Here is a 55559-nt window from a genome sequence, read left to right on the forward strand (position 1 = left end):
TACAGCAGCCGTTAAACTTCTCGGCACAGGCCGGGCACTGAATGAACAGCAGATGGCAGCCGTCGTTTTTGCAGTTGGTGTGGGTATCGCACGGCGCGCCGCACTGATGGCACTGGGCAATAACGTCTTCAGAGATACGCTCACCCATCCGCTCGTCAAAGACAAAGTTTTTCCCGATAAAGCGTACCGGCAACCCCTGCTCACGGGCGCGACGAGCGTACTCGATAATGCCGCCTTCAATGTGCCAGACCTTATTGAAGCCGTTGTGCTTCATCCACGCGCTGGCTTTCTCACAGCGGATACCGCCGGTGCAGTACATAACGATCTTTTTATCTTTATGCTCCTGCATCATCTCAACCGCTTTGGGCAATTGCTCGCGGAAGGTATCAGCCGGGATTTCCATAGCGTTCTCGAAATGTCCCACTTCGTACTCATAGTGGTTACGCATATCAATGAATACGGCATCCGGATCGTCCAGCATCGCATTCACTTCCGCCGCCTTCAGGTATTCACCGACGTCCGACGGGTTAAACTCAGGATCGTCGATACCGTCCGCCACGATGCGTTCACGCACCTTCATGCGCAGCACCCAGAAGGATTTCCCGTCATCATCCAGGGCAATGTTCAGGCGTAAGCCGTCGAGTGCAGGGTCAAACTGATAAAGTACGTCACGGAAGGCGCTGACTTTGCTTTCCGGTACGCTAATCTGCGCGTTGATGCCTTCACGAGCAAGGTAGACGCGGCCGAAGACGTTAAGCGCCGTGAACGCCTGATAAAGCGCATCGCGGGTCGCCTGCGGATCGTCGATCGTGAAGTATTTATAGAATGAGATGGTTGTGCGCGGTTCGGTTTCAGCCAACATACGCGCTTTTAACATCTCATTCGAAACGCGGTTATGTAACACTGGCATGGTGTACTGTCCTGGATTCGTTAGAGAGAATGAAAAATCGGTCGGCATCATATAGCAAACAAAACCAATTTACATCCACACAATTTACGCTACATTTCACACACCCTGATTAATCAGGCTTAACAATTGCTGTATTCGTGCACGCTTCGAAAGCAGATATTTTGGCTACGTCTCAAAAAATGAGACACTAGCAAAACAGGACGTTTGAACACAGGAAAGACATGACCCAGTTACCAAAATTTACTGCCGCCCTTTTGCATCCCCGCTATTGGTTGACCTGGCTTGGCATCGGCTTTTTATGGCTTCTGGTACAGCTTCCCTACCCTGTTATTTTTCGGTTGGGTAAATTTCTGGGCCGCTTCGCGCAACTGTTTATGAAACGTCGAGCCAGAATCGCGTACCGCAATCTTGAGCTGTGTTTTCCGCAGATGAGCGAGTCAGAGCGTCACGATATGGTCGCGAAGAATTTCGAATCCGTCGGGATGGGCCTTATGGAAACCGGCATGGCGTGGTTCTGGCCGGACAAACGCATGGCTCGCTGGAGCGAGGTGACGGGCACCGGCATGGATCCGGTGCATACGCTTCAGGCCAACCAGACGGGCGTTCTGCTGATCGGCGTCCATTTCCTGACGCTCGAAATCGGGGCGCGCATGTTCGGCATGCAGGCGCCGGGCATTGGCGTTTATCGCCCTAACGATAACCCGGTCATCGATTTAATCCAGACCAATGGCCGCATGCGCTCCAACAAAAGCATGATCGACCGTAAAGATCTGAAGGGAATGATCCGCGCGCTGAAATCCGGTGAAGTGGTCTGGTACGCCCCCGACCACGACTATGGCCCGCAGGCCAGCGTATTTGTCCCCTTCTTCGCCGTTGAAGAGGCCGCCACAACGACCGGAACCTGGATGCTGGCGCGGATGTCCAAAGCCGCCATCGTGCCTTTTGTTCCCCGCCGTAAGCCGGATGGTTCAGGCTACGAGCTGATGATGCTGGAGCCGGAACTCGCGCCGCCGCTCGACGATGCGGAAACGACCGCGCGCTGGATGAACGGCGTTGTGGAGAAGTGCATTATGCTGGCGCCCGAGCAGTACATGTGGTTGCACCGCCGCTTTAAAACGCGGCCACAAGGCACGCCGTCTCGCTATTAATTCTCATGCGGCCCTCAGGGCCGCATGCTGTTTTAGCTTTAAAAGCTCCCCCTCATTGCGGCATTCATAACCCAGGCGCATAATTAGCAGGCTTATTACTTCATGCTTCAGGTGCTCGGCACCTCATTATGCGGATTGTTATGTCACCCTCAGATGCCCCCATAAACTGGAAGCGTAACCTCACGGTTGCGTGGCTTGGCTGTTTCCTCACCGGCGCGGCGTTTAGCCTGGTTATGCCTTTCCTGCCGCTCTACGTCGAACAGCTGGGCGTGACGGGCCACAGTGCGCTCAATATGTGGTCCGGCCTGGTATTCAGCATCACGTTCCTGTTTTCCGCGATAGCCTCACCCTTCTGGGGCGGCCTTGCCGACCGCAAGGGGCGAAAAATCATGCTGCTGCGTTCGGCGCTGGGGATGGCCATCATCATGGCGCTGATGGGCGTGGCGCAAAACGTCTGGCAGTTCCTGATTTTGCGCGCGCTGCTGGGCCTGCTGGGAGGATTTATTCCCAACGCGAACGCCCTGATTGCCACACAAATTCCCCGCCATAAAAGCGGCTGGGCGCTGGGCACGCTCTCAACCGGCGGCGTGAGCGGTGCCCTGCTGGGGCCACTGGCCGGCGGACTCCTGGCCGATAGCTATGGACTGCGGCCGGTTTTCTTTATCACCGCCAGCGTGTTGTTCCTGTGCTTCATCGTCACCCTGCTCTGTATTCGTGAAAACTTCACGCCTGTCGCCAAAAAAGAGATGCTCCACGCCAGGGAAGTGCTGACCTCGCTCAAAAATCCCAGACTGGTGCTGAGCCTGTTCGTGACGACAATGATTATCCAGGTGGCTACCGGGTCGATTGCCCCTATTCTGACGCTTTACGTTCGCGATCTGGCGTGTAACGTCAGCAATATTGCGTTCATCAGCGGACTCATTGCGTCCGTACCCGGCGTGGCGGCGCTGCTGAGCGCCCCGAGGCTCGGAAAACTGGGGGACCGGGTGGGTCCGGAAAAAATACTGATCTGCGCGCTGGTGATTTCCGTCCTGCTGCTTATCCCGATGTCGATGGTGCAAACGCCATGGCAGCTGGGCGTCCTGCGCTTTTTACTGGGAGCCGCCGACGGCGCGTTACTGCCCGCCGTACAGACCCTGCTGGTTTACAACTCCACGAACCAGATTGCCGGGCGCATTTTCAGCTATAACCAGTCATTCCGGGACATCGGTAACGTCACCGGACCGCTGCTCGGGGCTGGGGTCTCCGCCAGCTTCGGTTTTCGCGCCGTCTTTATCGTGACGGCGGGCGTCGTGTTGTTCAATGCCATTTATTCATGGTTTAGTTTATCCCGCGCGTTACGGCCGGTGACGGAATAAGACGAACGCCTGACAGCTTATTTTCGTATTCATACTTGCAGAATCAGATATTCAGCTATTCTTTCCCTGAAACCTTCTGGAAAACAGGGAGACACCAATGACCATGTACGCCACGCTGGAAGAAGCTATTGATGCCGCTCGTGAAGAGTTCCTCGCCGACAACCCCGGCGTTGAAGAAGAAGATGCTGACGTGCAACAGCTTAATATCCAGAAATACGTTCTGCAGGATGGGGATATTATGTGGCAGGCCGAATTCTTTGCCGATGAAGGTGAAGAAGGGGAATGTTTGCCGATATTAAGTGGTGAAGGTGCGCAGGCCGTCTTTGACGGCGACTATGAAGAAATCGAACTTCGGCAGGAATGGCTGGAAGAGAACACCCTGCACGAGTGGGATGAGGGTGAGTTTCAGCTCGAGCCGCCGCTTGATACGGAAGAAGGTCAAACCGCAGCCGATGAGTGGGACGAACGTTAATTTAGGTTATTCGTAAGGGCCGTGGCTGGCATCAATCGGCAGCAGCAGCGTGTCGAAAATCAGCGAGAACGGCAGATCGAGCACGGTCAGGTAGCGCCATGCGGAATCACGGAGATCCCATTTCACGCCAGGGTAATACTGATTCCCGTGGCCTTGCCCTGGAATGGTGCGACTGTTGATACTGCCGCAGCCGCTGAGCAGGCATGCCATCAGTACGACGATGATTATTTTCATGAGTAACCTCTAAAAAAATACCGGCGATTAAGCCGGTATTTTATTTGGCGGGAGTCGCTTCGCTTACCCGCCCTACTTAACAACTTACTTCGCCTTCAACGCCAGCGGGTTAAGTTTCAGTTCCTTATAGTAGTTTACCCACGAAGAGTATCTCTCCGGAGCGGACCACACGCGGTAGTGAAGACGCGCCATCGTGACCGGGTCGCTCAGCAGGACCAGACGACGGTCGCGGTTGAGTTTTTCCGGAGTCTCGTTAAGCGCCTGCTCAACGTGACGATCGCGGGCAATCTCCAGCACCTGGCTTGCGCGGTGACGCGCCGTCGCCATAGCCGTTGCCAGGGCGTTGAATGACGGGTTAAACACGGCGTGCATGAAGCCGTCATCCAGCGTGCGATTGCGGTTCTGCTCCAGGTAACGATCCGTATCCACCAGCACCTGCGGCGGGGAATACTCTTCCGGGATCAGGAACAGCTTCCAGCGTTTGGTCCGCAGCCCCACCGTCGAACGGCTGGAGATCACGGAGACAAACGGCGACAGGATCAGCGAGAAGACAATCGGCGCCAGCCAGAACAGGAAACGCAGATCCAGCCACGCCATCCCGGCCGCCCACACCAGACCCAGCAGCAGCTGAGAACCATGGCGCATAAAGGCTTCGCTCCACGGCGTGGAGTCGTCATCACGCTGCGGTGAGTTCCAGACCACCTCCCAGCCCAGGAATGCGCTGACCACGAACACGGTGTGGAACAGCATACGCACCGGCGCCAGCAGCACGGAGAACAGGACTTCCAGCAGCAGTGAAAGGGTCACGCGGAAGAAACCGCCGTACTCTTTCGAGCCTTTGCACCAGATCAGGATGATGCTGAGCAGCTTAGGCAAGAACAGCAGCACCATGGTCGAGGCAAACAGCGCGATCGCCAGCTCCGGACGCCACTGCGGCCAAACCGGGAACAGCTGCCGCGGTTGCAGGAAGTATTGCGGCTCCGTCAGGGCATGGACGACCTGCAGCGCGGTGGAGAGCGCAAGGAACATAAACCACAGCGGTGCGGAGAGATACGACATCACGCCGGTCAGGAACACCGCACGGTGAACCGGGTGCATCCCTTTAACAAGGAACAGGCGGAAGTTCATCAGGTTACCATGACACCAGCGGCGGTCACGCTTGAGCTCGTCCAGCAGGTTCGGCGGCAGCTCTTCGTACGATCCCGGCAGGTCGTAGGCAATCCAGACGCCCCAGCCAGCACGACGCATCAGCGCCGCTTCTACGAAGTCGTGCGACAGAATAGAGCCGGCAAACGAACCCTCGCCCGGCAGCGGCGCCAGCGCACAGTGCTCAATGAACGGCTTCACGCGGATAATGGCGTTGTGCCCCCAGTAGTGCGATTCACCCAGTTGCCAGAAGTGCAGACCTGCCGTAAACAGCGGCCCGTAAACACGGGTGGCGAACTGCTGGCAGCGTGCATAAAGGGTGTCCATTCCGGACGCTTTTGGTGAGGACTGGATAATACCCGCGTTCGGGTTGGCTTCCATCAGACGCACCAAACCACTCAGGCAATCTCCGCTCATGACGGAGTCTGCATCCAGCACGACCATGTAGCTGTACTGGTTACCCCAGCGACGGCAGAAGTCATCAATGTTACCGCTTTTACGCTTCACACGACGACGACGGCGGCGGTAGAAGATCTGGCCTTCGCCCTGCACTTCCGCAATCAGCTCCATCCAGGCTTTTTGCTCTGCCACGCAGATATCGGGGTTATAGCTGTCGCTCAGGATGTAAACGTCGAAATGCTCCGCGTTGCCGGTGGCCTTTACGGACTCCCAGGTTGCACGCAGCCCCGCGAATACGCGGTCAACGTCTTCGTTACAGATAGGCATAATCAGCGCGGTACGGTGCTCAGGATTGAGGGGTTCATTCCCGACCGTTGATGCTGAAATGCTGTATTTGTCACGCCCCATCAGCAGCTGCAGGAAGCCCATCAGCGCGGTCCAGAAGCCGGCTGAGACCCAGCAGAAGAGAACCGCGAACAGCAGAAGGATGCCGCTCTGCAGGATGTACGGCAGCAGCTGCATGAAGGAGACCCAGAGATCCTGGCCCATCATGTCCGTCGGGTTTATGAATGCCCAGCCCTGATACGGCAGGATGGTTTTCATATACCAGGTCGCGACGACCGTCTGCGCAAGCGTCAGAAGCAGCAGGATATAGCGACGGATTGTCCCCACGGTACGCCATTTCTGTTCAGACGCCTGCTCTTCTTTCGTCAGGCGTGACAGATAGCGCGGCGTCACATCACGTCCACGCAGGCGATCCCAGAAGCGACCCACCGGGTTGGTGCGCCACGGATCGGGGAACATAGAGGAACGCGTGGCCTTCGGCATCGCCTGAAGCTGATCGCGTCCTTCATCGTCTTTAATCAACTGCCCTTCCGCCAGCGAGTCCGGCCAGGCCTGCTCCAGACGCGCCTTGACTGACCCAAGCGGCGTATCATCATCGCGGGAAAACTGACGATGTTCACCATCCAGCGCGGTGTGAACCGCGCGGATGTCGCTCTTAGGCAGTGCCGCTTTTTCGATATCCGTCAGCGGCATGGCATCAATATATTCAGATGTATTATTCATTGGCAGGTAGCTGATAGCTCCAGGTTTCACTCAGCGGCTGATCGTTACTGACCAGCGCAGCACGCATTTCAGTGGTCTGTTTCGGATCTTTCACTTTCACGCGCAGGGTCAGACGCCAGCCTTTGGTTACCGGGTTGTAACGCACGGTATTCTCAACGATTTCACCGTTATCACCGATGCTGGCCTGAGCGGCAACGGCGGTGTCCGGTGCCAGTTTCTTCATATCCTGGCCCGTGAAGTCCACGACAAACGCCACGGTGCCGTCAGGCTGACGGATAAGATTTGACTGCTTCACATCACCCGTTGAGCGGCGAGTCTGCATCACATACGCGTTATCCGGCGCATGCAGCTTATCTTCGTCGCGGCTGAAGGTAATGGTGTACTTGAAGTTCATCTCTTTACCGGCTTCCGGCAGCTGATCCGGTGTCCAGTAAGCAACGATGTTATCGTTGGTTTCGTCGTTGGTTGGAATTTCTACCAGCTCGACCTTACCTTTACCCCAGTCACCGTTTGGCGTGACCCAGGCGCTTGGACGCTGGTCATAGCGATCGTCCAAATCTTCAAAACGGGAGAACTGACGACCACGCTGCAGCAGGCCAAAACCTTGTGGGTTTTCCATCGCGAAGCTGCTCACCGCCAGATGTTTCGGGTTATTCAGCGGACGCCAGATCCACTCACCGTTACCGGCATGAATCGACAGACCGTTGGAGTCGTGCAGTTCCGGGCGGAAGTTGGTTGCTGGTGACGGCTGGTTCGGCCCAAACAGGAACATGCTGGTCAGCGGCGCAACGCCCAGTTTGCCCACTTTATCACGCAGGTAAACCTTAGACTGTACGTCAACCACCGTGTCGCGGCCCGGCATAATCACAAAGCGATAGGCCCCGGTCGCACGCGGCGAATCCAGCAGCGCGTAGATAGTCAGACGTTTATCCGTTGGTTTTGGACGTTCAATCCAGAACTCACGGAAACGTGGGAACTCTTCACCTGATGGCAGCGCGGTATCAATAGCCAGTCCGCGCGCAGAAAGCCCGTATACCTGCCCCGCGCCAATCACGCGGAAGTAGCTGGCACCAAGCATGCTGACGATTTCGTCGTTTTTATCTTTGCTGTTGATCGGGTAAAGCACCTTAAAGCCTGCGAAGCCCAGGTCTTTCACCGTATCTTTGTCGTGTTGCACATTGCCAAAATTGAAGTAATCCGGGCTGTATTTGATCTTACGTACCGCTGTTGCCGTCACTTCATTGATGGCAACAGGCGTGTCGAAGTACATACCCTGATGATAAAACTCAAGCTTGAACGGGGTTTTAATATTGCTCCAGTACGCTTTGTCGTGATTGAACTGGATCTGCTGATAGTCCGCATACTTCATGTCGCGGAAAACGGAGGGCAAGTTACTTTTCGGCGCTTCGTAGCTCTTGCCTGCCATCGATTTTGCCTGTTTTGCGACATCGTCGATGTTAAAGGCCAGTGCCGATGAGGTATACAGTGATAACACCACTACAGCACCCAACCAACGCATTTTCATCATCTGTGGTTTATGTTTCATAATAAGTAAGCACTTCCCCCTTTGTGTGCTTATATCGATCCGATCCATTTTAATGGAAACTCAGGCAATCCGACAACATTATCACTGCTTTGTTCAGCTGCTGGCTCATGGATTAAGCAAATGAAAGAACCCGCTATTCACTTTGCGTGCTTATCCTGGAGACAGGGTGTCGGTCTTGGTGTAGGGTTGGCTTCGAATGTAACCATTATGAGTCTTAGGGATAAGACGAAAAGTCTGAGAATGCACAACGTTATATGAGCACAACACCAACAGAACGTGAATATTTCCTCGACTCGATCAGGGCCTGGCTGATGCTATTGGGGATCCCCTTTCACATTTCACTGATTTACTCCAGCCATACCTGGCACGTGAATAGCCAGATGCCCTCCTGGTGGCTGACGCTGTTTAACGACTTTATTCACGCCTTTCGTATGCAGGTTTTCTTCGTCATATCCGGCTATTTTTCTTACATGCTGTTTCTGCGATACCCGCTTAAGCGATGGTGGAAAGTACGCGTGGAGCGCGTGGGCATCCCCATGCTGACCGCAATTCCGCTGCTGACGCTGCCTCAGTTCATTATGCTGCAATACGTCAAAGGCAAAGCGGAGAACTGGCCGAATCTGACGCTGTATGAAAAGTACAATACGCTGGTCTGGGAGCTGGTGTCTCACCTGTGGTTCCTGCTGGTCCTTGTAGTGCTCACAACGGTAAGTCTGTTGATTTTTAGCCGCCTGCGCCACCATCTGAGCACGAAAGCCGACACCTTCTTCGCCAACGTTACGATGGGCAAACTGTCAGTGCTCTTCTTGCTGTTGGGGATCGCTTATGCCGCCGTGCGACGGACGCTGCTTATCGTCTATCCGCCTATTTTGAGCGACGGGTTATTTAATTTCGTGGTGATGCAGTCACTGTTCTACATTCCGTTCTTTTTAATCGGCGCGCTGGCTTTTATTCATCCAAAGCTTAAATCGCTGTTTGTCACCCCGTCACCGTGGTGCGCGCTGGGGGCAACCCTTGCGTTCGCTGCATATCTGCTGAATCAGCGCTACGGCAGCGGCGACGCCTGGATGTATGAAACGGAAAGCGTGATCACGATGCTGCTGGGCCTGTGGATGGTGAACGTGGTATTCGCGCTGGGCCATCGCTTGCTGAACTTTAAGTCCAGCCGCGTGACTTACTTCGTTAATGCATCACTGTTTATCTATCTGGTGCATCATCCGTTGACGCTTTTCTTCGGGGCTTACATCACACCGCACATCGCCTCCAACACGCTGGGCTTCTTTACCGGGCTGGTTTTTGTGGTAGGGGTGGCGATCGTACTTTACGAAATCCATCTGCGGATCCCGCTCCTGCGTTTCCTCTTTTCAGGAAAACCGCAGGCAAAAGCCTCATAAACCACGCGGCGCACCTGATGCGCCGCGTTTGCTTCAGCTTTCCAGCTCTTGTCTGCGCTGAGTCAGAAGCCGCTGATAAAGATGCGTGGTGTCGTCGTCAAAACAGACAAAAATCACCTTCTCTGGCAGCGGTTTTAACGACAGATAGCGGTAAACGGTTTCTACAGCGATCGTTGCGGCTGCCGCTTTAGGATAACCATACACGCCGGTGCTGATAGCCGGGAACGCCATCGTTTTATAACCGTTGTCGGCGGCCAGTCGCAGACAGTTCCGGTAAGCCTCTTCCAGAATACTCGCTTCGTGCCGATCGCCACCGTGCCAGACGGGCCCAACGGCATGAATAACCGCTCTGGCGGGCAAATTGCCCGCCAGCGTAATTACCGCATGACCGGGAGGACATTCGCCCTGCTGTTGCCGCACGGTTTTACAGGCTTCGAGCAGCTGCGGTCCGGCAGCACGGTGAATCGCCCCGTCTACACCGCCTCCCCCCATGAGGGAAGGATTGGCCGCATTGACGATGACGTCGACGTGCATTGTCGTAATATCGCCTTGAATAATTTCAATTTGCGGTTTCATAAAGCCCCTCTGCAATCCGCCTTTTTCTTAAGTGTATCGCAGAGGTGACCGGGAGAAAAAACTATCAGAAAAAATCCTCTTCCTCCTCAGGGCGGGGAGAACGCGCATTAGCGATACTGGATTTCAATAACTGCAAGCGTTTTTTCAGGATTAAGGTATTTCATATTGAGCGTTGCCAGGTTTGAGTCGCTCACTTTCCCGTTAAGCGCCTCTTCATAGCTGACCATACGCGTTTGCATACGGTTATTATTTGGACATGACATTGCAAATTGTTGCTTCTGCGGAGTGATTTCACAAGGGTCGGCGACGATAGCACCGCGAAAATGAATGACACCGCCGTCAACAACTGTGGCCGAATAAGCCGGGATACTCAAAGCAGAAACGACCAGACCCAGACCTGCTACGAGTCGAGCAAAATAGTTGTTCATTATAGGTACTCCTCAATGAAAATCGTCCATGAGGGGTAAACGCGCTTCATTTATTACGGCAAACGAAGTTTCACGTTACGGAACATAACGACCTGGTCCCTGATATCAGCATAGCTCAACGGCACAGACCCGCCACATTCACAACGCATTGATTTAATACACTTTTATAGCGAACGTTCCGCTGGCGACCACTGTTGTGATAAATGAAGCGATTTTCCATCTGTAACGGTAACAACGATTTTTACCGTGTCTCCTGCATTAATATTTAAACTCAGGCGCATTAAATCAATCGTCTGATTAGCGGGTATAAAAAGTGTGTTTTGCTGCCGGGAAGAACTTTGCCCCCCCTGCCCTTCTCGTAAAGAAACAATCTGAACCTGACAATCACACGACTGCGCCAGAGTGACCTGAGGAATAATGGTGGTCATATTTTCCTGCTGCGACGTTTTGAAGGTGATCTGACTGGAAAGCGCGGCCAGGAGAATTAAGGTATTCATGATGAACTCCCGAAAAAAAACAGGGCTGATGCCCTGTTTTTTTGTAGCACAGATTTCAGTATCAGTATTGATGAGCTGTCGCGTGGTTACCAAAACCGATCTGGGTAACGTTGACAGTAGAGTTAGAGGCAGTCTGGTCAACGAGTGCGCCGTTAAAGCCGCCGGACTGGCTAACGTTCATAACAGATTTTTTACTGTTCCACTGATCAAGTGTTGCACTGTTGCCGAATCCTTTCTGGGTCAGGTTGATTTTACTGTCATCAGAACCCTGACCAACGTCAGCGCCGTTACCGCCACCTTTCTGGGTAATATTCAGCACGGAATTTCTGGCGTCTGTCTGCAGAGCAACCGCGGAGTTACCGCCACCGTCCTGATAAATATTCAGGGTTGAATTTGGACCACTGTATCCGCCATGACCATGCCCATGACCCCAGCCGCCCTGATTAATAGAACCCGCCATAGCACTACCAGAAACTACGATTGCTGCAAGCGCTGCCACTTTGAGAAATTTCATGGTAAACCCCCATCGGATTGATTAAAGTCGTCGCGAAAGCGCTAATGTTGAATAACGTTAATCGCCATTTGCGACTGTTTCTGCACTACAACTGCGGTTTTCTGCGTACCGTACTGCGTAATATTTGCTCTATTACCCGACCCTTTCTGGATAATTTTCGCGCTATTACCGTATCCATCTTGCGTAATACCTGCATCATTCGCGTTTCCGCTCTGATCGATCCAGGCTATATTGTAACTCCCTGATTGATCAACTCTCGCTCTGTTGCCTGCCCCATCCTGGGAAACAATGGACAATAGTTTCGAACCTTCCTGGCGAACCTGAGCGTCATTGAAAACACCCTGTTGACCAATAATGGCTGCCTGATTGAGTGATGAAAGACTTAATTCGTTAACCGCAAAGTTATATTCAGCATTTGCTAAATCTGAATTCGCTGCGGATACAAATCCAGGCGCACCCAGTAATGTAAACATCATAAATAACGATGTGTATTTCATGTTGTCACCCTGGACCTGGTTATTGAATAACTCCATAACCCTATAACAGTGTCACATGTAAAAACGATTCGTATTGTGTTAACGCGTCGTTACGGTGAAGAGTATGTCCGCTGAAACATTTTAAATATCTCACCCGCGCGGCTTATTTTTATTTTTCAGATCACCACAAAGTCGTAATTTACATCAAAAACCACTTTATTCAGGCCAGCTTATATTTTTTATTAAATGCGTTTTTAGAAAAGGTTGTACAGCAAGACAAAAGCTGTCCACGCCTCCCCCCGGGGTGTTTAAACGTAACGGCATGAGAGCATTTTTTCTCAGCACGTGACACGAAGCTTCTTTTCTTAAGCCAGACTCATGCTCATTCGTGGACTTAGTAACAACCTGTAACTCATACTAAATTATCGCTTTATAAAAATAATAAATACCAATACAAATCAAACAATTGGAAATATTTGTATGATTTTTAAAATCTGTGCATCTCTATTTATGTGTACAACTTTCTCATCAATTCTCGCCATTCAAAACAACCGATTTTCATAAATTAATATTTATTTTTACATTATGTTACATGTTTAACACTTGCTTTAAACTTCGTAAAAGCTAGATTGAAATTAGATGTACGAAATTGGTTTTATATTTACCTCCCCGTGGAGGTTATGGTCTGATTCTACACACAGCAGTGCAACATCTGTCAGTACTTCTGGTGTCCTCTTTTAAACAGGAGGACAGCTGCCAGGTGCCAAATAAAGTGGGGTTTCATCATGTATAATGAAGTCCATAGTTTACATGGTCATACATTACTGTTGATCACAAAACCTTCTCTGCAAGCGACAGCATTATTACAACATTTAAAGCAATCTTTATCACTGAACGGAAAATTGCATAATATTCAACGTTCTTTTGATGATATTGCACCTGGCAGCATCATTCTTTTCGATATGATGGAAGCGGATAAAAAACTTATCCATTACTGGCAAGATATTTTAAGCAGGAAAAACAACAATATCCGCGTGCTATTGTTGAATACGCCTGATGAATATCCTTTCAGAGATATTGAAAGCTGGCCGCATATCAATGGCGTGTTCTACGTCACAGAAGAAGAAGACCGGGTAGTTGAGGGTCTGCAAGGTATATTGCGCGGAGAGTGTTATTTTTCGCAAAAGCTTGCCAGTTATCTCATCACGCACTCGGGAAATTATCGTTATAACAGCTCAGAGTCAGCACTGCTCACGCACCGTGAGAAAGAGATCCTGAATAAGTTACGCATTGGTGCTTCAAATATTGAAATCGCCCGTTCGTTATTTATCAGCGAAAATACGGTAAAGACGCACCTTTATAATCTTTTCAAGAAGATAGCTGTGAAAAACAGAACTCAGGCTGTTTCGTGGGCAAACGATAACCTCAGGCGTTAATCACATGAAGCGCACGTTGAGTTGGATCGCCGCAGCGAGTTTCCTGCTCGCTGCCGGGAATCTGAAGGCCGTCGAGGTCGAAGTTCCCGGATTGTTAACAGACCACACTGTTTCATCGGTCGGGCACAGTTTTTACCGTGCCTTTAGTGATAAATGGGACAGTACTTATACCGGAAATATAACGATCAACGAGCGGCCCAGTGCACGATGGGGAAGTTGGATAACAATAACGGCTAATCAGTACGTTATTTATCAAACGTTTTTATTCCCCACAAAAATGGACTTCGATAAAAACGTAGCCCTGGCACTGGCACAATCAGAAGACGCTATTAATCGCCTGCAAATAGATAAAGCCCTATTAAGCACCAGCGATTTAGCAAAAGACGAGTTCTAGCGAACCGATATGCGGAGGCTGTCATGCGTATTGCATATGCAGTTGTTTCGATAATGCTAATAACACCCATAAGCTGGGCCGGAAACATGACGTTTCAGTTCCGTAACCCTAACTTTGGCGGTAACCCTAACAACGGCGCGTTCCTGCTGAATGAAGCTCAGGCGCAAAACTCCTATAAGGATCCCAGCTTAAAGGATTTTAGCATTGATACCCCGTCCGCACTGGACAACTTCACTCAAGCTATTCAGTCGCAGATTTTAGGTGGGTTACTAACCAACATTAATACCGGTAAACCCGGCCGGATGGTGACCAACGACTTTATCGTTGATATCGCCAACACTGACGGACAGCTTCAGTTGAACGTGACCGATCGTAAAACCGGAAGAATCTCCACCATTCAGGTTTCCGGTCTACAAAGTAATTCAACTGACTTTTAAACAATAGCTAAATAAGGACAACGATCATGCAGCGCTTCCTGATTTTTGTTGCAGTGTGCTTATTGAGCGGTTGTTTAACTGCTCCACCTAAAGAAGCTGCAAAACCTACATTAATGCCTCGGGCCCAGAGTTATCGTGATTTAACGCATTTACCTGCTCCAACGGGGAAAATATTTGTCTCCGTATACAACATTCAGGATGAAACCGGGCAATTCAAACCTTACCCGGCAAGTAACTTCTCCACGGCCGTGCCGCAAAGCGCAACCGCGATGCTGGTTACCGCGCTCAAGGATTCGCACTGGTTTATTCCCCTGGAACGTCAGGGTCTCCAGAACCTGTTGAATGAACGTAAAATCATTCGTGCAGCACAGGAAAATGGTACCGTCGCGGCCAATAACCGTACGCCTCTGGAATCTCTGGCGGCAGCGAACGTGATGATTGAAGGATCGATTATTGGCTACGAAAGTAACGTTAAATCGGGTGGAGCGGGCGCGCGGTATTTCGGTATCGGCGCGGATACCCAATACCAGCTCGACCAAATTGCCGTTAACCTGCGTGTGGTCAACGTCAGTACAGGCGAAGTGCTCTCTTCGGTGAACACCAGCAAAACCATACTGTCCTATGAAGTTCAGGCAGGGGTATTCCGCTTCATCGATTACCAGCGTTTGCTGGAGGGTGAAATTGGCTACACCTCCAACGAGCCGGTCATGATGTGTCTGATGTCAGCCATTGAAACCGGCGTGATCTTCTTAATCAACGACGGTATTGACCGCGGGCTGTGGGATCTGCAAAACAAAGCAGACGTGCAGAACCCGATACTGGTGAAATACCGCGATATGTCAGTCCCTCCGGAATCCTGACAGGAAGCGCATAAAAAAGGCGAGATGATTATCTCGCCTTTTTTTATTCGCTCACTGCCGTGACGTTTTGCGCTTTTTCCCGCCGCGACGCCAGCCAAAGACCGCTGTTTTTCATGGCATAGCCAAACAGCAACCCCAGCGCCAGGGAGGGGACCACCAGCTTCCAGTCACCCTGCCCTGCAAAGGTCGCACACGCCCCAATAAAGGTTCCAGGAACAAATGAAAGCAGCAGATGCTTAGCCTGGATGCACATTAAAAAGGCAACAACGCCCGTCATCACGTATCCCAGCATCTCCAGATGCGGCGCCAGCGCGCTGCCTTTCATGATCACCAGCGCCCAGATAACACCGCTCATCAGGGTGCAGCCAGAGATAAAGAGCCCTTTGACGCCCCCCTGCGGGCAGGCGAAATAGGCCGTACAGCCAAGGAATCCGGCCCAGCTGAGTAATCCGAGAGACACGGCCACCCATCCCCAAAGTCCGGAGAGAATGCCCGTCGTTATTGCGATACAAAGTAATATGTTCATGGCGCGCATCTTAGCAGAAGCGCACCATAGAAATGCGATCAGAAGCACATTATGTGCAATTTGAAATGCAAGGTTGCAGAATTTATGTGACCTAGATCACTCTTCATTCTCTTCTTCGAGCTCATCCCACATCGCCGCGATCGCGTCGCGCGTGAGCGGTGCCAGCGTTCTCCAGAATGGCGAGGTGGCATGCGCTTCAACTTTACCAAGGAATGTTCCGACCCACGGCAGCAGGTACGTTTCGAACAGGGTTTCGATAGCTTCGTTCTCATCATCCCCGGCGTTGTCTTCGATCCAGGAGGCAGCAAGCAGCAGCGTACCGATATGATCCGCCGGCGTATCGCTCAGCGGCATACCGCGGGTGGAGAGGAAAGCGCGGACTTCCGCTTCCGTCGCCCCTTCCTGCCAGGCAGAACGGTATGGCGAAACGCGGCACTCATCGCCGACGAACAGTGCATTGTAGTCCGTCGCAATCTGCTGCATATCGCAGCTTTTTTGCAGACGTTCCAGTAAATCATCCTGTTCCAGCGGCCAGTTCTGCGCCAGTTTACCTTCACGAATCAACGTAAAAAGCGGAACCAACAGCGGGTCTTGCGGCTGGCGATAATAGAGCGTACCCAGCACGCGGCAGAGGATGGAAAACTCGTTCATTTTTTATGATTCCATAACACAATTAAAGATCGGCAAATTCGGCAATCGGCTCCATTCCGCGGGACTCAAGGAAATCGAGCATGCGGCGTGGGGTCACGTTCAGGATTTGCGCTTCCGGGAAGTTAACATCATTCAGCACTTTCAGGGACTCGCTGAAATCACCCAGCGTAAACGCGGTATGAGAATCTGAGCCCAACGCCACCATACCGCCCGCATCGCGGACGGCGGCCGCCACTTCGCGACAGTTGGCTTCACTGCCCTTACGCGAGTGAACAAAAGAGGAGTTATTAATCTCCAGCGCCACGCGGTGCTTCGCTGCCGCCTGCGCGACAGCCTGAATATCAATCGGATATTTGGGGTTACCGGGATGGCTGATAATGTGCGCATTGCCGCTGGCTATGGTGGCAATCATCGCCGCGGTATTGGTCTCTTTATCCTGAGGAGCAAAAACCGGCTCATGGAAGCCGGCGAGGACAAGGTCAAGAGACGTCAGCATCGGTCCGGTGCAGTCGATCTCACCGTCGGTATTTTTGATGTTTGCCTCAATGCCGCGCAGTATCCCAATGCCGTCCACCAGACGTGGCCAGATCCGCATATTCACAAAATGCCAGTAGTGCGGTGCATCCGCCATATCCGGGCCATGATCGGTGATCGCGAACAGCTTGATGCCTTTAAGCTTCGCCTGGGCGATATAATCATGGAGGTTGCTATAAGCGTGGGTACTGGCGACGGTGTGCATATGCAGGTCAACGGGATACATCTCTCTCTCCTCTGCGGTTTTTCCAAAGGATAGCAGTTATCAGCGGCGAATATTAGCAAAAACCCGGCGAACGCCGGGTTTCTCTCAGTAGCCGCGCTGTCTGTCGACCTGGCCGGTGACCGGGTTACCCTTTTCCATTTCGCTGATGGTATGGGATATATACGCCACCGCTTCTGCCGGACGCGTCACGGCGGCCACGTGAGGGGTCATCGCGACGCGCGGGTGCGCCCACAGCGGGCTTTCCGCGGGTAGCGGCTCACGGCTATAGACATCCAGCATGGCACCTTTAAGCTTTCCACTGTCCAGCGCCTTCAGCAGATCGGGCTCGACCAGATGCACCCCGCGCGCCAGGTTCATCAGGTAGCTCCGATCGACGAGCTGATTGAGCAACGCTTCATTGATGATACCGACCGTTTCCGCCGTATTGGGCAGCAGGTTGATGAGCACGCGCGTCCCGTTCAGAAAGGCCGGGAGTTCATCCGTCCCGGCAAAGCTCTCTACGCCCGGATAATCTTTGCGGCTGCGACTCCAGCAGCGCAGCGGAAAGCCCCACGGAGCAAGGGCTTCAGCCACTTTTGAGCCCAGCACGCCCGCGCCGAGGATGCCGATGGTAAAGTCTTCACGACGGTAATCCGGCAGCGGCTCCCAGCGGGCCTGCTGCTTAAATGCCTGATAGTCATCAAAGCGGCGGAACCAGTGCAGAACCTGGCTCACGGCATATTCCTGCATCTGCTGGCCCATTCCGGTATCTTCCAGGCGAAACAGTGGAACGTCTTCCGGCAGCATTTCAGGGTGTGCCTTAAGTTTGCTCAGAATGGAATCCACGCCGGCTCCAAGGGCAAAAACGGCCTTCAGCTTGCGTCCCTGGAGCATTTCTACCGGAGGATGCCAGACCAGCGCATAGTCAGCATGTTCATTATCGCCGCGCTTCCACTCGCGTACGCGTGCGCCGGGCAGCGCCGCCGAAAGTGCGTCAATCCAGTAAGCGTTATCAAATGTAGGGTGATAGAAGAGAATATCCATGGTCATTCCTGCCTTTTATTGCGCTGTTTTGCTTTCATTTTCAAGTGGATTGTCAGCATAACAAATTTATCAGGAAACCGCGTTGCTGATAAAAGAGGCATTTTATGCACATTTAAGAATCATGTTGCCTGAAGTTTGTCTAAACGCGCTAAATTACTGAAAAAGTGAGTTGACGGCAGTTCGGCTTTTCCTTACATTAGCGCCCGTCCCGTCAACAACGGGATGACAATATGGTGAGGTGTCCGAGTGGCTGAAGGAGCACGCCTGGAAAGTGTGTATACGGCAACGTATCGGGGGTTCGAATCCCCCCCTCACCGCCATATTTAAAGAAGAGCTCGCATGAAAATGCGGGCTTTTTTTTCGCATATTGTACGCACGCAGGGGGGATTCGAACCTTGTGGCTCTGTGCGAAACTCATGTCGGGTAGCGCTGCGCTTACCCGACCTGGAAAAAACTAGTCTTCCACCATCTTCGCATACTCTTCGGTCAGAAAATCCACCAGCGCCCTAACGGAGGGCAGCAAACCGCGTCTTGAAGGATAAACGGCATGAATCACTTCCCGTCTGGGTTCCCATGCCTCAAGCACCCGGACCAGCTCACCGGACGCAAGCTGATCCTTCACCATCAAAATCGGCAACTGCACCACGCCAATGCCTGCCATGGCGGCTTCACGCAGCGCGAGCATATCCGTACTGATCAAACGGGGATGGTAATGGATCTCCGCTTTCGCCCCGTCGGGTCCGGAAAGTGCCCACTTATGGTTGTGCTTTCCCTCTCCCATACTTAATCCAGGCCAGGCGCTGAGTTCAGACGGCATTGACGGTTCCCCCAGACGGGCAATCAACGCCGGGCTTGCCACCAGGCAATGCCCCCTGTCAGCCAGCACCCTTAGCACCAGGTCACTGTCATCAAACGGACGCGGGCGTACGCGGATCGCGATATCCACGCCCTCTCCCACCAGATCTACCCGCCGGTTAGTCGCCTCAAGCTGAAGATTGATCCCGGGGTAGCGCGCCATAAATCTTGCCAGCATCGGACCAACGTGGACATGCAGTAAGGTTATCGGGCACGTGATCCTGACGATACCGCGCGGTTCGGCCTGCAGTGCCGCCACGGCTTCCTCGGCAGCCTCGGCCTCCACCATCATCGCTTTGCAGTGCTGATAGAACGTCTGGCCGACCTCGGTCACCGTAAAATGCCGGGTTGTTCTATGGATGAGCCGTACGCCAAGCCGCTCTTCCAGCTGCGCAATCCGGCGGCTTAGCCTGGACTTTGGCAGGTCAAGCGCCCTTCCCGCCGCAGCAAAGCCACCGTAGTCCACCACCTTCACAAACCAGACAAAGTCATTGAGATCCTGCATAAAACCTCATCGTTCTATTTTCAGAACAGTGAATGCCATTTTCACTATCTACCGGGATATTGACCCTGAATATAAGCTAATTACATCAACAGAACATCAGGAGTTAATCATGAAAAACGTAACAGGCGTTTATACCGCTCCCCGCCAGCACTGGGTTGGCGATGGTTTCCCGGTCCGTTCAATGTTTTCTTATCAGACGCACGGCGAGCCGCTCAGCCCGTTCCTGTTGCTGGACTACGCGGGCCCATATACCTTTCCTGCAGATGGCGCGAAACGCGGCGTAGGCCAACACCCTCACCGGGGTTTTGAAACGGTCACTATCGTCTATGCCGGTGAAGTGGAGCATCGCGACTCCACGGGTAAAGGCGGCGTCATTGGCCCTGGCGACGTGCAGTGGATGACCGCAGGGGCAGGCATTTTGCACGAGGAGTTCCACTCCAGCGCGTTCTCATAGAAAGGCGGGGAACTGAAAATGATGCAGCTTTGGGTCAACCTGCCGGCGAAAGACAAGATGGCGGCCCCGGGCTACCAGAGCATCACGAAAGCCGACATCCCGGTGGTGACGCTGCCGGATAACAGCGGTTCGCTGCGAGTTATAGCCGGTCGCTACGACACGGTGACAGGCCCGGCGCACACCTTCTCGCCGCTTAACGTCTGGGACATCGCGCTGAACCAGGGAAGCCATCTGACGCTCAATCAGCCTGAAGGCTGGAGCACGGCGCTGGTCGTGCTTGAAGGCAGCATCACGGTGAACGGTGCAACTCAGGCGGGTGAAGCTCAGCTGGTCGTATTGAGTCAGGAAGGTGACAAACTGCACCTGGAGGCGAACAGCGATGCAAAAGTGCTGCTGATGGCCGGCGAGCCGCTGAATGAACCGATCGTGGGCTATGGCCCGTTTGTGATGAACACTAAGAGTGAAATCAACGAAGCCATTCGTGATTTCAATTCCGGCCGCTTCGGCCAGATCTGAACGTAATAAAGGAGGACCGCCGCTGCGATCTCCAAGATCCAGCGCCCCCTTGAACCGTCAAGTTCTCGATTCACAGCGTTATCCCCTGCTCCACGACGTAAAAACCGTGGAGCTGATTATTGCTTAACCGAACAGGTACTAAAGCTGAAAATCTGCTTGACCGTGTCAGCGCAACTCCCTATAGTAGCGCCCCGTTGCCCCCCAAGCGGTCAGGCAGCAAAACAATATGGTGAGGTGTCCGAGTGGCTGAAGGAGCACGCCTGGAAAGTGTGTATACGGCAACGTATCGGGGGTTCGAATCCCCCCCTCACCGCCATATTTGAGATGAGAGCTCGTACGAAAGTACGGGCTTTTTTCTTTTATATTCTCCGAAAAGGGGGGATGAGAATCCCTGACCGGGGTTCGACAACTGGCGCAGCCAGTTGGACAGACTGTGAGTGCAGCGAACAGGCTGCCCGCAGGGCGAGCAAAGCGAGTCAATCCCCCCCTCACCGCCATATTTGAGATGAGAGCTCGTACGAAAGTACGGGCTTTTTTCTTTTATATTCTCCGAAAAGGGGGATGAGAATCCCCGACCGGGGTTCGACAACTGGCGCAGCCAGTTGGACAGACCGTGAGCGCAGCGAACAGGCTGCCCGCACAAAAAACAAAGCCCGGTTTCCCGGGCCTTGAACGCAACAGCAAACTCAGTAATACGCTTGCAGCGTGCGCTGACAGAGCGCCGATCGCACGCAGTCCTCTTTGGTGAAGCGTACCACCCCAATCATCTCATCTTCCTCAAAACGTGACATGGCGTCGCTCAGCCCGGATTTTACACCGGACGGCAGGTCACACTGCGTAATATCGCCGTTAACGATAACCGTCACGTTCTCCCCGAGGCGCGTTAAAAACATCTTCATTTGCGCAGCGGTCACGTTCTGAGCCTCGTCAAGAATGACGACCGCATTTTCAAATGTACGTCCGCGCATATAGGCGAACGGCGCGATTTCCACCTTGCCAATCTCTGGTCGCAGGCAGTACTGCATAAAGGATGCGCCCAGTCGCTTCACCAGCACGTCATAGACGGGCCTGAAGTACGGGGCAAACTTCTCCGAAATATCACCGGGCAAGAAGCCGAGATCTTCATCAGCCTGCAGTACCGGACGGGTAACAATGATTCTTTCCACGTCCTTATGGATCAGCGCTTCCGCCGCTTTGGCTGCACTGATCCAGGTTTTCCCGCATCCGGCTTCACCGGTTGCAAAGATGAGCTGTTTACTCTCGATAGCATTCAGGTAGTGCGCCTGAGCCTCATTGCGCGCCACAATTGGAGAATTATCACGGCTGTCTCGGGCCATGCCAATTGCTTCTACGCCACTCATCTGCACAAGCGAGGTGACCGATTCTTCTTCACGCTGTTTATGGCTACGTGAATCCCGTCTCAGCACACGTTTTGCTTCGCGACGAGCTTTGATCACTGCTTTTTGTCTTCCCATGGATAGCACCTTGAGTTGTTGGTATTCATCACACGCGCCAGCGTCGGCACGATTATGCGCACGAACATCAGAGGGTTGGCTTCCTTGTAAGCCATTGCTTGCACTATCGGATGACGATACGGAACAGCTACGCGCACCGTTCTGCACGTCGGTCGAATCAGATTCATGAGGGAGGGGGGAAAATTTAGTGGTGAGGAAATCGCTGCCGGAGTCTGAGCCTCCGCGCCGGGTGCTGCGGTTGTTATGTTTACCTTGTCCAGTACAGGACGCAACCATTCGCGATCTCCATAGTGATTCAGCGTCACTGCCGGGAACTACCGCTGTCTTATCTTAAGTACATCAGGAGTTATCATAAATGCAACATTTATTTTACCTGAATGCAACTTTTAGGACTGTCCCTACAGTTGAAATCAGTCTCATATAGAAATATTACAGAAATATAACAGGAGGATAGTCATATGAAAAAATAATGTCCCTGCGAATCGTCGCAGGGACAATTATCAGGCTTCAATAAGACCCTGCGCGAGATACACGTTGCTGTCGCGCACGCCCGGCAGGGCAAAGAAATAGCCGCCGCCGATGGGTTTAATGTACTCTTCCAGCGCCTCTCCGTTTAAGCGCTTCTGCACGGTGAGGAAGCCCTTTTCCAGATCGTGCTGGTAGCAGACGAACAGCAGCCCCATATCGAGCTGACCGGAGTTAGTCACGCCGAGCGAGTAGCTGTATCCCCGACGCATCATCAGGCTCGACTGCGTCTCTTTGGTGCGCGGATTGGCCAGACGAATGTGGCTGTCCAGCGCAATCACATCGCCATTAGGATCGCTGGCGTAGTCGGGCACGTCATGCTCGTTCTTCATGCCGAGCGGCGCGCCGCTTTGCTTATCGCGACCGAAGATCGTCTGCTGCTCTTTCAGCGGCGTGCGGTCCCAGAACTCCACGTGGAACTGAATAATGCGCACCGCCTGATAGCTGCCGCCCACCGCCCATGCCGGTTCGCCCTGATCGGCAGTGACCCACACCACCTCCTTCATGAGCGCACCATCGTGGCTGTCCGGATTGGCAGTGCCGTCCTTGAAGCCCAGCAGGTTCACCGGAGTCTCTTTCCCCTTGCTGCGGGCGGCGTGGTCCGAGATAAACCCTTCCCGCTTCCAGCGCACGCTCAGCAGATCCGGCGTGTGCTTGATGATGTCGCGCAGGGCGTGGATCACCGTGTCCTGCGTATTGGCGCAAATCTGCAGAAGCAGATCGCCATGGCAGAGGGCGGCATCCAGGGAATCATTCGGGAAGCGCGTCATTTTTTGCAGCGCTTTCGGCTTCTGTTTTGCCAGCCCGTAGCGTGCATCAAACAGCGATTCTCCCAGCGAAACGGTTATGGTCAGGTTATCCGGGGCAATGAATGGCCCCAGAATGCCGGAGTCCATTGGCGGCAGACGCGGGTTCGGCGTATCGGGCGCCGGTCCACCGGCGGTAAGAAACGCGATGCGCGTCGTCAGCAGGCGGAACAGGCGCTCCAGATCGGCTTTATCGCTGGCCAGCGAATCAAAGACCACCAGCATCATGGACGCCTGCTGCGGCGTCAGGATGCCCGACTGATGCTCGCCATAAAACGGCTGCGTCTCCATGCGGGCATTGGGTGACAGCGTGCCGGGCGCGCTTTGCGGTTTTGCCGCATGCGCTACCGGACACCCGCCAGCCAGCGCAAGCGCGCCCCCCAGCGCCCCTACCCCTTTTAACAACCGACGACGTGAAGGCTCAACCACGTCGTTCTCGCTATGCTTATTCATCGTGCTTAGTCCAGACCCAGTACGCCACGCAGCAGGGAGAGATCTTCCGCCAGGGCGGTAATCGGGCCTTTCAGCGCGTTACGGTCGGCGTCGGTCAGCTTATCGTAGGTCTCAAACCCGTCTTTGGTGCGGTACTTCGCCAGGATGGTGTCGACTTTTTTGAAGTTGGCATCCACCTTGCCCAGCAGCTCGCCGTTCTCTTTCTGCAGCTGAGGACGCAGGAGGTTAACGATTTTCTGCGCGCCGTCGACGTTGGCCTGGAAGTCCCACAGATCGGTATGGCTATAGCGATCTTCTTCGCCGCTGATTTTGCTCGCGGCCACTTCTTCAATCAGGCCGGCCGCGCCGCCCACCACTTTTGACGGCGGGAAGGCCAGCTCGCTGATGCGCTTTTGCAGCTCCAGCACGTCGCCGTTCAGCTGCTCAGCGTATTTCTCCATCCCTTTGGTGGAATTGTCGCCAAACAGGGCTTTCTCCAGACGGTGGAAACCGGTGAATTTCGGATCGGCGGCCTTCTGCTCGAAATCATCTTCGCGGGCGTCGATGCTGCCATCAAGGTCAGAGAACAGCTCGGCGATCGGCTCAATGCGCTCGTAGTGCTGACGGGTTGGCGCATAGAGGGATTTCGCTTTTTCGATGTCACCGGCCTTCACCGCATCGGTAAAGGCTTTGGTTGCCGCCGCCAGGTCCGCCGTCTCTTTCGTGACATAGGCTTTATACGCCGTAATCGCGTCGCCCAGGCTCAGCACCGCAGCGCCTTTCGCTGCATCGGCCGTCGCTTCACCTTTGACGATCAGCTTCCCTTTAGGGTTGGTCAGCAGGCCGCAGGTCATCTCATACTCGCCCGGCTGCAGGTTGGCGGTCATCTTCTGGCTGAAGCCAGGAGCGATATTTTCACGCTCTTCCACCACCAGAACGCCTTTAAGGATCTCCCACTCCAGCGCCTTCTGGCTGTGGTTCTGAATAATAAACTGGGTTTTGCCGCTATTCACCGTGAGGGTCATCGGCTCACACTGCTTATCATTAACGGTGACTTTAACCTGAGGAACATCCGCGCCCCAGGCGGAGAATGCAGAAGCGAACAGCGCGGCAATGCCTGCGCATAACGCACTACGACGGAACTGAATTGCCATGACTCTTCCCTTTAAAAAGTATGTTGTAACTAAATCAACTATTATGGCGTAACGCGAGACGCCTGCGTGCCGGTACGCGGCGGCATTGCGAACAGCACCAGCGCCGGAACCAGATAGATAAAGTAAATCGCCACTTCGCTGACGCTCGGCGTTTCCTGATAGCCGAAGATACCTTCGAGCAGAGTGCCGGTCAGAGAGTGCGTGGAGAGCACGTTGCTAAGGTCGAACGCGACGTCCTGGAAGTGGTTCCACAGGCCCGCTTCATGGAAGGCGCGAATAGCCCCTGCCGCCAGCCCTGCCGCCACCAGCAGAATAAACAGGCTGGTCCACTTGAAGAAAGCGCCCAGGTTCAGGCGGATACCGCCCCAGTACAGCAGGAAACCAAGCACCACGGCCGTGGCGAGACCCAGCATGGCCCCGAGCGGCGGCCAGATCCCCACATCCTGCTGAAACGCCGCCAGCAGGAAGAAAACGGACTCCAGGCCTTCACGCGCGACGGCGAAAAAGACCATCATAATGAGCGCCCAGCCGTGGTTGTTCCCCTTCTGCAGCGCGTTATCCACCGCCTGCTCCAGCTGCACCTTCACGTTACGCGAGACTTTACGCATCCAGAACACCATCCAGGTGAGGATCACCACCGCAATCACGGCGACGATACCTTCAAACAGCTCCTGCTCTTTCTGCGGGAACTCGCCGGTGGTTTCGTTGATGAGGACACCTAAGCCCAGGCAGAGCGCCGCGGCAAGGAATACCCCGACCCACATGACGCCAATCCAGCGTCCGCGCTGGGTTCGCTTCAGATAACTGGCGATGAGGCTCACGATAAGGGCGGCTTCGAGCCCTTCACGTAACATAATGAGAAATGGAACAAACATGCCGACACCTTAAATGTTTATCGCGGTCAACTGATGCAAAGAAAGGTAAATTCTTGTGATAGTGATTATCATTACGGCGAAAAGAAAAACAAGCGAAATGTGCGGTGTTTTGATAACGAGTTGTAAACGCCCAGCCTGATAATAGTTACATACGTTATCGTTAAGTTTATAAGTTATAACGAAAATGCCCATTTACGCTGATTCAGGGCTGTGGCTAAATATCCGCCTCAAACACCTGGTGAAAATAAATTATGTTTAAAATTGTCCATTTCCTGCTGGCGCTGGTGATTATTCTCGCGCTTGCCTGGCTGGTAAGTTTCGACCGCCGAAAAATTCGCATTCGTTTTGTTTTACAGCTGATTGTCATTGAAATTGCCCTGGCGTTCTTTTTCCTGCACGCCGAAAGCGGGTTATTCCTGATTAAATACGTCTCGGGATTTTTTGAGTCACTGCTCAAATTTGCTGGCGAAGGCACCAATTTCGTCTTTGGCGGTATGGGAGAAAAAGGGCTGGCGTTCATTTTCCTCGGCGTGCTTTGCCCCATTATTTTTATTTCCGCGCTGATTGGTATTCTTCAGCACTGGCGGATCCTGCCGATTTTTATTCGGGTGATCGGTACGCTGCTGTCGAAACTGAACGGCATGGGTAAGCTGGAATCCTTTAACGCGGTTAGCTCGCTGATTCTCGGCCAGTCGGAAAACTTCATTGCCTACAAGGGCGTGCTGGGGGATCTCTCTTCCCGTCGTCTCTTCACCATGGCAGCCACGGCGATGTCGACGGTCTCCCTGTCGATTGTCGGCGCGTATATGACCATGCTCGACGCTAAATTTGTCGTCGCGGCGCTGATTCTGAACATGTTTAGCACCTTTATTATTCTTTCGGTCATCAACCCGGCACGCCCGGAAGCGGAGCCGGATATCAAGCTGGAAAAACTGCATGAATCGCAGAGCTTCTTCGAAATGCTCGGCGAGTATATTCTGGCCGGTTTTAAGGTGGCGATGATTATTCTGGCCATGCTGATTGGCTTCATCGCGCTTATTAGCGCCGTTAACGCCCTCTTCTCCAGCGTATTTGGCATGAGTTTCCAGCAGATCCTGGGCTATGTATTTTATCCCCTGGCGTGGCTGGTGGGTATTCCGCTGGGTGACGCCCTGAACGCGGGCAGTATTATGGCGACCAAGCTGGTGGCGAATGAATTTGTGGCGATGATTGAGCTGCAAAAAATCGCTCATCAAATGTCCCCGCGCGGGCTGGGGATTTTATCCGTCTTCCTGGTGTCGTTCGCGAACTTCGCATCCATCGGCATTGTGGCCGGAGCGATTAAGGGTCTTAACGAGCAGCAGGGGAACGTGGTGTCGCGTTTCGGTCTGCGTCTGGTGTATGGAGCAACGCTGGTAAGTTTACTGTCGGCGAGCTTTGCGGGGTTGGTGCTCTGATGCAATGCCGGGTGGCGCGCAGCGATCCCGGCCTACAAAACAACAACGGCGGGAATTCCCGCCGTTTTCATTAAAACTGCACGCACACCGGCTGGTCGACACGCATCACCGACTCCTGCGCGAAGCGTGACTTATAAATCCCGCGCAACGCTTCGATGTTCTTCTCGCTCTGCGCATCTTTTCCATGGATCAGCATCAGCGCCTTGCTCGGTTCGCGCGCCACTTTCCCGTCGTTCCCCAGCCATTGCCCGCGTGCATCAAACACCGTTAAGCCGTCGCGAAAGCGTGGCGTCACGTCCTGGTCAACAAACTGCTGCCACTCGTTGCTGGTAATCTGCGCCCCGGCAGGACGGTTTAAGCCGAAATAGAGCGTGGTTTGCTGCATCTGGTTATCCGCTTTGCAGGTCTCCACCGCAGCATGCTGCGATGGCGCGTTGCAGCCCGCCAGCATCAATAATGCCGCCGCCATTAACCCTGTTTTGATTGTCATGCTTCGCTATCCTCATTGTTATAAGCACATGGATATCACAGGAAATTACGGATTTTGGCAAGAAAAAAGCCGGGTGCGCTTACGCTCACCCGGCCTGTATTGTGCAGCGAGAAAAATTATTCTGCCTGAAGCTTAGACGGCGGCGCAGTGTGGTAATGCGCGTCGGCTTCCGCAAAGCGTTTCTGCATGGAGGCAGACGGCGCTTTACCCAGCAGGCTGAACACCACGATACCGATGCTGCCGAAGATGAAGCCAGGAATGATTTCGTACAGGCCCAGCCAGGCGAACTGTTTCCAGACGATAACGGTCACCGCACCGATAATCATCCCCGCCAGCGCGCCGTTACGGGTCATACGGGACCACATGACGGAGAACAGGACGACCGGACCAAATGCCGCACCAAAGCCCGCCCACGCGTAGCTCACGAGACCCAGCACGCGGTTCTCCGGGTTGGCCGCCAGCGCAATAGCCACCAGCGCAACCGCCAGCACCATGAAGCGCCCGACCCACACCAGCTCTTTCTGGCTTGCGTTTTTACGCAGGAAGGCCTTATAGAGGTCTTCGGTGATCGCACTGGAGCAGACCAGCAGCTGGCAGCTCAGGGTGGACATCACCGCCGCCAGGATCGCGGAGAGCAGAATCCCGGCAATCCACGGGTTAAACAGAATTTGCGCCAGCTCGATAAACACGCGTTCGGCGTTCTGGTTCACCGCACCCGCCTGCGCCGGGTTGTTGCTGAAGTAGGCGATACCGAAGAAGCCAACAGCGCACGCACCCGCCAGACACAGGATCATCCACGTCATACTGATGCGACGGGCATGTACGATGGTGTGGTGAGAATCCGCCGCCATAAAGCGCGCCAGAATGTGCGGCTGACCGAAGTAGCCTAGACCCCAGCCCATCAGAGAGACGATGGCCACGAAGTTCAGCCCTTTCAGCATGTCGACGTTTTCAATGCTCTTCTGCTTGATCACTTCCAGCGATTCGCCAAAGCCGCCAACGGTGAAAATCACAATCACCGGGGTCAGGATCAGGGCGAAGATCATCAGGCTCGCCTGCACGGTGTCGGTCCAGCTTACCGCCAGGAAACCGCCCACGAAGGTATAGAGAATGGTCGCAGCGGCACCGGCCCACAGAGCGGTTTCGTAGCTCATGCCGAAGGTGCTTTCGAACAGGCGCGCGCCGGCCACGATGCCGGAGGCGCAGTAGATGGTGAAGAACAGCAGGATAACCACCGCAGAGATAATACGCAGGATGCGGCTGTTATCTTCAAAACGTCCGGTGAAGTAGTCCGGCAGCGTCAGGGCGTTGTTATTGGCTTCGGTATGCACGCGCAGACGGCCTGCCACCAGCTTCCAGTTGATCCACGCGCCGACGGTCAAACCGATGGCGATCCAGCTTTCCGAGATACCGGAGATAAAAATCGCACCCGGCAGACCCATCAGCAGCCAGCCGCTCATGTCGGATGCGCCCGCGGAGAGCGCGGTCACCATCGGGCCTAAACTGCGTCCGCCCAGAATGTAGTCGTCAAAGTTCTTTGTAGAACGCCACGCCAAAAACCCTATCAGGATCATGCCAAAAATATAAACGAGAAATGTCACCAGCATCGGTGTGCTAATAGCCATTCAAATTCTCCAAAAGTGTCGAGCGACAACCGTCCGGGTTGCCTTGTTATATGATCACCGGAACGAGGTGACGGTATCTTGTGTTTCGGTTGGGCGCGCTATCCTGCCGTATGCGCCCTCCGCTGACAAACGATTTAACACTGCATTTACATCAATTTCATCCCCGGTTTGATACGAGTTTCCTATAGGTTGCACTCGCTCACGCTTTTACGGGTTGCACCTTTGAAAAGTGTTAACTTCCGCATAAAACCAGGCTTTCCGCGACAAAGCCAGCACGTTTTTCCAGCTAACCATTCGTTAACAATCCATTCATTTTCTGGGTTGCAAACCAGGTCACATTTAACACGGTTGCACAAAGTTGCAACATGGGGGATATTTCACGCTATCTACAGAACGCTATTACAGAACAACAGGAGCTTTGGCATGGGTATGACCACCATGGGGGTTAAGCTGGATGACGCGACCCGCGAACGGATTAAGACCGCAGCAACCCGCATTGACCGCACGCCGCACTGGTTAATTAAGCAGGCGATTTTTAACTATCTCGAAAGACTCGAGAGCGATGAGGGCCTGCCGGAGCTGCCTGCCCTGCTCGCCGGTGCCGCCAATGAAAGCGAAGAGGCGCCGGCCGCTGGCGACGAAAGCCATCAGCCGTTCCTTGAATTCGCCGAGCAGATCCTGCCGCAGTCCGTCAGCCGCGCCGCCATTACCGGCGCCTACCGCCGCGCCGAAACCGACGCCGTGCCGATGCTGCTGGAGCAGGCTCGCCTGCCTGACGCCATTGCCGCACAGGCGCACAGCCTGGCGTATCAGTTAGCCGACAAGCTGCGCAACCAGAAAACCGCCACCGGCCGCGCCGGAATGGTTCAGGGTTTGCTGCAGGAGTTCTCCCTCTCCTCTCAGGAAGGCGTGGCGCTGATGTGCCTGGCGGAAGCGCTGCTGCGTATTCCGGATAAAGCCACCCGCGACGCGCTGATCCGCGACAAGATCAGCAACGGCAACTGGCATTCGCACATTGGCCGCAGCCCGTCGCTGTTCGTTAACGCGGCAACCTGGGGCCTGCTGTTTACCGGCAAACTGGTTTCGACCCATAACGAAGCCAACCTGTCACGCTCCCTGAACCGCATCATCGGCAAGAGCGGCGAGCCGCTGATCCGCAAAGGCGTGGACATGGCGATGCGTCTGATGGGCGAACAGTTTGTGACCGGGGAAACTATTGCCGAAGCGCTGGCGAACGCCCGCAAGCTGGAAGACAAAGGTTTCCGCTATTCGTACGACATGCTCGGTGAAGCGGCCCTGACCGCCGCCGACGCGCAGGCCTACATGGTCTCTTACCAGCAGGCGATCCACGCTATCGGTAAAGCGTCCAACGGTCGCGGTATTTATGAAGGCCCGGGCATCTCGATAAAGCTCTCCGCCCTGCACCCGCGCTACAGCCGCGCGCAGTACGACCGGGTGATGGAAGAGCTCTACCCGCGCCTGAAGTCCCTGACCCTGCTGGCGCGCCAGTATGACATCGGCATCAACATCGACGCCGAAGAGGCCGACCGTCTGGAGATCTCCCTCGATCTGCTGGAAAAACTGTGCTTCGAGCCGGAGCTGGCGGGTTGGAACGGCATCGGTTTCGTTATCCAGGCCTACCAGAAGCGTTGTCCGTTCGTCATTGATTACCTGATTGACCTGGCCAGCCGCAGCCGTCGTCGCCTGATGATCCGCCTGGTGAAAGGCGCCTACTGGGATAGCGAAATCAAACGCGCCCAGATGGAAGGGCTGGAAGGCTATCCGGTCTATACCCGTAAGGTTTACACCGACGTCTCTTACCTCGCCTGCGCGAAAAAGCTGCTCGGCGTGCCGAACCTGATCTATCCGCAGTTCGCTACCCACAACGCCCACACCCTGGCGGCGATCTACAGTCTTGCCGGGCAAAACTACTATCCGGGCCAGTACGAGTTCCAGTGCCTGCACGGCATGGGTGAACCGCTTTACGAGCAGGTCACAGGTAAAGTGGCGGACGGCAAGCTGAACCGCCCGTGCCGTATCTATGCTCCGGTGGGCACGCACGAAACCCTGCTGGCGTACCTGGTTCGTCGTCTGCTGGAAAACGGCGCGAACACCTCCTTCGTTAACCGTATCGCCGACACCACGCTGCCGCTCGACGAGCTGGTCGCCGATCCGGTGCAGGCCGTTGAGAAAATGGCCGCGCAGGAAGGCCAGATTGGTCTGCCGCATCCGAAAATTGCCCTGCCGCGCGAGCTGTACGGCAAAGGCCGCGTCAACTCGGCGGGTCTGGATCTCGCCAACGAACACCGTCTGGCGTCCCTCTCCTCTGCCCTGCTCAACAGCGCGCTGCAGAAGTGGCAGGCCAAACCGATGCTGGAGCAGCCCGTTGATGACGGCGACATGCAGCCGGTCATCAACCCGGCAGAGCCAAAAGATATCGTCGGCTATGTGCGTGAAGCGACAGAAGAGGAAGTGGATCAGGCGCTGGACAGCGCGGTGAATAACGCCCCTATCTGGTTCGCCACGCCGCCGCAGGAGCGCGCCGCCATTCTGGAACGCGCGGCGGTGCTGATGGAAGATCAGATGCAGTCGCTCATCGGCATTCTGGTGCGCGAAGCGGGTAAAACCTTCAGCAACGCCATCGCCGAAGTACGCGAGGCCGTCGACTTCCTGCACTACTACGCCGGTCAGGTGCGCGATGATTTCGATAACGAAACCCACCGTCCGCTGGGTCCGGTCGTCTGTATCAGCCCGTGGAACTTCCCGCTGGCGATCTTCACCGGCCAGATTGCCGCCGCCCTGGCCGCAGGCAACAGCGTGCTGGCAAAACCGGCGGAGCAGACCCCGCTGATTGCCGCGCAGGGCATCAACATTCTTCTGGAGGCAGGCGTACCGGCGGGCGTGGTCCAGCTGCTGCCGGGCCGCGGTGAAACCGTGGGCGCCAAACTGACCTCCGATAACCGCGTGCGCGGCGTGATGTTTACTGGTTCGACCGAAGTGGCCTCGCTGCTGCAGCGCAATATTGCCACCCGTCTGGATGCGCAGGGTCGTCCTACGCCGCTCATCGCGGAAACCGGCGGCATGAACGCCATGATCGTCGACTCCTCTGCCCTCACCGAGCAGGTGGTGGTTGACGTGCTGGCCTCCGCCTTCGACAGCGCCGGTCAGCGCTGCTCCGCCCTGCGCGTGCTGTGCCTGCAGGATGACGTGGCGGACCACACGCTGAAGATGCTGCGCGGCGCGATGGCCGAATGCCGCATGGGCAACCCGGGCCGTCTCACCACCGACATCGGGCCGGTGATCGACGCGGAAGCCAAAGCCAATATTGAAAACCACATTCAGGCCATGCGCTCGAAAGGCCGTCCGGTGTTCCAGGCGGTGCGAGACAACAGCGAAGACGCCCGCGAGTGGCGTTCCGGCACCTTTGTGCCGCCTACGCTTATCGAGCTGGCAAGCTTCGACGAGCTGAAAAAAGAGGTCTTCGGCCCGGTGCTGCACGTGGTGCGCTACAACCGTAACAACCTCAACGAGCTGGTTGAGCAGATCAACGCCTCCGGCTATGGCCTGACGCTCGGCGTGCATACCCGTATCGACGAGACCATCGCGCAGGTAACCGGCAGCGCCAAAGTGGGCAACCTGTACGTTAACCGCAACATGGTTGGCGCGGTCGTAGGCGTACAGCCGTTCGGCGGTGAAGGCCTTTCCGGCACCGGTCCGAAAGCGGGCGGTCCGCTCTACCTGTACCGTCTGCTGGCGAACCGTCCGGAGAACGCGCTGGGTGTCACCCTGGCGCGTCAGGATGCGGAGTATCCGGTGGATGCGCAGCTGAAAACCGTGCTGACCCAGCCGCTGGAAGCGCTGATCGCCTGGGCGGAAAAACGTCCTGAACTGCGTGCCGTGGCGCAGCAGTACGGCGAGCTGGCACAGGCCGGTACGCAGCGTCTGCTGCCGGGGCCGACCGGCGAGCGCAATACTTGGACGCTGATGCCGCGCGAACGCGTACTGTGCGTGGCGGATAACGAGCAGGACGCGCTGGTACAGCTGGCCGCCGCGATGGCCACCGGGTGTGAAGTGCTGTGGCCGGACGATGCGCTGCATCGGGACCTGGCCAAACAGCTGCCAAAAGCGGTCTCGGCCCGTATTCACTTCGCGAAAGCCGATGCGCTGCTGACCCAGCCGTTTGATGCGGTGATCTATCACGGTGATTCCGACCAGCTGCGCGAGCTGTGCGAGCAGGTTGCGGCCCGCAGCGGGGCGATTGTTTCGGTGCAGGGCTTTGCGCGCGGGGAAACCAACCTGCTGCTGGAGCGTCTGTACGTGGAGCGCTCGCTCAGCGTCAACACCGCGGCGGCGGGTGGTAACGCCAGTCTGATGACAATAGGTTAACGCTGTGCTAATAAGGCTCCGGAGACGGAGCCTTATTTTATTGGGGAATATATGAAACGATATCTTATCGCCAGTGCAGCGCTGCTGCTGAGCGCCAGCGCGCTGGCCGACGAGTGCGACAAAGCGACCACCCAGCTTGAACTGAATACCTGTAGCGCGCAGCAGTACCAGGCTGCCGATAAAAAGCTCAACCAGACGTACCAGGCGGCCGTTAAGCGTGCGGCAGCTCCTCAGCGAGATCTGCTGAAAAAAGCGCAGCAGGCGTGGATTACCCTGCGCGATGCGGACTGCGCGTTTATCGGTTCGGGTACGGAAGGCGGGAGCGTTCAGCCAATGATTGTTAACCAGTGCCTGGCTGAAAAAACCGTGGAGCGCGAAGCGTTTCTGGCCTCGCTGATGCAGTGTGAAGAGGGCGACTTAAGCTGCCCTCTCCCGCCGGCAAACTAACGTAAGCGGATCCCTTCAATAATCATCCGCTGCACGTTTTCCAGGGTGCTGTGGAAAAACGCTTCGTCCTGGAGCGTTTTTCCGGTCACCGCCTCGACCTGGGCCGCAAAGTCAGCGTAATGCTGGGTGGAGGCCCAAATCATAAAGATCAGATGATGCGGATCGACCGGGGCCAGCTTTCCGCTGGCAACCCATCCGGCAATAATGGCCGACTTGTCGTCCACCAGCTGTTTTAAATCTCCGGTCAGCTCCGCCTGCAACAGCGGCGCGCCCTGCAGCATCTCAAGACAAAACAGCCTTGATGCCTGCGGGTAATCGCGCGACACCTCCAGCTTCAGGCGAATGTACTCCTTGATTGCTACCAGCGGGGCCAGCTCTTCGCGAAACGCTTTCAGCGGCGCCAGCCAGATATCGAGGATCTGCTGCATCACCGCGACATACAGCGCCTCTTTCGACGGGTAATAGTAGAGCAGATTGGTTTTGGATACCCCGGACTGCTCCGCCACCTGCTCCAGGCGCGTGCCGTGAATGCCAAACTGCGAAAACGTCTCCAGCGCCGCGCTGAGGATCGCCTGCTTCTTGGCGCTCACCGCCTGCGAACGTTTACCTGGTGTTTTCACTGCGCCTTGTGTCATTCCCGCTCTCCTTATTCTGCGTTGCCCTCAGCATAGCAAAACCCCCGTCTCACCACGACATCCTGCACTCCGATCGCGCATGAATGCCTGTTTTCTGTGCAATGTTTTTGACCAGTTAGTCCACATTTAGCTGCATCAATCCACCAACTTCTGATTAACACACTAATAACACTGCCATTTTCAAAACTGGCACTGCCTTTGCAAAATCACCGTTACACCTGCGACGTAATGAAGAGAGGTTCGTGATGAAAATTGGCGTATTTGTACCCATCGGCAACAACGGCTGGCTTATCTCGACCACTGCACCGCAATACATGCCGACCTTTGAGCTCAATAAAGCCATCGTGCAGAAAGCGGAGCACTACCATTTCGACTTTGCGCTTTCGATGATCAAGCTGCGCGGCTTTGGCGGCAAAACCGAATTCTGGGATCACAACCTGGAGTCCTTCACCCTGATGGCTGGGCTGGCGGCAGTCACCTCGCGGATCCAGATCTACGCCACCGCCGCCACGCTTACCCTGCCCCCGGCCATCGTCGCGCGCATGGCATCCACCATTGACTCCATCTCAGGCGGACGCTTTGGCGTCAACCTGGTTACCGGCTGGCAAAAACCCGAGTACGAGCAGATGGGGCTCTGGCCGGGTGACGATTACTTCTCGCGTCGCTACGACTACCTGACCGAATACGTACAGGTTCTGCGCGATCTGTGGGGTACCGGCAAAAGCGATTTTAAGGGTGACTTCTTCACCATGAACGACTGTCGCGTCAGCCCGCAGCCGTCGGTGCCGATGAAGGTGATTTGCGCCGGACAGAGCGACGCGGGGATGGAATTCTCCGCCAAATACGCCGACTTCAACTTCTGCTTCGGTAAAGGCGTTAACACGCCTGCCGCCTTCGCCCCGACCGCCGCTCGCATGAAAGAGGCCGCCGACAAAACCGGGCGCGACGTGGGCTCCTACGTGCTGTTCATGGTGATAGCAGACGAAACCGACGACGCCGCGCGCGCGAAATGGGAGCGCTACAAGGACGGCGCCGACGAGGAGGCCCTGAGCTGGCTTACCGAGCAGAGCCAGAAGGATACCCGCTCCGGGGCGGATACCAACGTTCGTCAGATGGCCGACCCGACCTCTGCCGTCAATATCAACATGGGCACGCTGGTCGGCTCGTACGCCAGCGTCGCCAGGATGCTGGACGAAGTGGCTGCCGTGCCCGGGGCGGAAGGCGTCCTGCTGACCTTCGATGATTTCCTGACCGGCGTGGAAACCTTCGGCGAGCGCATCCAGCCGCTGATGCAGTGCCGCGCCCACATCCCTGCCGTCACGAAGGAGGTGGCGTAATGACGACCCTTAACGCACGCCCGGAAGCCATTACCTTCACGCCGGAGCAGAGCGCGCTGATCGTGGTGGACATGCAAAACGCCTACGCCAGCCAGGGCGGCTATCTGGACCTGGCGGGCTTCGACGTCTCCGCTACGCAGCCGGTGATCGCGAACATTAAAACCGCCGTCGCCGCCGCGCGCGCTGCGGGCATGCTCATCATCTGGTTCCAGAACGGCTGGGATGACCAGTACGTCGAGGCCGGTGGCCCCGGCTCGCCCAACTTCCACAAGTCGAACGCCCTGAAAACCATGCGCAAACGGCCCGAACTGCAGGGCAAGCTGCTGGCGAAAGGCGGCTGGGATTATCAGCTGGTGGATGAGCTGGTCCCGCAGGCGGGCGATATTGTCCTGCCCAAACCGCGCTACAGCGGCTTTTTCAACACGCCGCTCGACAGCCTGCTGCGCAGCCGGGGCATTCGCCACCTGGTCTTCACCGGCATTGCCACCAACGTCTGCGTGGAGTCGACCCTGCGCGACGGCTTTTTCCTCGAGTATTTTGGCGTGGTGCTGGAAGACGCGACCCATCAGGCCGGGCCGGAATTCGCCCAGAAGGCGGCCCTGTTCAATATCGAAACCTTTTTTGGCTGGGTCAGCAGCGTCGCCGAGTTCTGCGACGCCCTGAATCCTCCGCTCGCCCGTATCGCCTGAGGAGACACACGATGCCGAAATCCGTAATCATCCCGCCGGGCACCAGCACGCCCATCGCCCCGTTTGTCCCCGGCACCCTTGCCGACGGCGTGGTGTATGTCTCAGGCACGCTGCCGTTTGATAAAGACAACAACGTGGTGTTTATCAACGACCCAAAGGCGCAAACCCGCCACGTGCTGGAGACGATCAAAACCGTGATCGAAACGGCGGGTGGCACGATGGAGGATGTGACCTTCAACAGCATCTTTATCACCGACTGGAAAAACTACGCCGCGATTAACGAAATCTACGCGGAGTTCTTCCCCGGCGATAAGCCGGCCCGGTTCTGCATTCAGTGCGGCCTGGTGAAGCCGGAGGCGCTGGTTGAGATCGCCACCGTTGCGCACATCGCGAAGTGAGGCAGATATGAAACTCTCCATCTCGCCGCCACCGTACGAAGGTGCACCCGTGGTGGTCCTTATTGCCGGTCTCGGCGGCAGCGGCAGCTACTGGCTGCCACAGCTGGCCGCGCTGGAGCCGGAGTATCAGGTGGTGTGCTATGACCAGCGCGGAACGGGCAATAACCCCGACGTCCTGCCGGAAGGGTACAGCCTTGCAGAGATGGCGGACGAACTGGACCAGGCGCTGGCTGAGGCCGGAATTGCACGCTACAGCGTCGTCGGCCACGCGCTGGGGGCGCTGGTCGGCCTGCAGCTGGCCCTCGACAGGCCCGACGCCCTCACCGCGCTGGTGTGCGTCAACGGCTGGCTGACCCTCAACGCCCATACCCGCCGCTGCTTTCAGATCCGCGAGCGCCTGCTGCATTACGGTGGCCCACAGGCGTGGGTTGAGGCGCAGCCGCTGTTTCTCTACCCGGCAGACTGGATGGCCGCTCGCGCGCCCCGCCTGGAGGCCGAAGAAGCGCTGGCGCTGGCCCATTTTCAGGGAAAAGCCAACCTGCTGCACAGGCTCAGCGCCCTGAAAAAGGCCGACTTCAGCCGCCACGCCGCACGCATCCGCTGCCCGGTACAGATCATCTGTTCCGCCGACGACATGCTGGTGCCCTCTGTCTGCTCGTCTGAACTGCAGGCTGCGATCCCGAACAGCCACAGCGCGGTGATGCGCCAGGGCGGGCATGCCTGCAACGTCACCGAGCCGGACGCCTTTAACACCCTGCTGCTGAACGGGCTGGCCAGCCTGCTGCACAGCCCTGAACCCGCTTTATAAGGAGCTTTAATGAGCGAAGCCATTACCCCCGCCGCGCTGGAAACGCTGTTCACCGGCGCCCGCACCCATAACGGCTGGCAGGATATAGCCGTCAGCGACGAGACGCTGCGCGAAATCTACGACCTGATGAAATGGGGGCCAACCTCCGCCAACTGCTCCCCGGCGCGGATTGTGTTTGTGCGAAGCGCTGAGGGAAAAGAGAAGCTGCGTCCGGCGCTCTCCAGCGGCAACCTGGAGAAAACGCTTACCGCCCCGGTCACGGCGATTGTCGCCTGGGACGGTGAATTCTACGAGCGCCTGCCTGAACTGTTCCCGCACGGCGATGCCCGAAGCTGGTTTACCGCAAGCCCCGCGCTGGCGGAAGAGACCGCCTTTCGCAACAGCTCGCTGCAGGCCGCCTACATGATTTTCGCCTGTCGCGCGCTGGGGCTGGATACCGGCCCGATGTCGGGCTTTGACCGCCAAAAGGTCGACGAGGCTTTTTTCACCGGCACGACGCTTAAAAGCAACCTGCTGATCAACATTGGCTACGGCGACCCGGGCAAACTTTACGGCCGCCTGCCGCGCCTGACCTTCGACGATGCCTGCGGGCTGGCGTAAGGAGCGATCATGACGACACCGGATAAGCAAACCTTTCGCGACGCCATGGCCTGCGTTGGCGCGGCGGTGAATATCATCACCACCGACGGCCCGGCGGGGATGGCAGGCTTCACCGCCAGCGCGGTGTGCAGCGTCACGGATTCACCGCCCACCCTGCTGGTGTGCCTGAACCGCGGCGCGTCCGTCTGGCCGACGTTCAGCGAAAACCGCACCCTTTGCGTGAATACCCTGAGCGCCGGACAGGAACCGCTCTCAAACCTCTTTGGCGGCAAAACGCCAATGGAAGAACGCTTCGCCGCCGCCCGCTGGCAAACGGGCGACACGGGCTGTCCGCGCCTGGAGGAGGCGCTGGCCTCGTTTGACTGCCGGATCAGCCAGGTGGTGAGCGTCGGTACGCACGACATTCTGTTTTGCGACATCGTTTCGATTATTCGCCACCCCGCGCCGCAAGGCCTGGTGTGGTTTGACCGCGGCTACCACGCGCTGATGCGACCCGCCTGTTAACCCGCTTTAAGGAGACAGACCATGTTCGGATTTCCCCAATGGCAGTTGAAATCGACCTCCACAGAAGCTGGCGTGGTCGCGCCGGATGAACGACTCCCGCTCGGGCAGACGATGGTGATGGGCGTCCAGCACGCGGTCGCCATGTTTGGCGCCACGGTATTGATGCCGATGCTGATGGGACTCGATCCCAACCTCTCTATTCTGATGTCGGGTATCGGTACCCTGCTGTTCTTTTTTGTCACCGGCGGGCGCGTGCCCAGCTATCTCGGCTCCAGCGCCGCATTTGTCGGGGTGGTGATCGCCACTACCGGGTTTAACGGCCAGGGAATCAACCCCAACCTGAGCGTGGCCCTCGGCGGCATCATCGCCTGCGGTCTGGTGTATACCCTGATTGGTCTGGTGGTAATGAAGATCGGCACGCGCTGGATCGAACGCATGATGCCTCCAGTTGTGACCGGCGCGGTGGTGATGGCGATTGGCCTGAACCTTGCGCCGATTGCAGTGAAAAGCGTCTCCGGCTCGCCCTTTGAAAGCTGGATGGCCGTCGTGACCGTGCTGTGCATCGGTCTGGTGGCGGTCTTTACGCGGGGCATGATCCAGCGGCTGCTGATCCTGGTCGGGTTGATTGTCGCCTGTCTGGTATATGCCCTGCTGGCAAACGTTTTTGGTCTGGGCAAGCCGGTTGACTTTACGCTGCTGCATCAGGCCGCCTGGTTCGGCCTGCCGAAAATCACCTCGCCCACCTTTAACACCCAGGCGATGATGCTTATCGCACCGGTGGCGGTGATCCTGGTGGCGGAAAACCTTGGTCACCTGAAGGCGGTCGCGGGGATGACCGGGCGCAGTATGGATCCGTACATGGGCCGCGCTTTCGTCGGCGACGGGCTGGCGACCATGCTCTCCGGTTCCGTGGGCGGCAGCGGCGTCACCACCTATGCCGAAAACATCGGCGTGATGGCGGTAACCAAAGTCTATTCGACGCTGGTCTTTGTCGCGGCGGCGGTGATGGCGATGCTGCTCGGCTTCTCGCCGAAGTTCGGCGCGCTGATCCACACCATTCCGTCACCGGTCATCGGCGGGGCCTCAATCGTGGTGTTTGGGCTGATCGCGGTGGCCGGCGCGCGTATCTGGGTGCAGCATCGGGTCGATCTCAGCCAGAACGGCAACCTGATTATGGTGGCCGTCACGCTGGTGCTGGGCGCGGGCGATTTTGCCCTGACGCTGGGCGGGTTTACGATCGGCGGGATTGGTACGGCCACCTTCGGCGCGATCCTGCTTAACGCCCTGCTGAGCCGCCGGATGGCCGCTGCGCCGCAGGGCGAGGTGGTGCGTCAGGATTCGTGATTTAACGTCGCGCTGTCATCTTCTGGCAGCGCGTTTTTCTTCCGCTTGAGCTTCAGCTCGCTCACCAGCACCCCGGCGACAATAAACGCCGCGCCCACCAGGGCCAGCAGCGGCAAACGCTCGCCGGCGAGTCGCCCGAAAATGCCTGCCCAGACCGGCTCACCGGTGTAGATCACCGTTGCCCGCGTCGGCGACACGCTGCGCTGCGCCCAGTTCATGGTGACCTGGATAATGGCGCTGAAGATACCCAGCCCCAGTGCGACTACCACCAGACCGGTGGACATCTGCGGCACGGACTCCCCTGCCGGAACCATCGTCGCAAAGGCCACCAGAGACGCCGTCGCGAGCTGCACCACCGTTACGCGTTTGACGTCGACCTTGCCCGCCCAGGCGCTAATCAGAATAATTTCCGCCGCAATGGCGATCGCCCCAATCAGGGTAATGATTTCGCCCGGCCCCAGTGCCAGAAGATTGTTTTCCGGCCCGGCCAGCAAAATCAGACCGATAAACGCCAGCACTATGCCAATACAGGACATCATCCCCGGCAGCCGACCCAGGCAGAGCCACTGCAGCAGCGGCACCAGGGGCACATACATGGCGGTGATAAATGCGGATTTGCTGCTGGAGATGGTCTGCAATCCCCACGTCTGGAGGCTGTAGCCCATCGCTATCGCCACCCCAATCGCCACGCCGGCCTTAAGCTCTTTCAGCGTCAGCCCCCTCAGCGTTTTAAGCGAAATTAGCCCCACGGCAAGCGCCGCCGTCGCAAAGCGCAGGCCAACAAAAAAGAACGGATCGCTGAGGGTCACCGCGTACTGAACGGCCAGAAACGTCCCGCCCCAGAACATGGTGATGAGAATGAGGATGGCTTCCTGCGGTTTAACGGAGAATTTGAAGCGTGAGACAGACATGCGGCACCAGAAAGAGAAAACAATTCTGTAGTGTGCGTTGCCTTTGGTTACAGTTCAATGTTGCAGAAATAAAAAAACCGCCGGGAGATCCCGGCGGCAGAGGTTCAACCCGGCGTATTACTTACTGCTGCCGTGGCTGTTTTTCCCCCCTTTTTTACCAGCTTCTGATGCGCGCTGAGGGTCTTTTTTAAAATTGCCCCCGCTGTGCTGGCCACCTTTACGACCTGCTTCTGATGCTCTTTCACGGTCTTCAGCGAAATTACCTGAACCACCACGATGGTTTGCCATCTCTAACCTCCAGAGTGTGAAACATTAGACATCATATTGCATTCAGTAAAAGAGGATTCTTTCACCTCGCGGCGCAAGGACGACGCCTCAATCTGTGCCGCGTGAAACTAAGCTTAGTGGACTGAGGCTGTCCGGCAAGCCACAGGTAATATCCTGCAACATGATCTCAGTCTTTCAGGTGAGATGACGGGGCGGGGATGCATAAGCCTTTCTTATCATTTTAAAAATCAGCGCCTGGAAAGTTGTATCATTTTGCTACAAAGCCATTTTTCTACTCATGTTGTTATAAATCAAATAAATGGCGTTCATTTTTGCAGTCTGGCCGTGATGGCATATCTTTAAAAGAGCGCAGCGATCCGCTGTCAGAGAAACCAACGAGGAGTGAAGCAAAATGGCAAAAGTTCTGGTGCTCTATTATTCCATGTATGGACACATTGAAACCATGGCTCACGCGGTAGCAGAAGGTGCAAACAGGGTTGACGGCGTTGAGGTTGTGGTGAAACGCGTACCGGAAACCATGCATGCGGAAGCCTTCCTGAAAGCCGGGGGGAAAACGCAAAACGCCCCGGTCGCCACCCCGCAGGAGCTGGCGGATTATGATGCCATTATCTTCGGCACCCCGACCCGCTTCGGCAATATGTCAGGCCAGATGCGCACCTTCCTCGATCAAACCGGCGGGCTTTGGGCATCCGGGGCGCTCTACGGCAAACTCGCCAGCGTATTCAGCTCAACCGGCACCGGCGGCGGTCAGGAGCAGACGATTACCTCAACCTGGACTACCCTTGCTCATCACGGGATGGTGATTGTGCCGATTGGCTACGGCGCGCAGGAGCTGTTTGACATTTCCCAGGTGCGTGGCGGTACGCCGTACGGCGCAACCACCATTGCCGGTGGTGATGGCTCACGTCAGCCAAGCAATGAAGAACTGTCTATCGCCCGCTATCAGGGTGAATACGTCGCGGGTCTGGCCAAAAAACTGAACGGCTAACACCCAACAGGAGGACAAGCATGCCAACTCAAGAATCCAAAGCTCACCACGTGGGCGAATGGGCAAGTTTACGCAACACCTCTCCGGAGATTGCCGAAGCTATCTTTGAAGTCGCGAAATACGATGAAAAGCTGGCCGAGCAGATTTGGGAGGAAGGTAACGATGAGGTGCTGGTGCGCGCCTTCGAAAAAACGGATAAAGACTCGCTCTTCTGGGGCGAGCAAACCATCGAACGTAAAAACGTCTAAGCGTTTCCCCCCGCCGCAGCGGGGGGTTCTCTTTTACTTCGCCGCGTTATTCATCACCGCATTGAATTTGTCGACAGGACAGAAGCCGTTCGCATCTACCGGGCAGCCTTTCAGCTCCAGCGTCACGCGCTGTGCAGGCGACTGCAGCGACAGCACGCTGGCGTTGCGCAGCTGCTCTGAGCTCTGATAGACATACTCAATTTTCATCAACTCCTGGTTGGCATTTTTGTCATGCCAGCGCTGGAAGACAATCTTGCCGCCAATCGGGGTGCGTTCCTGCTGGTCGTGCAGCTGATACGGTTTGAAATCCAGGGCCGTCAGCAGGGAAGCAATGTTCGAATCATGCCCCACCAGCAGGGTGATCTTAGGCGCTTTAGCCTGGTCGGTGACCAGCGTTTTATCGATATATTTCACCAGCGGCTTCGCTACGTTTTGCGCCACCTCGGTTGAGGTAAACAGCGAGTCCTGATAGCCGTTCTTCAGCTTCGACAGCACGCGCCACTGCTGGTCGGTTTTGATTTCTCCCCAGGCCACCTGGTCGGCCGGGAAGCCTTCGTAATACTGCAGCGTAAACGCGTCCACCAGCGAGTTACCCACCTTCAGCGGCCCGGATACGCCAGGCTCTTTTTCATAGTCGGCGCTGAAGGTATCTTTTGCGTCCGCCAGAGAGCAGACTTTTTTCTCTTTGCAGGACGGCGAATCGGCGTAGTTCGTCATCTGCTCAAGCAGCTTATAGCTTTCGCCAAGCTGCATTTTCTGCCGCTCGGTCTCCATCGCCTTGAGCGCTTTTTCGCGGAATTCCGGCGAGTTATCGGTAATCACCGGGTTGAACGTCGGGTCCATGGTGCCCATTTTTTCCTGATGGTGCACGGGCACATCGCAGCCCGGGAACGCGCCGGTAATGAAGAACTGCGCGGTGGCGACGGTACGCTGCAGGCTGTTGGCGTAAGCATAAACGCTATCCGCCGCTGGACATTCTCCCGTCTTCACCATCCCCTGCTGCGCCAGCCACTCGCGCATGTAATGGCCCATATAGACTTCCAGCACGCCACCTTTGGTGGTGAGCTGACCGCCCGGCACCTCCCACTCCGGCCACTGCTTCGGCGTGGACTGCTCCAGCACGCTGCCGTTATTAGCGAGCGGCGCGCGCAGGTTATGGCGACTCATGATTAAAACTTGCTCCAGCTGATACCCTTCCGGCGTCTCTTGCGCCTGCACGCCAAACGTTGCTGAAATGGAACCGGCGACTGCCAGCGCGAGTAGTGCTTTTCTCATCCCTAATTCCTCACTCGTTTTAAAATGTCGCGTTCAGTGTGACAGATTCGTCACAATTTTCCGGGAAGCATTTCTCAAACTGATGATTAACATGCTTACGACGCGTGCAGATTAGTTTTATAATAAAACCACACCCCACCGGAGAATTCGCTGTGAAACGTACCCGCCTTGAAGAGAGCACCTGCCCCGTCGCCCGTTCGCTGGATATTATAGGCGACTGGTGGTCGCTGCTGATTGTTCGCGACGCGCTACGCGGGATTAAACGCTTCGGCGAGTTCCAGAAAAGCCTCGGTATCGCAAAAAATATGCTGACTATGCGGCTAAAACTGCTGGTCGACGAGGGCATCCTCCGGCTTCAGCCCGCGTCTGACGGCAGCGCCTGGCAGGAGTATGTCCTGACCGATAAAGGGCGCGCCCTGCAAACGGTGCTGGTTGCCCTCTCCCAGTGGGGCAACGAGTTTTTGTTCGCGGAAAACGAATGCGGCACCGTGCTGGTCGATACCGAACAGCGCAAACCTCTGCGTAAACTGGCGCTTATCGCCGACGACGGGCGCGAACTGACGCCTGAAGAGATCGTGGCTAAACTCCCCTCCTGACCGTTCCCGACGGCAAAAGCACAAAATGCTCGCAAATATAGTTGCATTATAAAACCAAATAGCAGAGAGTTTATTCAGTTTCATATTGAAACCAAATAACCCACTTTGCTTTGAGGTAACACAGATGACTACGCAAATCACCACCGCCCTGATTACGGGTGCCTCTTCCGGGATCGGTGCCGTCTATGCTGACCGCCTTGCCGCGCGCGGCGCTAACCTGGTGCTGGTCGCCCGTCGCGAGGATCGCCTGAAAATCCTCGCCACCGACCTTCGCGCGCGCTATGGCGTGGCCGTCAATATTCTGGTTGCCGATCTCACCGATGAAGCCGGGATCCGCGCCGTGGAAGAAGAGCTGCGCAGCAATACCGCCATTGATACGCTCGTTAACAACGCGGGCACCGCGCAGATGGCACCGTTCCTCGCGGGCGAGGTGGCGCAGCATCAGGCCATCAATACCCTGAACACCACGGCGCTGATGCGTCTGACCTACGCCATCCTGCCGCGCCTGGCGCAGAACAATCGCGGCACGCTGATCAATATCGCGTCCGTGCTGGCCCTGCACGTCCGGGCGGGCAGCGCGCTTTACAGCGCCACCAAGGCGTGGGTGTTGAGCTTTACACGTGGGTTACAGGAAGAATTTGCCGACAGCAACGTGCGCATTCAGGCCGTACTGCCTGCCGCCACGGCGACTGAAATCTGGAGCCATTCAGGCGTCACGGTGGACGATCTGCCGGAAGGATCGGTGATGACCACCGACGATATGGTGGATGCGTCGCTGGCGGGTCTGGATCAGGGTGAACCGATCACCATCCCGCCGATGCATGACGCTGGCCTGTGGGATCGCTACGAAGCGGCGCGCCTTGAGCTGTTCAACAGCGCGCGCACCGGCATTCCGGCACCGCGCTACGTAAAACAGTAGCCTAACGCTCAAGCTGGTCGCCGTACTCGCTCATCCAGGCGGCCAGCGGGGAGAGTGCGTCCTGCAGGGTTAACCCCAGCTCGGTTATCTGATACTCCACGCGCGGCGGGATCTCCGGGTAGACCGTCCGCGTCACCAGCCCGCGCTGCTCAAACAGGCGCAGCTGCTTAGTCAGCTCTTTCTGCGTGATGGGGGCAGCCGCCCGCAGCAGATCGCCAAAGCGTACGGGCGTATTAAAGACAATCAGGCGATAGAGAATGGGGATCGCCCATTTACCGGAAATCAGGTTCACAAACTGCGTCATCGGGCAGGTATACGCCTCAGATTTTTTTTCGCAGCACACCTCCAGCATTTCTGCCATAGCACACCTCTTGCCTCTTTAGTATCCATTTGGTACCTGGTTTCCTTTCGATACTAACGTTTCTATAGTGCTTTCTCCAGTGACATTTCAGGAGAAGAATATGGGTCGTTTAACAGATAAATATACGCTGATTACCGGCGGCACCAGCGGCATCGGCCTCGCCACCGCGCAGGCGTTTATCGCCGAAGGCGCGCGCGTCGCCGTGACCGGGCGTAACCCGGACACCCTCGCCGAAGCAGAACGTATTCTTGGCGATAAGGCCTGGGTGATCCCAACCGATGCGGGCGATATCGCGTCGCAAAAAGCGCTGGCGGAAACCCTCGCCACCCGCTGGCCGCGCCTGGACGCGGTGTTCCTCAACGCCGGCGACGTAACGCACGCGCCGCTGGAAGAGTGGCGGGAAGAGACCTGGGATCGCCTGATGGGCATCAACCTGAAGGGACCGTTCTTTTTGATTCAGGCGCTGCTGCCGCTGCTGAATAACCCGTCGTCGGTGATCCTCTGCGGCTCCGTGAGCGCGCGCATCGGCCTGCCCACCAGCAGCGTGTATGCCGCGAGCAAGGCCGCCCTGCTGTCGCTGGCGCGCACGCTCTCGGCGGAACTGCTGCCGCGCGGGATACGCGTCAACGGCCTGAGCCCCGGTCCGGTGGAGACCCCGGCGTTTACCAAAACGGGCTTAAGCGACGAGGCGCTTAACGCGATGATGGCGGAAATCATCAAGCTGGTGCCGCTCGGCAGAATGGGCTCAACGGCGGAGCTGGCAAAAGCCGCGCTCTATCTGGCGTCCGACGAGTCGAGCTACACGGTGGGAACCGAGCTGCTGGTGGACGGCGGAATGGGGAGCCTGTAACTCAAAAGGCGCTGATGCCGGTGACCGCGCCGACATACAGCGCCGCCCACGCGCAGGCGGAAAGCAGGCTGACGGCGTAGACCTTTGCTGCATTCAGCCTGAGCATACCCGCTGCCAGCGGCACGATGTAACGCAGCACCGCCAGAAAGCGCGACGTAAACAGTGCGATGACGCCGTTCTTTTGCAGCTGATGCTGTACCCGTAAAAACGTAGCGGCATGCTTCGACGTAAAGCGCGTGACCAGCCGGGTGTGCCCCATCAGCTGCCCTAAGTGGTAGTTCAGCACCGATCCCGCCGTTGCCCCCATCACTACGGCCAGCCATGCCAACGCAGGATGCATGCTCCCCTGGCTGACGGTAATGCCCGCCAGCAGCATCACCGACGCGGGCGGCAGCACGGAGGAGATCAGCACCGTCGATTTACTCAGCGCCATCACAAATAACAGCGCGAAAAGATGTGCCGGATACAGCGCAAAATGATTCAGCAGATTATCAAGCCACGCCATTTTCTCTCCTCCGTTAATTATTTAATCCTCCATTTAAAATGAACAAACCTAAATAAACCCTCAACGCTTTATTAATAATATTTATCTAAACCGTTCTTAAACATTATTTAATTTCCTGAGCGGTAAATTTAAACAGGCGTATTATTTCCCTCGTTTTACAACGATCTCGTTATGGCGAGGCTCCTGTACAAATACACGTTATCGCTCTGGTAGGTTCGAGAGAACCGGCACAGGGTAAAACAGGCACTGTCGAATCAAGGCTTTGTCAGTATAACTTCCCTCACGGGATACGGTGTACAGTGCTGAACCCAGGACGTGGGGATCTCCTCTTCGACATGCCCTGTCTTGCTCGCCCCTGAGAGATGTTATTATTCAAAGGGAATTCACTATGTCTTACGCTATTCACAACCAAAACCTGGCATTCAATGACAGCGCTGTTGCGCAATATATGAATACCGATTTTATTGTCCTTGATATTTCATTATGCGTGGCGCTGGCGCGCGAGCAATTCTTCGAAAAATTAAAAGACGACGATATTCCGTCTCATATTTTTATTGAAGACAATGGTCGACTGGCGGGCATGATTGCCGTGCGTAAATTGCTGCAAACCGCCGACACGGTCCAGCCGGTGAAATCGCTGATGATTTCGCAGTTTTTGCAGGTCAAACCGGAGGATGAACGTGCCGACGTTGCCGGACTGCTGGCGCACGGCGGGGCGGATGTGGTGCCTGTGGTCACCCACGGCAAGCTCGTCGGCTGCCTGACGGAGCGCGAAATCGCCCATCTGCTGGAAGATGACGTCACCGAAGACGCCCAGCTTCAGGGGGCGACGCTACCGCTGGAGAAGCCCTATCTGGATACCAGTCCGTATAGCCTGTGGAAGAAACGCTCCGTCTGGCTGCTGCTGCTTTTTGTCGCAGAAGCCTACACCAGCTCGGTGATCCAGCATTTCGAAGAGGCGCTGGAGTCCGCCATCGCGCTGGCGTTCTTTATTCCACTGCTGATCGGCACAGGCGGCAACAGCGGGACGCAGATCACCTCCACGCTGGTGCGCGCCATGGCGCTGGGAGAAGTCCGTCTGCGCGACGTTGGCCGCGTGCTGCGTAAAGAGATGACCACCTCGCTGATGATTGCCGCCACGCTCGGTATCGCAGGGTGTATCCGCGCCTGGATGATGGGGATTGGGCTGGAGATTACGCTCATCGTCAGCCTGACGCTGGTGTGCATTACGCTCTGGAGTGCAATTGTGTCGTCCGTCATTCCGATGGTGCTCAAGCGCTGCGGCATTGACCCGGCTGTCGTCTCCGCGCCGTTTATTGCGACGCTTATCGACGGTACCGGGCTGATTATCTACTTTAAGATCGCGCAATATACGCTGGGGCTGGAGTAACGCGGTCCGCCAGCTGGATCACCGCTCGCGAAAACGCCTCAATCACCAGGGCGACATCTTCAGCCATCACCGATTCCGCCGGATGGTGGCTGACGCCTCCTTTGCAGCGCACAAACAGCATGCCGACCGGCCAGCGTTCCGCGATGGCAATCGCATCGTGGCCCGCACCGCTGGGTAGCGATAGCGAGCGACCCTGTACCGATTTGACCGCCTCCTCCAGCACGTTTTGCAGGTGGGTATCGCACGGCGTGGCGGCAATGCGGTAAAACTCCTCGGCGCTGAAGTCCAGATTGCGGCGCGATGCGATCGCCTGCGCATGCTCCAGCAGCTCGTTAAGCAACCGATCCAGCGGCGCATCCTGCGGGCCGCGAATATCCAGCGAGAGCTGAACCTCGCCGGGGATCACGTTCACCGCCCCCGGCAGGCAGCGCAGTTCGCCAACCGTCGCCACCAGGTTTCCGCCCTGCTGTCGGGTAGCGTTTTCAATGATGACCATCCACTCGGCGGCGGCGGCCAGCGCATCCCTGCGGTGGTGCATCGGCACGGTTCCCGCGTGCCCGGCCTCGCCGGTAAAGCGGCAGTTCAGACGACGCGCGCCGTTAATGGCTTGCACCACGCCCAGGGCGAGCGCCTCCTGCTCAAGGCACGGCCCCTGCTCAATATGCAGCTCCAGATAGGCGCTGAAATCCTCCTGACGGCGCGCGGCATGCAACACGCGGGCAGGATCGAGCCCCACCAGAGTCATCGCCTGCGCCACGCTGATTCCGCTGGCGTCGGCTTTCTCCAGCCAGCCCTGCGGCCAGGTGCCGGTGATGCCCCGGCTGCCTAACAGCGTAATGCCGAAGCGGGTACCCTCTTCGTCGCAAAAGCCGACAATCTCGATGGCCTGCGCCAGATGCACACCCTGCTGGTGCAGGCTGTCCACCACCTCAATGGCGGCAAGCACCCCGAGCATGCCGTCGTAGCGCCCGGCATTGCGCACGGTATCGAGATGCGAGCCGAGCAGCACCGCCTGCGCCCCCTCCTGCTGGCCTTCATAGCGTCCGCAGATATTGCCCACGCTGTCCTGCCAGACGGTCATGCCCGCCTGGCGCATCCACTCTCCGACCAGCTGGTTAGCCTGCAGATGCTGCGTGGAGAGATAGACCCGCGTCAGGCCGTCCGGGGTTTCGCTGATGGCGGCCAGCGCGTCGGCGCGCGCCATCACCCGCTCTGCCGCCGGGCTCATTGCGGCGTCTCGCGGCGATAGTGGTCCCATGCGGCCTGCATGGCGGCCCCCTGCGTGGTGGAGAATTTCAGGTAGTTGAGCACCGACTCCAGCGCGCTCAGGGTGGTCATCACGCAGTCCTTGCGTGCGTTGTAGCCCATGGTGCCAATGCGCCAAACTTTGCCGTGCAGCGGGCCAAACGAGGTGCCGATTTCAATCCCGAAATCCTCCAGCATCAGCTTACGCACCTGGTCACCGTTGATGCCCTGCGGGATCACCACGCCCAGCACGTTGTTCATCTTGTGCTTCAGGTCGCCGAAGGTCTCCAGCCCCATCGCCTGAATGCCCTTCAGGAGCGCATCGCCGTGCAGCCTGTGGCGAGCGATGCCGTTATCCAGCCCTTCCTGCAGGATCAGACGCGCGCACTCGCGGGCGCCAAACAGCGCGGTGGTGGCTTCGGTGTGGTGGTTAAGACGTTCCGGCCCCCAGTAGTCCATCACCATGCCGAGATCGAAGTAGTTGGAGTAGATCATCTCCTCGTCGCCGTCGCGGTGGGCGTCGGTGCGTATGCCTTCCTCAACGCATTTGCGGCGGCGGATCGCCTCCTCCATGCGCGCGCTCAGGGTGATCGGCGAGGTGCCCGACGGGCCGCCGAGGCATTTCTGCATCCCGGCAGAGACGGCATCCAGCCCCCAGGCATCGGTTTCCAGCGCGTTACCGCCGAGCGACGCGGTGGCATCGGTGTAAAACAGCACGTCGTAGCGGCGGCAGATCGCGCCCAGCTCGGCGAGCGGCTGCAGCATGGTGGTGGAGGTGTCGCCCTGCACGGTCAGCAGCAGGCGCGGACGAATACGCTTAATCGCATCCTCGACCTGATCCGGGGTAAACACCTCGCCCCACGGCACCTCGATGGTATGCACCTCCGCGCGGCAGCGGCGGGCAATTTCGCACAGCAGGTGGCCAAAGCGGCCAAAGACTGGCACCAGCACCTTATCTCCCGGGCGGATGGCGGAGACCAGAATGGCTTCAATCCCCGCGCGGGAGGTACCGTCCACCAGCATCGTCCAGCGGTTTTCGGTGCGGAATACCCCGCGATAAAGCGCCATCACCTCGTTCATGTAATGGGTCATGGCCGGGTCGTACTGCCCGATCAGCTGGCTCGACATGGCGCGCAGCACGCGCGGGTCGGCGTTGATCGGGCCCGGCCCCATCAGCAGGCGCTGCGGCGGGTTGATTTGCGGAAATTGTGCGATATCCATTGTTAAGTCCTTATCAGTTGAGGCCGCGCACGGAGGAGATGAACTGCTTCAGTTCCGTGGTCTGCGGGTTGGCGAACAGCGTTTTGCTGTCGCCCTGCTCCCAGACTTTCCCCTGGTGCATAAACACCACGCGGTCGCCCACTTCGCGGGCAAAATTCATTTCATGGGTAACCAGTATGAGCGTCATCCCCTCGGCCGCCAGCTGCTCCAGAACTTTGAGCACTTCGCCCACCAGCTCCGGGTCGAGCGCGGAGGTGATCTCATCGCAGAGCAATACTTTCGGCGACATCGCCAGCGCGCGGGCAATCGCCACGCGCTGCTGCTGGCCGCCGGAGAGGCTCGACGGGTAGTAATCCAGACGATCGCCGAGGCCAACCTTCTCCAGCATGCGCTGCGCCAGCTCGCGGCATTCGGCGGCGCTTTTCTTTAGCACCCGACGCGGGGCGAGCATCACGTTTTCCAGCGCCGTCATGTGCGGGAACAGGTTGAAGCTCTGGAACACCATCCCCACCGAGCGGCTGATTTCACGCGCCTGGGAATCCCGGTCGGTAATGGTCATGCCGCCCAGCTTGATGCTGCCGTCCTGATAGCCTTCCAGACCGTTAATGCAGCGCAGCAGCGTGCTTTTGCCCGATCCGCTGCGCCCGATAATGGAGATTACCTGGCCCATGTCGATATCCAGATCGACGCCCTTGAGCACGTGGTTATCGCCGTAGTACTTCTGCACCTGATTAATGGTGATGAGAGGCATTGAATTTCGTCTCCAGATAGCGGCTGTAGCGCGACAGCGGATAACACAGAATAAAGTAGCCCAGCGCCACCAGCGCAAAGACCTTAAACGGCTGATAGGTCACGTTGGTCAGCATGGTTCCGGCCTTGGTCAGCTCGACAAAACCGATAATCGACGCCAGCGCGGTGCCTTTGATCACCTGCACGGCAAAGCCGACCGTCGGCGCGATGCCGATGCGCAGCGCCTGCGGGGCGACGACGCGAAACAGGGTCTGGCCGAAGGTCAGCCCCAGGCAGCGCGACGCTTCCCACTGCCCCTTCGGTAAAGCGCGAATGCAGCCGTTCCAGATATCGAGCAGAAACGCGCTGGTGTAAAACGTCAGCGCCAGCGAGGCGGCGGTCCACGGCGAGACGTCGATGCCGAACAGCGCCACGCCGAAGAAGGCCAGGAACAGCTGCATCAGCAGCGGCGTGCCCTGAAACAGCTCAATATAGCCGCGGATAATGCGCGTCACCGTGCGCCCGCCCGTCAGGCGCAGCAGCAGGAGAGGCAGGGTTACCACCGCCCCGCCGACGAACGCCACCAGCGACAGCAGCACCGTCCAGCGTCCGGCCAGCAGCAGGTTGCGAATAATGTCCCAGTCGGTAAAGGTGGTCATCATGCCTGCACCCCCAGCCATTTGCGTCCTGCCGCCATCATCAGCTGGCGCAGAGTTATCGACAGCGCCAGGTAAACCCCGGTTGTCACCAGATAAACCTCAAAGCTCAAAAACGTTCTGGACTGGATCAGGTTGGCGGCGAAGGTCAGCTCTTCATAGGAGACCTGCGACACCACCGACGAGCCGAGCATCACGATGATGCACTGGCTCACCAGCGCCGGGTAGATGCGCTGCAGCGCGGGCGGCAGCACCACACGAATAAAGGTCTGCAGGCGGGTGAGCCCCAGCACGCGTCCGGCTTCCCACTGCCCTTTCGGCGTGACCTGAATGCCCGCGCGGATAATCTCGGTGCTGTAGGCGCCCAGGTTTACCACCATGGCCAGCAGCGCCGCTTCCCCCGCCGTCATCTTCAGGCCAAGATTTGGCAGGCCGAAGACAATGAAAAACAGCTGTACCACAAACGGCGTGTTGCGGATGATCTCCACGTAGCCGCCCCAGATCCGGCTGAACCAGGTCGTGCGTCCGCTGCGGATCGCCGCCCCGAAAATCCCTATCGCCAGCCCGCCGACGGTCGCCATCACCGTCAGCTGAACGGTGACCCACAGCCCTGCCAGCAGCTCCGGCCAGTGCGGCCAGAGCGCGGAGAAATCAAGTTGCTCAGTCATCGGCTCAGGCGCCAAGGTTTGCCGGCAGCGGGGCCTTCAGCCATTGCTCAGACAGGCCGTTCAGCGTGCCGTCCTTGATGCCCTGCTCAATCAGCGCATCCACTTTTGCCTTCAGAGCCGGTTCGTTTTTCTTCAGGCCAATAAAGCACGGCGAATCTTTCAGCATAAAGCTCGGCACCGGGGCTTTATCCGCGTTCTGGCGCGAAATGGCCGCCACCACGAGGTTACCGGTTGCCACGTACTGCACCTGTCCCGACAGGTAAGCGGAGAGCGTGGTGTTATTGTCTTCGTAGCGCTTCACGTCCGCGTCTTTCGGCGCCAGTCCGGTCAGCACCATGTCCTCCACCGCCCCGCGCGTCACGCCGATGGTTTTTCCGCTCAGCGCGGCGGCGTCCTTCAGCTCGGCCCCTTTTGGACCAAACACGCCAAGGAAGAACGGCGCGTAGGCGCGGCTGAAGTCGATTACCTTCTCGCGCTCCGGGTTTTTACCGAGGCTGGAAATGACCAGGTCCACCTTATCGGTTTGCAGGTACGGCACGCGGTTGGCGCTGGTCACCGGCACCAGCTGCAGCTTGAGCTTCATCTGTTTAGCCAGATATCGCGCCATATCGATGTCGTACCCCTGGGGCTGCAGATCGGTCCCCACCGAGCCAAACGGCGGGAAGTCCTGCGGAACGGCAATACGGATAGTGCCGCGCTTCTCGATATCCTGTAGCTGGTCAGCCTTTGCCGGCAGCTGTGTGAAGAGGCATGCTGCCCCGGCCAGTGCAATCAACAATTTTTTCATGGTGCTTCCCCGTAACGTTAACATGAAACAAAAGATTCTTTAAATGTGATTCTGCAACTAATGTGCCAGATAAGGCGAAGCGGGAAATATTCTTTTAAAGCCTTATAAAACGCGGGCGGGGCGAAAATGCTCTCCATTTTCGCCCCGCCATTACGCACCATTTTAATGCAAAGCACCAGCCTGATGCCCCATTATCGCTGTTCGAGCTCGTCCAGCTGCTGATAGAGGGAGGCAATCTCGTGAATGCGCGGACGGCCTTTATCGAGGATCTCATGCAGGAAGGCGTTCGCCAGCAGGTTGATCAGACTGTTAACCGAGGAATAGCTGTCATAGGCCGAGACGCTGTCCAGCGGGGCGCAGAGCTGCCAGCTGGCGAGCGGAAACAGGCTGTGGGCCTGCGGCTCGCACATCAGCAGCACCGGAATACCGCTGCTCTGAAGCTGCTGCATCAGCGGGCGGATAATGCGCGGACGGCGGCGGAAGGCCATCATGACCACCAGATCGTCCGGCGTTAAGTCCACCAGCTCCTCGCTCAGGCTCTGCCCCGGCTGCGGCAGCACCAGCACCTGACCGCGCGCCTGCAGCAGCTGCTGGCGCAGGTGCAGCGCCGCCGGATAGGCGTTACGCATGCCGATAATGACAATGCGGCGCGCCCTGACCATGCAGGTCATGGCGTCGGCAAACTGCTGCGCATCGAGGGCATTGACCCACTGGGTCAGGTTTGCCATCTCCTGCTTATAGTGGCGCGCCAGCAGCGTATTGCCCTGCACCGCGTCGCGATTATCGGTGAGCGGCATCCCGCTCTGGCGCAGGGTGCGCAGCTCTTCGCGCATGTCCTTATATTTCTCATAGCCCAGACGCTTAAACAGACGGCTCACCGTGGCTTTCGACACCCCGCTCAGCTGCGCCAGCTCGGCGCTGTTGTAGCTAATGAGATCGTCAAAATGATCAAAAATAAAGTCCGCCACCCGCTGCTCCTGCGGCGACAGCGACGGGTATTGTGCTTTCAGACGTTCATCCAGTTGTTCCATAGCGCCTCTGTAACTTTTGTTTCATCACATTTTGGTTTTCATTCTACCTTTCATTATACGTGCCAGTTTACTGAAACTTTTCTTTCAGAACTGGAACAGCTTTTGCAGCGCCTTGTGACTTTCAGGGTTACGAGGACTCTTCATGCAAAGTAATGTCTCCACACACGGTATGGCGGTTGCGCCCCACCACCTCGCCAGCCAGAGCGCGCTGACGGTGCTACGCGAGGGCGGCAGCGCGATAGAAGCGATGGTCGCGGCGGCGGCCACCATCGCCGTAGTTTACCCGCATATGAACGGGCTAGGCGGCGATGGCTTCTGGCTTATCGTACCGCCGGAAGGCGA

58 protein-coding genes, 2 tRNA genes, 1 other RNA gene, 1 pseudogene and 1 riboswitch (2 of these 63 cut by a window edge) are annotated in these 55559 nt (G+C 56.6%); of the genes and pseudogenes, 29 read left to right on the plus strand and 33 right to left on the minus strand.

All coding sequences use genetic code 11. From position 1 onward, the window contains the following. Positions 1–910 carry the 5' portion of a rhodanese-related sulfurtransferase gene (locus UR504_RS03520; RefSeq protein ID WP_111965842.1) on the minus strand. The gene continues 140 nt to the left of window position 1, outside the view, so 910 of the gene's 1050 nt are visible here — the first part of the coding sequence; its start codon is at positions 908–910; its stop codon lies off the left edge, out of view. 221 nt (positions 911–1131) lie between these two features. Between UR504_RS03520 and UR504_RS03525 the strand changes: the two genes are divergently transcribed. The 3 genes from UR504_RS03525 (at position 1132) to UR504_RS03535 (ending at position 3888) form a co-directional block, all read left to right on the plus strand. Then, the gene (locus UR504_RS03525; protein ID WP_302234721.1) at positions 1132–2058 is read left to right on the plus strand and encodes a Kdo(2)-lipid IV(A) acyltransferase; all 927 of its coding nucleotides are present in this window, start codon (positions 1132–1134) and stop codon (positions 2056–2058) included. Between the two features lie 140 nt (positions 2059–2198). Beyond that, positions 2199–3416, plus strand: coding sequence for a multidrug efflux MFS transporter MdtG (gene mdtG / locus UR504_RS03530; RefSeq protein ID WP_320739337.1), 1218 nt, complete (start codon positions 2199–2201; stop codon positions 3414–3416). Between the two features lie 97 nt (positions 3417–3513). Beyond that, positions 3514–3888, plus strand: coding sequence for a MysB family protein (locus UR504_RS03535; RefSeq protein ID WP_115874714.1), 375 nt, complete (start codon positions 3514–3516; stop codon positions 3886–3888). A gap of 6 nt (positions 3889–3894) precedes the next feature. On the opposite strand, the gene UR504_RS03540 is transcribed toward UR504_RS03535, so the two are convergent. The 3 genes from UR504_RS03540 to mdoG form a co-directional block, all read right to left on the minus strand. Next, positions 3895–4122 carry a YceK/YidQ family lipoprotein gene (locus UR504_RS03540; protein WP_302234719.1) on the minus strand — a complete coding sequence of 76 codons (228 nt, stop codon included), beginning with the start codon at positions 4120–4122 and terminating at the stop codon, positions 3895–3897. A gap of 84 nt (positions 4123–4206) precedes the next feature. Further along, the gene (mdoH, locus tag UR504_RS03545; RefSeq protein WP_115874713.1) at positions 4207–6735 is read right to left on the minus strand and encodes a glucans biosynthesis glucosyltransferase MdoH; all 2529 of its coding nucleotides are present in this window, start codon (positions 6733–6735) and stop codon (positions 4207–4209) included. Next, a complete protein-coding gene (mdoG, locus tag UR504_RS03550; protein WP_302234718.1) occupies positions 6728–8281 on the minus strand; it encodes a glucans biosynthesis protein MdoG in 1554 nt (517 codons plus the stop codon). Before mdoG ends, mdoH begins: the two co-directional genes overlap by 8 nt. A gap of 254 nt (positions 8282–8535) precedes the next feature. Between mdoG and mdoC the strand changes: the two genes are divergently transcribed. Further along, complete coding sequence (gene mdoC, locus UR504_RS03555) at positions 8536–9675, plus strand: glucans biosynthesis protein MdoC (protein WP_274242577.1); 1140 nt, start codon at positions 8536–8538, stop codon at positions 9673–9675. Between the two features lie 33 nt (positions 9676–9708). On the opposite strand, the gene ymdB is transcribed toward mdoC, so the two are convergent. The 5 genes from ymdB to csgB all read right to left on the minus strand — a co-directional run bounded on the left by ymdB (position 9709) and on the right by csgB (position 12187). Continuing rightward, entirely contained in the window at positions 9709–10251 is a 543-nt protein-coding gene (ymdB, locus tag UR504_RS03560; RefSeq protein ID WP_111966170.1) for an O-acetyl-ADP-ribose deacetylase, read from the minus strand. A gap of 107 nt (positions 10252–10358) precedes the next feature. After that, complete coding sequence (locus UR504_RS03565) at positions 10359–10679, minus strand: type 1 fimbrial protein (RefSeq protein WP_111966171.1); 321 nt, start codon at positions 10677–10679, stop codon at positions 10359–10361. A gap of 164 nt (positions 10680–10843) precedes the next feature. Continuing rightward, positions 10844–11176 carry a curli assembly chaperone CsgC gene (csgC, locus tag UR504_RS03570; protein ID WP_111966172.1) on the minus strand — a complete coding sequence of 111 codons (333 nt, stop codon included), beginning with the start codon at positions 11174–11176 and terminating at the stop codon, positions 10844–10846. A gap of 61 nt (positions 11177–11237) precedes the next feature. Next, positions 11238–11690, minus strand: a complete 453-nt coding sequence (csgA, locus tag UR504_RS03575) for a curli major subunit CsgA (protein WP_008500842.1) — start codon at positions 11688–11690, stop codon at positions 11238–11240. A 41-nt stretch (positions 11691–11731) separates the two neighbouring features. After that, entirely contained in the window at positions 11732–12187 is a 456-nt protein-coding gene (gene csgB, locus UR504_RS03580) for a curli minor subunit CsgB (RefSeq protein ID WP_248173434.1), read from the minus strand. Positions 12188–12951: 764 nt separating this feature from the next. On the opposite strand from csgB, the gene csgD reads away from it, so the two are divergent. The 4 genes from csgD to csgG are packed head-to-tail and all read left to right on the plus strand — an operon-like array spanning position 12952 to position 15293. Then, positions 12952–13602 carry a biofilm master transcriptional regulator CsgD gene (gene csgD / locus UR504_RS03585; RefSeq protein ID WP_021240790.1) on the plus strand — a complete coding sequence of 217 codons (651 nt, stop codon included), beginning with the start codon at positions 12952–12954 and terminating at the stop codon, positions 13600–13602. Between the two features lie 4 nt (positions 13603–13606). Next, the gene (csgE, locus tag UR504_RS03590; protein WP_008500845.1) at positions 13607–13996 is read left to right on the plus strand and encodes a curli production assembly/transport protein CsgE; all 390 of its coding nucleotides are present in this window, start codon (positions 13607–13609) and stop codon (positions 13994–13996) included. Positions 13997–14019: 23 nt separating this feature from the next. Beyond that, positions 14020–14433, plus strand: coding sequence for a curli production assembly/transport protein CsgF (gene csgF / locus UR504_RS03595; RefSeq protein ID WP_023311106.1), 414 nt, complete (start codon positions 14020–14022; stop codon positions 14431–14433). Between the two features lie 26 nt (positions 14434–14459). Next, positions 14460–15293, plus strand: coding sequence for a curli production assembly/transport protein CsgG (gene csgG, locus UR504_RS03600; protein WP_021240792.1), 834 nt, complete (start codon positions 14460–14462; stop codon positions 15291–15293). A gap of 43 nt (positions 15294–15336) precedes the next feature. Here csgG and UR504_RS03605 read toward each other — a convergent pair whose 3' ends face one another. The 4 genes from UR504_RS03605 to ghrA form a co-directional block, all read right to left on the minus strand. After that, positions 15337–15819 (minus strand): DUF1097 domain-containing protein, encoded by a 483-nt coding sequence (locus UR504_RS03605; protein ID WP_248173431.1) that lies wholly within the window; start codon positions 15817–15819, stop codon positions 15337–15339. Positions 15820–15915: 96 nt separating this feature from the next. After that, positions 15916–16470, minus strand: coding sequence for a molecular chaperone (locus UR504_RS03610; RefSeq protein WP_029740002.1), 555 nt, complete (start codon positions 16468–16470; stop codon positions 15916–15918). 22 nt (positions 16471–16492) lie between these two features. Further along, positions 16493–17230, minus strand: coding sequence for a phosphatase (locus UR504_RS03615; protein WP_302234717.1), 738 nt, complete (start codon positions 17228–17230; stop codon positions 16493–16495). An 84-nt stretch (positions 17231–17314) separates the two neighbouring features. Further along, positions 17315–18253 (minus strand): glyoxylate/hydroxypyruvate reductase GhrA, encoded by a 939-nt coding sequence (gene ghrA, locus UR504_RS03620; RefSeq protein WP_115874709.1) that lies wholly within the window; start codon positions 18251–18253, stop codon positions 17315–17317. Between the two features lie 232 nt (positions 18254–18485). Here ghrA and UR504_RS03625 point away from each other — a divergent pair. Continuing rightward, positions 18486–18573 (plus strand) — tRNA-Ser (locus UR504_RS03625). 134 nt (positions 18574–18707) lie between these two features. Here the strand turns inward: UR504_RS03625 and UR504_RS03630 are convergent. Beyond that, entirely contained in the window at positions 18708–19613 is a 906-nt protein-coding gene (locus UR504_RS03630; RefSeq protein ID WP_252092729.1) for a LysR family transcriptional regulator, read from the minus strand. A gap of 109 nt (positions 19614–19722) precedes the next feature. Here UR504_RS03630 and UR504_RS03635 point away from each other — a divergent pair. The 3 genes and pseudogenes from UR504_RS03635 to UR504_RS03645 all read left to right on the plus strand — a co-directional run bounded on the left by UR504_RS03635 (position 19723) and on the right by UR504_RS03645 (position 21080). Further along, positions 19723–20583: pseudogene (locus UR504_RS03635) on the plus strand (pirin family protein). A 228-nt stretch (positions 20584–20811) separates the two neighbouring features. Continuing rightward, positions 20812–20899 (plus strand) — tRNA-Ser (locus UR504_RS03640). A gap of 44 nt (positions 20900–20943) precedes the next feature. Further along, positions 20944–21080, plus strand: a non-coding RNA gene (locus UR504_RS03645) — RtT sRNA. Positions 21081–21269: 189 nt separating this feature from the next. On the opposite strand, the gene phoH is transcribed toward UR504_RS03645, so the two are convergent. The 4 genes from phoH to efeU all read right to left on the minus strand — a co-directional run bounded on the left by phoH (position 21270) and on the right by efeU (position 25850). Beyond that, on the minus strand, positions 21270–22058 hold the full coding sequence (gene phoH, locus UR504_RS03650) for a phosphate starvation-inducible protein PhoH (RefSeq protein WP_024908976.1): 789 nt from the start codon (positions 22056–22058) through the stop codon (positions 21270–21272). 500 nt (positions 22059–22558) lie between these two features. Then, positions 22559–23842 carry an iron uptake transporter deferrochelatase/peroxidase subunit gene (efeB, locus tag UR504_RS03655; protein ID WP_320739341.1) on the minus strand — a complete coding sequence of 428 codons (1284 nt, stop codon included), beginning with the start codon at positions 23840–23842 and terminating at the stop codon, positions 22559–22561. 5 nt (positions 23843–23847) lie between these two features. Continuing rightward, the gene (gene efeO / locus UR504_RS03660; RefSeq protein ID WP_111964488.1) at positions 23848–24975 is read right to left on the minus strand and encodes an iron uptake system protein EfeO; all 1128 of its coding nucleotides are present in this window, start codon (positions 24973–24975) and stop codon (positions 23848–23850) included. Positions 24976–25016: 41 nt separating this feature from the next. Then, positions 25017–25850 carry an iron uptake transporter permease EfeU gene (gene efeU / locus UR504_RS03665; RefSeq protein WP_111964489.1) on the minus strand — a complete coding sequence of 278 codons (834 nt, stop codon included), beginning with the start codon at positions 25848–25850 and terminating at the stop codon, positions 25017–25019. Positions 25851–26101: 251 nt separating this feature from the next. Here efeU and UR504_RS03670 point away from each other — a divergent pair, with 251 nt between their 5' ends. Continuing rightward, the gene (locus UR504_RS03670; protein WP_127730349.1) at positions 26102–27286 is read left to right on the plus strand and encodes a NupC/NupG family nucleoside CNT transporter; all 1185 of its coding nucleotides are present in this window, start codon (positions 26102–26104) and stop codon (positions 27284–27286) included. Between the two features lie 70 nt (positions 27287–27356). Here the strand turns inward: UR504_RS03670 and UR504_RS03675 are convergent, their stop codons facing one another. Beyond that, positions 27357–27776, minus strand: a complete 420-nt coding sequence (locus tag UR504_RS03675) for a DUF3574 domain-containing protein (protein WP_032648964.1) — start codon at positions 27774–27776, stop codon at positions 27357–27359. Between the two features lie 116 nt (positions 27777–27892). Beyond that, entirely contained in the window at positions 27893–29401 is a 1509-nt protein-coding gene (putP, locus tag UR504_RS03680; protein ID WP_111964491.1) for a sodium/proline symporter PutP, read from the minus strand. A gap of 423 nt (positions 29402–29824) precedes the next feature. On the opposite strand from putP, the gene putA reads away from it, so the two are divergent. Both putA and UR504_RS03690 read left to right on the plus strand, forming a co-directional pair. Continuing rightward, positions 29825–33787, plus strand: a complete 3963-nt coding sequence (gene putA, locus UR504_RS03685) for a trifunctional transcriptional regulator/proline dehydrogenase/L-glutamate gamma-semialdehyde dehydrogenase (RefSeq protein WP_115874701.1) — start codon at positions 29825–29827, stop codon at positions 33785–33787. 51 nt (positions 33788–33838) lie between these two features. Further along, positions 33839–34234, plus strand: coding sequence for a lysozyme inhibitor LprI family protein (locus UR504_RS03690; RefSeq protein WP_115874700.1), 396 nt, complete (start codon positions 33839–33841; stop codon positions 34232–34234). Here UR504_RS03690 and rutR read toward each other — a convergent pair. Then, positions 34231–34869 (minus strand): HTH-type transcriptional regulator RutR, encoded by a 639-nt coding sequence (gene rutR / locus UR504_RS03695; RefSeq protein ID WP_008499819.1) that lies wholly within the window; start codon positions 34867–34869, stop codon positions 34231–34233. The two genes, UR504_RS03690 and rutR, sit on opposite strands and share 4 nt — an antisense overlap. Positions 34870–35114: 245 nt before the next feature. Here rutR and rutA point away from each other — a divergent pair, with 245 nt between their 5' ends. The 7 genes from rutA to rutG are packed head-to-tail and all read left to right on the plus strand — an operon-like array spanning position 35115 to position 40549. Further along, a complete protein-coding gene (rutA, locus tag UR504_RS03700; protein WP_023617762.1) occupies positions 35115–36206 on the plus strand; it encodes a pyrimidine utilization protein A in 1092 nt (363 codons plus the stop codon). Further along, entirely contained in the window at positions 36206–36895 is a 690-nt protein-coding gene (gene rutB / locus UR504_RS03705) for a pyrimidine utilization protein B (protein ID WP_302234715.1), read from the plus strand. The genes rutA and rutB overlap by 1 nt, the downstream gene beginning before the upstream one ends. Before the next feature lie 11 nt (positions 36896–36906). Continuing rightward, on the plus strand, positions 36907–37293 hold the full coding sequence (gene rutC, locus UR504_RS03710) for a pyrimidine utilization protein C (RefSeq protein WP_010429508.1): 387 nt from the start codon (positions 36907–36909) through the stop codon (positions 37291–37293). Positions 37294–37300: 7 nt separating this feature from the next. Then, the gene (rutD, locus tag UR504_RS03715; protein ID WP_302234714.1) at positions 37301–38101 is read left to right on the plus strand and encodes a pyrimidine utilization protein D; all 801 of its coding nucleotides are present in this window, start codon (positions 37301–37303) and stop codon (positions 38099–38101) included. 9 nt (positions 38102–38110) lie between these two features. After that, positions 38111–38701: a malonic semialdehyde reductase gene (locus UR504_RS03720; protein ID WP_111964497.1), complete on the plus strand. Its 591-nt coding sequence runs from the start codon at positions 38111–38113 to the stop codon at positions 38699–38701. 9 nt (positions 38702–38710) lie between these two features. Beyond that, positions 38711–39205 (plus strand): NADH-dependent FMN reductase RutF, encoded by a 495-nt coding sequence (gene rutF / locus UR504_RS03725; RefSeq protein ID WP_111964498.1) that lies wholly within the window; start codon positions 38711–38713, stop codon positions 39203–39205. Positions 39206–39226: 21 nt separating this feature from the next. Continuing rightward, the gene (gene rutG, locus UR504_RS03730; protein WP_320739343.1) at positions 39227–40549 is read left to right on the plus strand and encodes a pyrimidine utilization transport protein G; all 1323 of its coding nucleotides are present in this window, start codon (positions 39227–39229) and stop codon (positions 40547–40549) included. Here rutG and UR504_RS03735 read toward each other — a convergent pair. Beyond that, positions 40537–41460, minus strand: coding sequence for a DMT family transporter (locus UR504_RS03735; protein ID WP_149366309.1), 924 nt, complete (start codon positions 41458–41460; stop codon positions 40537–40539). The genes rutG and UR504_RS03735 overlap by 13 nt on opposite strands. A gap of 117 nt (positions 41461–41577) precedes the next feature. Beyond that, the gene (locus tag UR504_RS03740; protein WP_302234711.1) at positions 41578–41748 is read right to left on the minus strand and encodes a general stress protein; all 171 of its coding nucleotides are present in this window, start codon (positions 41746–41748) and stop codon (positions 41578–41580) included. 391 nt (positions 41749–42139) lie between these two features. Between UR504_RS03740 and wrbA the strand changes: the two genes are divergently transcribed. Further along, on the plus strand, positions 42140–42736 hold the full coding sequence (gene wrbA, locus UR504_RS03745; RefSeq protein ID WP_094934934.1) for an NAD(P)H:quinone oxidoreductase: 597 nt from the start codon (positions 42140–42142) through the stop codon (positions 42734–42736). A 20-nt stretch (positions 42737–42756) separates the two neighbouring features. Continuing rightward, complete coding sequence (locus tag UR504_RS03750) at positions 42757–42984, plus strand: YccJ family protein (RefSeq protein ID WP_008499832.1); 228 nt, start codon at positions 42757–42759, stop codon at positions 42982–42984. 33 nt (positions 42985–43017) lie between these two features. On the opposite strand, the gene agp is transcribed toward UR504_RS03750, so the two are convergent. Further along, the gene (gene agp, locus UR504_RS03755) at positions 43018–44259 is read right to left on the minus strand and encodes a bifunctional glucose-1-phosphatase/inositol phosphatase (protein WP_127730335.1); all 1242 of its coding nucleotides are present in this window, start codon (positions 44257–44259) and stop codon (positions 43018–43020) included. A 152-nt stretch (positions 44260–44411) separates the two neighbouring features. Here agp and UR504_RS03760 point away from each other — a divergent pair, with 152 nt between their 5' ends. Then, entirely contained in the window at positions 44412–44855 is a 444-nt protein-coding gene (locus UR504_RS03760) for a winged helix-turn-helix transcriptional regulator (protein WP_302234710.1), read from the plus strand. Positions 44856–44979: 124 nt separating this feature from the next. After that, positions 44980–45774 (plus strand): SDR family NAD(P)-dependent oxidoreductase, encoded by a 795-nt coding sequence (locus UR504_RS03765; RefSeq protein ID WP_302234709.1) that lies wholly within the window; start codon positions 44980–44982, stop codon positions 45772–45774. Between the two features lies 1 nt (position 45775). Here the strand turns inward: UR504_RS03765 and UR504_RS03770 are convergent, their stop codons facing one another. Beyond that, positions 45776–46135, minus strand: a complete 360-nt coding sequence (locus UR504_RS03770; protein WP_023335206.1) for a winged helix-turn-helix transcriptional regulator — start codon at positions 46133–46135, stop codon at positions 45776–45778. Between the two features lie 100 nt (positions 46136–46235). Between UR504_RS03770 and UR504_RS03775 the strand changes: the two genes are divergently transcribed. Continuing rightward, positions 46236–46985, plus strand: coding sequence for an SDR family oxidoreductase (locus tag UR504_RS03775; RefSeq protein WP_302234708.1), 750 nt, complete (start codon positions 46236–46238; stop codon positions 46983–46985). A 1-nt stretch (position 46986) separates the two neighbouring features. Here the strand turns inward: UR504_RS03775 and UR504_RS03780 are convergent, their stop codons facing one another. Then, positions 46987–47490, minus strand: coding sequence for a DedA family protein (locus UR504_RS03780; protein ID WP_136194661.1), 504 nt, complete (start codon positions 47488–47490; stop codon positions 46987–46989). A 158-nt stretch (positions 47491–47648) separates the two neighbouring features. Continuing rightward, positions 47649–47818, plus strand: a riboswitch (M-box (ykoK) riboswitch). A 60-nt stretch (positions 47819–47878) separates the two neighbouring features. Here UR504_RS03780 and UR504_RS03785 point away from each other — a divergent pair. Further along, positions 47879–48880: a magnesium transporter gene (locus tag UR504_RS03785; protein ID WP_111964506.1), complete on the plus strand. Its 1002-nt coding sequence runs from the start codon at positions 47879–47881 to the stop codon at positions 48878–48880. Here the strand turns inward: UR504_RS03785 and hpxK are convergent. The 7 genes from hpxK to hpxU form a co-directional block, all read right to left on the minus strand. Next, on the minus strand, positions 48846–50138 hold the full coding sequence (gene hpxK / locus UR504_RS03790; RefSeq protein WP_302234707.1) for an allantoate amidohydrolase: 1293 nt from the start codon (positions 50136–50138) through the stop codon (positions 48846–48848). The two genes, UR504_RS03785 and hpxK, sit on opposite strands and share 35 nt — an antisense overlap. After that, positions 50105–51346 carry a pyridoxal-phosphate-dependent aminotransferase family protein gene (locus UR504_RS03795; protein WP_302234706.1) on the minus strand — a complete coding sequence of 414 codons (1242 nt, stop codon included), beginning with the start codon at positions 51344–51346 and terminating at the stop codon, positions 50105–50107. The genes hpxK and UR504_RS03795 overlap by 34 nt, the downstream gene beginning before the upstream one ends. A 13-nt stretch (positions 51347–51359) precedes the next feature. Beyond that, a complete protein-coding gene (locus UR504_RS03800) occupies positions 51360–52097 on the minus strand; it encodes an amino acid ABC transporter ATP-binding protein (RefSeq protein ID WP_008499843.1) in 738 nt (245 codons plus the stop codon). Beyond that, on the minus strand, positions 52078–52734 hold the full coding sequence (locus UR504_RS03805) for an amino acid ABC transporter permease (protein ID WP_302235034.1): 657 nt from the start codon (positions 52732–52734) through the stop codon (positions 52078–52080). Before UR504_RS03805 ends, UR504_RS03800 begins: the two co-directional genes overlap by 20 nt. Further along, a complete protein-coding gene (locus UR504_RS03810) occupies positions 52734–53399 on the minus strand; it encodes an amino acid ABC transporter permease (RefSeq protein ID WP_320739345.1) in 666 nt (221 codons plus the stop codon). Before UR504_RS03810 ends, UR504_RS03805 begins: the two co-directional genes overlap by 1 nt. A 4-nt stretch (positions 53400–53403) precedes the next feature. Continuing rightward, positions 53404–54186 carry a transporter substrate-binding domain-containing protein gene (locus UR504_RS03815; RefSeq protein WP_023311064.1) on the minus strand — a complete coding sequence of 261 codons (783 nt, stop codon included), beginning with the start codon at positions 54184–54186 and terminating at the stop codon, positions 53404–53406. Between the two features lie 191 nt (positions 54187–54377). Further along, positions 54378–55217: a MurR/RpiR family transcriptional regulator HpxU gene (gene hpxU, locus UR504_RS03820; protein WP_302234705.1), complete on the minus strand. Its 840-nt coding sequence runs from the start codon at positions 55215–55217 to the stop codon at positions 54378–54380. Positions 55218–55359: 142 nt separating this feature from the next. Between hpxU and hpxW the strand changes: the two genes are divergently transcribed. Beyond that, positions 55360–55559 carry the start of an oxamate amidohydrolase gene (gene hpxW / locus UR504_RS03825; RefSeq protein WP_320739346.1) on the plus strand. Its footprint extends 1384 nt past the window's final position, so 200 of the gene's 1584 nt are visible here — the first part of the coding sequence; the start codon lies at positions 55360–55362; its stop codon lies beyond the right edge, outside the window.

The sequence above is a fragment of the Enterobacter sp. 241F3 genome, from assembly GCF_034106785.1.
In the GTDB taxonomy this organism is placed as follows: Bacteria; Pseudomonadota; Gammaproteobacteria; order Enterobacterales; family Enterobacteriaceae; genus Enterobacter; species Enterobacter vonholyi.

Bases quoted from the DNA above. Each gene is read 5' to 3' on its own strand.
- UR504_RS03525 (WP_302234721.1), top strand. From the start codon at position 1,132: ATGACCCAGTTACCAAAATTTACTGCCGCCCTTTTGCATCCCCGCTAT.
- mdtG (WP_320739337.1), top strand. From the start codon at position 2,199: ATGTCACCCTCAGATGCCCCCATAAACTGGAAGCGTAACCTCACGGTT.
- UR504_RS03535 (WP_115874714.1), top strand. From the start codon at position 3,514: ATGACCATGTACGCCACGCTGGAAGAAGCTATTGATGCCGCTCGTGAA.
- UR504_RS03540 (WP_302234719.1), bottom strand. From the start codon at position 4,122: ATGAAAATAATCATCGTCGTACTGATGGCATGCCTGCTCAGCGGCTGC.
- mdoH (WP_115874713.1), bottom strand. From the start codon at position 6,735: ATGAATAATACATCTGAATATATTGATGCCATGCCGCTGACGGATATC.
- mdoG (WP_302234718.1), bottom strand. From the start codon at position 8,281: ATGAAACATAAACCACAGATGATGAAAATGCGTTGGTTGGGTGCTGTA.
- mdoC (WP_274242577.1), top strand. From the start codon at position 8,536: ATGAGCACAACACCAACAGAACGTGAATATTTCCTCGACTCGATCAGG.
- ymdB (WP_111966170.1), bottom strand. From the start codon at position 10,251: ATGAAACCGCAAATTGAAATTATTCAAGGCGATATTACGACAATGCAC.
- UR504_RS03565 (WP_111966171.1), bottom strand. From the start codon at position 10,679: ATGAACAACTATTTTGCTCGACTCGTAGCAGGTCTGGGTCTGGTCGTT.
- csgC (WP_111966172.1), bottom strand. From the start codon at position 11,176: ATGAATACCTTAATTCTCCTGGCCGCGCTTTCCAGTCAGATCACCTTC.
- csgA (WP_008500842.1), bottom strand. From the start codon at position 11,690: ATGAAATTTCTCAAAGTGGCAGCGCTTGCAGCAATCGTAGTTTCTGGT.
- csgB (WP_248173434.1), bottom strand. From the start codon at position 12,187: ATGAAATACACATCGTTATTTATGATGTTTACATTACTGGGTGCGCCT.
- csgD (WP_021240790.1), top strand. From the start codon at position 12,952: ATGTATAATGAAGTCCATAGTTTACATGGTCATACATTACTGTTGATC.
- csgE (WP_008500845.1), top strand. From the start codon at position 13,607: ATGAAGCGCACGTTGAGTTGGATCGCCGCAGCGAGTTTCCTGCTCGCT.
- csgF (WP_023311106.1), top strand. From the start codon at position 14,020: ATGCGTATTGCATATGCAGTTGTTTCGATAATGCTAATAACACCCATA.
- csgG (WP_021240792.1), top strand. From the start codon at position 14,460: ATGCAGCGCTTCCTGATTTTTGTTGCAGTGTGCTTATTGAGCGGTTGT.
- UR504_RS03605 (WP_248173431.1), bottom strand. From the start codon at position 15,819: ATGAACATATTACTTTGTATCGCAATAACGACGGGCATTCTCTCCGGA.
- UR504_RS03610 (WP_029740002.1), bottom strand. From the start codon at position 16,470: ATGAACGAGTTTTCCATCCTCTGCCGCGTGCTGGGTACGCTCTATTAT.
- UR504_RS03615 (WP_302234717.1), bottom strand. From the start codon at position 17,230: ATGTATCCCGTTGACCTGCATATGCACACCGTCGCCAGTACCCACGCT.
- ghrA (WP_115874709.1), bottom strand. From the start codon at position 18,253: ATGGATATTCTCTTCTATCACCCTACATTTGATAACGCTTACTGGATT.
- UR504_RS03630 (WP_252092729.1), bottom strand. From the start codon at position 19,613: ATGCAGGATCTCAATGACTTTGTCTGGTTTGTGAAGGTGGTGGACTAC.
- phoH (WP_024908976.1), bottom strand. From the start codon at position 22,058: ATGGGAAGACAAAAAGCAGTGATCAAAGCTCGTCGCGAAGCAAAACGT.
- efeB (WP_320739341.1), bottom strand. From the start codon at position 23,842: ATGAATAAGCATAGCGAGAACGACGTGGTTGAGCCTTCACGTCGTCGG.
- efeO (WP_111964488.1), bottom strand. From the start codon at position 24,975: ATGGCAATTCAGTTCCGTCGTAGTGCGTTATGCGCAGGCATTGCCGCG.
- efeU (WP_111964489.1), bottom strand. From the start codon at position 25,850: ATGTTTGTTCCATTTCTCATTATGTTACGTGAAGGGCTCGAAGCCGCC.
- UR504_RS03670 (WP_127730349.1), top strand. From the start codon at position 26,102: ATGTTTAAAATTGTCCATTTCCTGCTGGCGCTGGTGATTATTCTCGCG.
- UR504_RS03675 (WP_032648964.1), bottom strand. From the start codon at position 27,776: ATGACAATCAAAACAGGGTTAATGGCGGCGGCATTATTGATGCTGGCG.
- putP (WP_111964491.1), bottom strand. From the start codon at position 29,401: ATGGCTATTAGCACACCGATGCTGGTGACATTTCTCGTTTATATTTTT.
- putA (WP_115874701.1), top strand. From the start codon at position 29,825: ATGGGTATGACCACCATGGGGGTTAAGCTGGATGACGCGACCCGCGAA.
- UR504_RS03690 (WP_115874700.1), top strand. From the start codon at position 33,839: ATGAAACGATATCTTATCGCCAGTGCAGCGCTGCTGCTGAGCGCCAGC.
- rutR (WP_008499819.1), bottom strand. From the start codon at position 34,869: ATGACACAAGGCGCAGTGAAAACACCAGGTAAACGTTCGCAGGCGGTG.
- rutA (WP_023617762.1), top strand. From the start codon at position 35,115: ATGAAAATTGGCGTATTTGTACCCATCGGCAACAACGGCTGGCTTATC.
- rutB (WP_302234715.1), top strand. From the start codon at position 36,206: ATGACGACCCTTAACGCACGCCCGGAAGCCATTACCTTCACGCCGGAG.
- rutC (WP_010429508.1), top strand. From the start codon at position 36,907: ATGCCGAAATCCGTAATCATCCCGCCGGGCACCAGCACGCCCATCGCC.
- rutD (WP_302234714.1), top strand. From the start codon at position 37,301: ATGAAACTCTCCATCTCGCCGCCACCGTACGAAGGTGCACCCGTGGTG.
- UR504_RS03720 (WP_111964497.1), top strand. From the start codon at position 38,111: ATGAGCGAAGCCATTACCCCCGCCGCGCTGGAAACGCTGTTCACCGGC.
- rutF (WP_111964498.1), top strand. From the start codon at position 38,711: ATGACGACACCGGATAAGCAAACCTTTCGCGACGCCATGGCCTGCGTT.
- rutG (WP_320739343.1), top strand. From the start codon at position 39,227: ATGTTCGGATTTCCCCAATGGCAGTTGAAATCGACCTCCACAGAAGCT.
- UR504_RS03735 (WP_149366309.1), bottom strand. From the start codon at position 41,460: ATGTCTGTCTCACGCTTCAAATTCTCCGTTAAACCGCAGGAAGCCATC.
- UR504_RS03740 (WP_302234711.1), bottom strand. From the start codon at position 41,748: ATGGCAAACCATCGTGGTGGTTCAGGTAATTTCGCTGAAGACCGTGAA.
- wrbA (WP_094934934.1), top strand. From the start codon at position 42,140: ATGGCAAAAGTTCTGGTGCTCTATTATTCCATGTATGGACACATTGAA.
- UR504_RS03750 (WP_008499832.1), top strand. From the start codon at position 42,757: ATGCCAACTCAAGAATCCAAAGCTCACCACGTGGGCGAATGGGCAAGT.
- agp (WP_127730335.1), bottom strand. From the start codon at position 44,259: ATGAGAAAAGCACTACTCGCGCTGGCAGTCGCCGGTTCCATTTCAGCA.
- UR504_RS03765 (WP_302234709.1), top strand. From the start codon at position 44,980: ATGACTACGCAAATCACCACCGCCCTGATTACGGGTGCCTCTTCCGGG.
- UR504_RS03770 (WP_023335206.1), bottom strand. From the start codon at position 46,135: ATGGCAGAAATGCTGGAGGTGTGCTGCGAAAAAAAATCTGAGGCGTAT.
- UR504_RS03775 (WP_302234708.1), top strand. From the start codon at position 46,236: ATGGGTCGTTTAACAGATAAATATACGCTGATTACCGGCGGCACCAGC.
- UR504_RS03780 (WP_136194661.1), bottom strand. From the start codon at position 47,490: ATGGCGTGGCTTGATAATCTGCTGAATCATTTTGCGCTGTATCCGGCA.
- UR504_RS03785 (WP_111964506.1), top strand. From the start codon at position 47,879: ATGTCTTACGCTATTCACAACCAAAACCTGGCATTCAATGACAGCGCT.
- hpxK (WP_302234707.1), bottom strand. From the start codon at position 50,138: ATGGGACCACTATCGCCGCGAGACGCCGCAATGAGCCCGGCGGCAGAG.
- UR504_RS03795 (WP_302234706.1), bottom strand. From the start codon at position 51,346: ATGGATATCGCACAATTTCCGCAAATCAACCCGCCGCAGCGCCTGCTG.
- UR504_RS03800 (WP_008499843.1), bottom strand. From the start codon at position 52,097: ATGCCTCTCATCACCATTAATCAGGTGCAGAAGTACTACGGCGATAAC.
- UR504_RS03805 (WP_302235034.1), bottom strand. From the start codon at position 52,734: ATGACCACCTTTACCGACTGGGACATTATTCGCAACCTGCTGCTGGCC.
- UR504_RS03810 (WP_320739345.1), bottom strand. From the start codon at position 53,399: ATGACTGAGCAACTTGATTTCTCCGCGCTCTGGCCGCACTGGCCGGAG.
- UR504_RS03815 (WP_023311064.1), bottom strand. From the start codon at position 54,186: ATGAAAAAATTGTTGATTGCACTGGCCGGGGCAGCATGCCTCTTCACA.
- hpxU (WP_302234705.1), bottom strand. From the start codon at position 55,217: ATGGAACAACTGGATGAACGTCTGAAAGCACAATACCCGTCGCTGTCG.